Raw genomic sequence first — 57,671 nt, forward strand, 5'->3', positions numbered from 1 at the left:
ACGAGCGGCTGCGAGGCGAGGCGCGTCAGCCCGTGCCGTGCCGCCAGGCGACCGATCGCGGCCTCGTCGAGCGTGCCCGCGGCTTCGACCAGCACCTCGCGGTCGACGAAGCTTCGCAGGACCGCCGCCGCCGGCGGGGGAGGGGGGATCGGCGCCTGCCGCGCGGGCGGGCGACGGCCCGATGGCGGCCTGCCAGGAGCGGAGACCGCGCGCTGCGGCTGCGCCCCAGGCCGCCGCGGGCGGGCATAGGCAGGCCCCTCCGGCTCCTCGGCGTAGACCGGCGGCCGGTAGGGAGGGGGATAGCCCATCGGAGGCGGATACCCGATCCACGGGCCGGGCCTGCCCGGATAGGGGTAGGGATGGCGGCCGCCCGGCGGCCTCGGGGGCGGATAGCGGGGCGGGCGCCCGTACGGGCCGGCATCGTCGTAGCCTCCGACCCGGCCGGGAAACCGGACGCCGCCGGTCGGGCCGTGGCGCCCTCCCGATCCGTAGCCGCCCATGCCCTGGCCCTGGCCCATGCCCGTGCCCGTGCCCGTGCCGTGCATCGGGCCGCGCCCGCCATAGCCGCGGGGGATGCGGTGCGGCTGGCGCTGTCCGCCGTAATTCCCCATCGCCCGTTGCGGCGGCGTGCCGGCCCCGTATCCGCGGCCGCGTTCCAAGCCGGATTGCGCGTCGGCCGGGGCGGCCGAGAGGATGCAGGCGAGAGCGGGAACGGCAAGGGCGAGAGCGAGCCGCCAGCGCCGCGGGGGCGTGCCCGGGCACCCGGTTTCGGAATGGCTGTCGGTCCGCGCCATCGCCGTTCTCCATCACCCGCCAGGGGCTGACGCCGAACTCGGCGCCAGCCGATCTTGCCTCATTAATGGCACACGCGGCGAGCGGCGATGGTGCCGTAGATCGTCACATATTGGCGCCAGTAGCAGCCGCGATAGGCGTAGACGGGGCGATGACGATAGCCGTGGCCGTGGAAGTGGCGGTGCCGGTGGCCGTAGCCGCCGTGGCGGTGGCGGTGGCGATGGCCGAAGCCGTGATGGTGGTGGTGATGATGGCCCCAGCCGCCATGGCGATGCCCGCCGTGACGATGGCCCTGCGCCTCGGCGTCGGGCGCGGCAAAGGTGGCGGCGGCCATGGCCGTGATCGCGAAAGCCGCTGCCTTGATGAATCCGGACATGGATCGCTTCCTTCCTGTCGGGGCCGGTGATCGGCCGCGAGGATGTGTCGTCCGGCCCGGCCCGGAGGTTCATTCCGGCGCCGTCTTTTTTGCGGAAGCGGCCGCGGCTGGCCCGGCCGGACGCCCTGTGACAAGGTCGCGCCCCCTCTCAGGATGATCGTCTTGCCTTTCAGCGCTTCCGACCGGCCCAATCACGCGGGCCCGAGCCTTTCTGGTCCCAGCCTCGCGGGTCTCCGCGTCCTCGACTTCACGCAGGTCCTGTCCGGTCCGTTCGGCACCCAGGTGCTGGGGGATCTCGGCGCCGAGGTGATCAAGGTCGAGCCGCTGACCGGCGATTCGACCCGGGCGATGCCGCCGCATTACGTGGCCGGGGACAGCGCCTATTTCCTCTCGATCAACCGGAACAAGAGGAGCATCGCCCTCGACCTCAAGGCGCCGGAGGGGCTCGCCCTCGCGCGGCGCCTGGCCCTCGCGAGCGACGTCGTGGTGGAGAATTTCCGGCCGGGCGTCCTGGACCGGCTCGGCCTCGGCGTCGAGGGCCTACGGGCCGAGAAGCCCGATCTGATCTGGTGCTCGATCTCGGGCTTCGGGCAGACCGGCCCCTATCGCGACAAGCCGGCCTTCGACCTCACGGTCCAGGCCCTGTCCGGCGGGATGAGCCTCACGGGCGAGGAAGGCGGGCGGCCCGTTCGGGCGGGACTGCCGATCGCCGATATCGTGGCCGGCCTCTACGGGGTCATCGGCATCCTCGCGGCCCTCGAGCGGCGGCGGGCGACCGGCCAGGGCGAGGTCGTCGACGTCTCGATGCTCGACTGCCAGGCGGCGCTCCTGAGCTATCAGGCCGCCTATCACCTCCATTCCGGGCAGGTGCCCGGACCCCAGGGCCGAGGGCACGCCTCGGTCGTGACCTACAACACCTTCACGGCCGGCGACGGGCGGGAATTCGTGGTCGCGGCCCTGACGGACGCGCTCTGGCTCAAGCTCTGCCGGGCGATCGAGCGGCAGGACCTCGCGGATGATCCGCGCTTCGCGACCGGCACGCTCCGGCTCGCCAACCGGGAGCCGTTGACCGCGCTTCTCGAGGCGCGCTTCCGCGAGGCGGGCGCCGATGCCTGGGTCGAGCGCCTGGAGCGGGACGGCATCCCGGTCGCCGTCGTCAACACGCTCGACCGCGTCGTCTCGGACCCGCAAATCCTCGCTCGCGGCATGGTGGCCGAACTCGCGGCCGAGGACGGGCGCCGGACGCGCGTCATCGGCGATCCGCTCCGCTTCGCCTCGGCTTCCAAGACCACGCCGCGCTATCCGCCGGCCCTCGGCGAGGACAGCGACGCCGTCCTGCGCGATGTGCTCGGCCTAGGCCCCGAGGAGATCGCCGGCTTGCGCGAGACGGGTGTGGTGAAGGCGCGCTGACGGCGCCAACCCTCCCTTTTACCGTCTGCGCACCCCCTTTAGCCGTCATGGCCGGGCTTGGCCCGGCCATCCACGAAGAACGCTGCCACCTCGCGAACCGTCGACGTGTCGCGAGCGGGTGGGCGTGGATGGCCGGGCCAAGCCCGTCCATGACGGGGAGAGGTTCGGCTCTTGGCCTGCGAGTGCTTCGAGAGTGCTCGCGATCTCCCATTCCGTACACGCAAAGCCCGGGAGGGGTCCCGGTCCGCGAGCCTCTTGCCGGACGGCGCGCAATCCTGCCTAAACTGCGACGAGGCGCTGCCGGCTGGACGGCGTCCGGGGGAGGCTTGGAATGGAACTCGGCGTCATCGCGGATGACTTCACGGGCGCGAGCGACATCGCCAACACCATCGCCAAGGGTGGCCTGTCGACGGTCCAGTTCCTGGGCCTGCCGGACCGCCCGGCGCCGGCCTCGTGCCAGGCGGGCGTGGTGGCGCTGAAGAGCCGCTCGATTCCCGCCGGGGATGCCATCGCCCAATCGCTCCAGGCGCTCGACTGGCTGAAGGAGCAGGGCTGCCGGCAAGTCGTCTTCAAATATTGCTCGACCTTCGATTCGACCCCCGCGGGCAATATCGGGCAGGTCGGCGAGGCCCTGGCCGAGCGGCTCGGGGTCAAGGGCGTCGTCGCCTGCCCGGCTTTCCCGACCACGGGGCGCACGATCTACCAGGGCCATCTCTTCGTCGGCGACCGGCTGCTGAACGAATCCGGGATGGAGAGCCATCCGCTCAACCCGATGACGGATTCGGACCTTCGCCGCTTCCTCCGTCTCCAGACGGCGGATCCGGTGGGGCTGGTGCCCTGGTCGGTGGTGCGCCGGGGCGGCGCGGCGATCCGCAAGGCGCTGGACGATGCGGCCGCGCAGGGCGAGACGCTGGTGATCGTCGATGCGGTCTCGGACGACGACCTCTACGCGATCGGCGAGGCGCTCGACGGCGTGCCGCTCCTCACGGGCGGCTCGGGCATCGCGCTCGGCCTCGCGCGCAACATCCTCAAGGGCGGCACCGCCACGGCCGGTTCGGGCAGCTTCGCGCCCGTCTCCGGCGACGAGATGATCCTCGCCGGTTCCTGCTCGAACGCGACGCGCGGGCAGGTCGAGCGCCACGCGGCGCGCCATCCGACCCTGCGGATCGATGTCGGCGCGGTGATGGACGGTCGCCTCGGGCCCGAGGACATCCTCGCCTTCGCCCGGGAGCATCGCGGCAAGGCACCGCTCGCCTATTCCTCCTCGACCCCGGCCGAGGTGAAGGCGGCCCAGGAGCGGCATGGCCGCGAGGCGGTCGCCGAGACGCTGGACCGTCTGTTCGCGGAGGCTGCGCGTCGCCTCGTCGAGGGCGGCCTCCGGCGCCTCGTCGTCGCGGGAGGCGAGACCTCCGGTGCCGTCGTCGGCGCGCTCGGCCTGCGCTCCCTCGCGATCGGGCCCGAGATCGATCCGGGCGTCCCGGCCCTCTCCTCCACCGAGAAGCCGCTCGCCCTCGCGCTCAAATCCGGCAATTTCGGCGCTCCGGACTTCTTCGAGAAGGCGCTCGCGACGCTGGAGGGCGCCTGATGGCGGTCTCCTCGCACGAGGACGCCGTCCGCGCCGAGTTGGTGCGGCTCGCCGCCTCGCTGTTCCAGCGCGGCTATTCGGTGGGCTCGGCCGGCAACATCAGCGCCAAGGTCGAGGACGGCATCCTGATGACGCCGACCAATTCCTGCCTCGGCTTCCTCGACGCGGCCCGCATCGCGAAGCTCGATCCCGCCGGGAACCATCTGTCCGGCGACAAGCCCTCCAAGGAGGTCTTCCTCCACCAGGCCTTCTACGAGACGCGGCCCGAGGCCGGGGCGGTGGTCCACCTCCACTCGACTCATGCGACCGCGCTCTCCTGCCTCGCCGATCTCGATCCCGAGGACACGATCCCGCCGATCACGCCCTATGTCGTGATGCGGGTCGGCCGGGTGCCGCTCCTGCCCTATGTCCGTCCGGGCGATCCTGCGATGGGCGACCTCGTGCGGGCGCGCGGAGGGCGGAACGCCGCCGTGCTGCTCGCCAATCACGGCCCGGTCGTGTCGGGGCCGGACCTTCTGTCGGCCGTCTATGCGGCTGAGGAACTGGAGGAGACGGCGAAGCTCCTCGTCCTCCTGCGCGGCCAGACGGTCCGCCATCTCACGGGCGAGCAGGTCGCGGACCTCGCGCGCGTCTTCAAGCTCAAGTCCTGACAGGATCGCCGATGCCCCGTTTCACCGCCAACATCGCCTTCATGTTCGCCGAACTGCCCTTCCTCGACCGGATCGAGGCGGCCAAGAGAGCAGGGCTCGACAAGGTCGAGTGCCATTTCCCCTACGAGCATTCGATCGCCGAGCTGAAGGCGCGGCTCGACGGCGCGGGCGTGCGCATGACCGGGCTCAACACCGTGCCGGGCGACAAGTCGATCGGCGAATGGGGCCGGGCCGGCATGATCGGCGCCGAGGACCAGTTCCGGCGCGACTTCGACCAGGCGCTGACCTATGCGACCGCGCTCGGCGTCGTCGGCATCCACACCATGGCGGCGAACGTGACGCCGGAGACCCGCGAACGCGCGCTCGAACTCTACAAGAGAAACATCGCCTGGGCCGGCAAGCAGGCGGCGGGGACGGGCGTGAAGCTGCTGCTCGAGCCTCTGAACAGCCGCGACGTGCCGCCCTATCTCGTCAAGACCTCGGACGAGATCGTCGCGATCCTGGAGGAGATCGACGATCCGAACGTCACCCTCCTCTTCGACGCCTATCATATCCAGATCATGGAAGGCGATTTGACCAAGCGCTTCGAGCGCCATTTCGACCGGATCGGCCATATCCAGATCGCGGCCGTCCCCTCGCGGGCCGAGCCCGACGAGGGCGAGGTCGATTTCCGCCACTTCCTGAAGCTCGTCGACGACAGCTCGTACGCCGGGCTCGTCGGCCTCGAATACAAGCCGCGCGGCGAGACGGCGGAGGGTCTGGCGGCCTGCCTGCGGAACCTCGGCTATTGATGCCGATTGGTGGTCATGGGGCGATGTCCATCACTGATCCGGCGACCCGGCGGCATGAATTTCGGCGACCGGCCAGTTGATCCCTCCCCGGAGGGGAGGGCCGAGTCGAAGCGGAGCTTCGAACCGGGGTGGGGAATGCCAGGCCGGGCAGCACCCCACCCCGGTCGGATGGCGCCGACTCGCCCTCCCCTGCGGGGAGGGATCGGGGCGGTGCTCCGGGAAAGCATTGCGTAAGCCCCTCCCTTCTCATGTTGCGTGACCCCGTGACCGATCCGACTCTCGAAGCTGACATCCCCCTCTACGACCTCGCCGTCATCGGCGGCGGGATCAACGGGGCCGGGATCGCGCGGGATGCCGCGGGGCGGGGGCTCTCGGTCCATCTCTGCGAGCAGGGCGATCTGGCGAGCGCCACCTCCTCGGCTTCGACGAAGCTCGTCCATGGCGGGCTGCGCTACCTCGAGCATTACGAATTCCGGCTCGTGCGGGAAGCGCTGTCCGAGCGCGAGGTCTTGTGGGGGATGGCCCCGCACATCATCTGGCCGCTCCGCTTCGTCCTGCCCCATCATCGGGGGCTGCGGCCCGCCTGGCTCCTGCGGCTCGGGCTCTTCCTCTACGACCATATCGGCGGGCGCTGCCGCCTGCCGCCCACCCGCACGCTCGACCTCGCGCGGGACGAGGCCGGCGCGGCGCTGAAGCCGGGCCTGTTCAGGCGCGGCTTCGAATATTCCGATTGCTGGGTCGACGACGCGCGGCTCGTCGTCCTCAACGCGCGCGACGCGGCGGCGCGGGGCGCCGTCATCCGCACCCGGACGCGCGCCGTCGCCGCCGAGCGCGGCTCCGAGGCGTGGCGCCTGACGCTCGAGGATGCCCGCACCGGCGAGCGTTCGGAGGTGCGGGCCAGGGTTCTCGTGAACGCGGCCGGCCCCTGGGCGGACCATGTGCGCGCCGACATGCTCGCCATCCCCGGCCCGCCGAAAGTGAGGCTCGTCCAAGGCTCGCATATCGTCGTGCCGCGCCTCTTCCCCCACGAGCGCTGCTACATCGTCCAGAACGCGGATGGGCGGATCGTCTTCGCCATCCCCTACGAGCGTGACTTCACGCTGATCGGCACGACCGACCGCGACTATGCCGGCGATCCCGCCTCCCCGACGGCGAGCGAGGAGGAGATCGCCTATCTCTGTGCGGTCGCGGGCGAGTATTTCGCGAAGCCGGTCCGTCCCGAGGACGTCGTCTGGACCTATTCGGGCGTCCGGCCGCTCTATGGCGAGGATGGCGAGAGCGCGCAGGAGGTGACGCGCGACTACGTCCTCGCTCTCGACCGGCCCGAGGGCGCCGCGCCGGCCCTCACCGTCTACGGGGGCAAGATCACGACCTATCGCCGCCTCGCCGAGGAGGCCTTGGACAAGCTCGCCTCCCTCCTGCCCGAGGCACGGGGCGCCTGGACGCGGGGAGCGACGCTTCCGGGCGGGGATTTTCCGATCGACGGCGTCGAGGCCCTCGTGCGGGAGGTTATCGGGCGGGCGCCCTGGCTCGGCGAGGCCGGCGCCCGTCGGCTGGTGCGGCTCTACGGGACCGAGGCGAGGGCGATCCTCGGCGATGCGCGCGAGGAGGCCGATCTCGGCCGTGCCTTCGGGGGCGGGCTGACCGAGGCGGAGATCGGCCATCTCGTCGGGAAGGAATGGGCGCGGACGCCGGAGGACATCCTCTGGCGCCGCACGAAGCTCGGGCTCGTGCTGACGCAGGATCAGCGCGCGGAGCTGGAACGCTATCTCGCCGGCGCGTCGTGATCGCGCCTCAGTCCACGATCGCCTGATAGGCCAGAACCCGCAATTCGCGCCGGATCGGATAGGTCGAGGACGGCATGAGCTGCGTCAGCTGGACGACGGCCATGTCTTCCGCCGGGTCGATCCAGAAGGCGGTCGAGGCCGCGCCGCCCCAGGCATATTCGCCGGGCGTGCCGAGGATCTGGGCCTTGGCCGGCTCCAGCATCACCGAGAAGCCGAGGCCGAAGCCGATCCCGTCATAGGGGGATTCGGAGAAGCGCGGCTGGCCCATCTGCGCCATGTCGCCCGGCAGATGGTTCGTCGTCATCAGCTCGACGGTCTTGCGGCCGAGGAGCCGCACGCCGTCGAGCGTGCCCTTGTTCAGCATGAAGCGGCAGAAGCGCATGTAATCGGCTGCCGTCGAGACGAGGCCGCCTCCGCCGGACGCGAGACGGGGCGCGGCATAGGTGCTGGCCTGCCCGTCGTCGAGCAGCTTCGGCCGTCCGTCCGGGCCCTTCGTGTAGTTCGAGGCGAAGCGGGGGACCTTGTCCGGCGCGATGACGAAATCGGTATCGACCATGCCGAGCGGGACGATCACCCGCTCGCGCAGGAAGTCTCCGAACGGCTGGCCCGAGATCACCGCGACGAGGTGGCCGAGCACGTCCGTCGCGATCGAGTAGTTCCACTGCGTGCCGGGCTGGGCGAGGAGCGGCAGGGTCGCCGCGGTTTCGACCACCTCCCCGAGGCTCCGCGCCGAACCCTGGAAATCGACACCCTTCTCCCGGTAGTGCGCGTCGAGCGCGGTCGCGCGCATGAAGTCGTAGGTCAGGCCCGAAGTATGGGTGAGGAGATCGCGGAAGGTGATCTCCCGCTCGGCCGGAACGGTGTCGAGCGTGTCCGCGCCGGCGTCGGTGACGACGCACATGTTCCGGAAGCAGGGCAGGAACCGCGTGATCGGATCGTCGAGCTGGAAGCGCCCTTCCTCGTAGAGCATCATGATCGCGACCGAGGTCAGGGGCTTGGTCATCGAGTAGATGCGCACGATCGTGTCGGGCGCGATCGCCTTGTCCCGCGCGATATCGGCAAGCCCGGTCTGGCGGTGCCAGACGACCTCGCCGCGCCGCATGATCATCGTCTGCACGAAGGGCAGGCGGCCATCCGCGACGAGGCCCCGCATCCAGCCGTCGATCCGCGCGAGGCGCTCCGACGAGAGGCCGACATCCTCGGGCTTGGCGGTCAGGGTCATGCGGGGCTCCGGTGGCGTTTCCTCCTCCGGCATAACCGAGGCGGCGTCCGCAAGGCTACAGGATGCGCGATCCGGCCAGGTCCGCAAGAAGGCGTTTGCGCAGCCGCCGCGTGTCAAGCGTCAATGGACAATTGACATGGCCCCGCGTTACACGCCGCCTCTTTGGCGAAGGGAGTGAGGCGTGGACGGTCTGATGAAGGGGCGGCGGGGCCTGATCATGGGCGTCGCCAACGACCACTCGATCGCCTGGGGCATCGCCAAGACGCTGGCGGCGCACGGGGCGGAACTCGCCTTCACCTATCAAGGCGAGGCGCTCGGCAAGCGCGTCACCCCGCTCGCGAATTCGGTCGGCTCGGACATCGTGCTGCCCTGCGACGTCGAGGATCTCGCCTCGGTCGATGCCGTCTTCGCCGCGCTCGACGAGCGCTGGGACGGGCTCGATTTCGTCGTGCACGCCATCGCCTTCTCGGACAAGAACGAGCTGAAGGGCCGCTACGCCGACACGACGCGCGAGAATTTCGCGCGCACGATGCTGATCTCCTGCTTCTCCTTCACGGAGATCGCCAAGCGCGCCGCGGCGCGCATGAAGGCGGGCGGCGCGATGGTGACGCTCACCTATGGCGGCTCGACCCGGCTCATGCCGAACTACAACGTCATGGGTGTCGCCAAAGCGGCGCTGGAGGCCTCGGTCCGCTATCTCGCCGGCGATTTCGGCCCCTCGGGCATCCGCGTGAACGCCATCTCGGCGGGGCCTGTGCGCACGCTCGCGGGGGCCGGGATCGCCGATGCCCGCTTCATGTACAACTTCCAGAAAGAGAACGCCCCGCTTCGCCGCACCGTCTCCACCGAGGAGATCGGCGGGTCGGCGCTCTATTTCCTGTCGGAGCTGTCGGGCGGCGTCACCGGTGAGATCCACTACGTGGATTCGGGCTACAACATCATCTCCATGCCGCGCCCGGACGTGCTGAAGGCGCAGGACGCCTGAGCGTCGGTCGGCGACCGGCGAGCCGGCGATGTCGCTCGCCTTCGGTGGCTCGGACTGGATGCAAGGTCTCCCGCGCTGATCGTCCGGCTCCGGACGGTCTTGGGTGCGTATCCCTCAGTAGAGATTTGACAGAGGAAACATAACCGTTCCGAGGGCGGAACTTCGTCCGCCCTCGATGCTTGGGACGCCACAGGGTGAGCCCAGGGATTTCGGATCGCGCCACGAGCGCGGCGGGAGATTATTGGCTGGGCTCATCGTCGACCGGAGAAGGAGACGAAGATGAGATCCGCCGCCATTCTTGCCACGGGTGCCGCATTGCTGGCGACGGCCGCTCTGGCCCAGGCTCCTGCGACGACATCGCCGACCGCTCCGGCCACTCCCGGCGCCCCGACCGCCCCGCCGTCGCCCGGCACCCAGACTCCGACGGGCTCCTCGAACCCGGCCATGACGACTCGCGGGAACGCGCCGTCGACCACGACCACGACCGGCGAGGTCACGATCGTGCCGATGTCGGCCCTCGAGAAGGGCGCCAACAGCTTCACGGAAGGCCAGGCCAAGTCGCGGCTCGAAGGGGCCGGCTTCACCGGCGTGACCGGCCTCACCAAGGACGATGACGGCATCTGGCGCGCCAAGGCGATGGCCAAGGACGGCAAGCCCGTCGATGTCGGCGTCGACTACAAGGGCAACATCGCCTCGAGCTGACCGCGGCCGGACTCTCGCAGCCTCTGCGCCTCATCATAACGGAGTTTCGATATGACCACGAGAACAGTCACGGCGATGTTCGACAGCTACGCCGATGCGTCGAGCGCGGTGTCGCGCCTGAAGGCCGCCGGCATTCCCGACGGGGACATCAGCCTCGTCTCCAACGATTCCGCGGAGCGGACGCGCTACGAGACCGAGCGGCCGGCGACCGATGGCGACGCGGCGACGGGTGCCGGTACGGGCGCGACCATCGGCGGTGTCCTGGGCGGCGGTGCGGGCCTGCTCGCAGGCCTCGGCCTGCTGGCGATCCCGGGCGTCGGCCCGGTCGTCGCGGCGGGCTGGCTGGCGGCGACGCTGGTCGGAGCCGGCGCGGGCGCGGCGGCGGGCGGTCTTCTCGGCGGTCTGACCGGTGCCGGGATCGGCGAGCGCGACGCGCATGTCTATGCCGAGGGTGTGCGGCGCGGCGGCTCGCTCGTCACGGTCCGCACGGACGAAGCCCATGCGGCGCGCGTCGAGGACATCCTCGACGACGAGGGCACGATCGACCTCGTCGAGCGCGAGGAGACCTGGCGGCGCGAGGGCTGGAGCGGCCGCTACGACGAGGCGACCGCGGCCCCCGCGGAGACGCTGGTGGCCGATCCGGTCACGGACGAGGAGCGGCGCCGCCGCGTCCGCACCTATCCGATGGTCTGACCGGACCAGCCTCTGGGTGAACCCGAAGCCCGGCGCCTCGCGCGCCGGGCTTTTCTGTCGAGAACGCGCCGCCGCCCCGCCCGCGCGGGTGCAGGCCTCGGGCGCACCTGCTAAGCGGCACCCATGCCGGCTCCGCGTTCCCCCCGCTCCGACCCCTCAGAGGGCGTGCCGCCCGCCGCCGCTCCGACGCCGATGATGGCGCAGTATCTCGAGATCAAGGCGGCCCATCCCGATTGCCTCCTGTTCTACCGGATGGGGGATTTCTACGAACTGTTCTTCGCCGATGCCGAACTCGCCTCGCGCACGCTCGGCATCGTTCTGACGAAGCGCGGCAAGCATGCGGGCGAGGACATCCCGATGTGCGGGGTGCCGATCGAGCGGGGCGAGGACGCGCTGGCGCGGCTCATCGCCGGAGGCCACCGCGTCGCCGTCTGCGAGCAGACCGAGGATCCGGCCGAGGCCAAGAAGCGGGGCGGGAAATCCGTCGTCCGCCGGGCGGTGGTGCGGCTCGTCACGCCGGGAACGCTCACCGAGGAGCGGCTGCTCGATCCCGGTGCCCAGAATATCCTCGCGGCGGTCGCGCGCCGGCGCGAGGGCCGCGACTGGCTCTACGGTCTTGCCGGGCTCGACGTCTCGACGGGCCGCTTCACGGTCGTCGAAAGCGATCGCGAGGGGCTGGCGGCCGAACTCGCCCGGCTCGATCCGCGCGAGATCGTCGTCCCCGACACGATCCACGACGATCCGGACCTCAAGGCGCTCTGGCGCGACAGCCCGGCCGCCGTCACGCCGATGCCGCGCGACGGCATCGACGCCGCCTCCGCCGAGCGGCGCATCCGCGACTATTTCGAGGTTGGCACGCTCGACAGCTTCGGCACCTTCACCAAGGCCGAGGTCACGGCGGCCGGGGCCGCGCTCGCCTATCTCGAACGGACCCAGTACGGCGCCCGTCCGCGCCTCTCGCCGCCGACCCGGCAGGAAGCCGGCGGGCGGCTTCTGATCGATCCCGCGACGCGCGCCAATCTCGAACTCGTCCGCACGACGGGCGGCGAGCGCACGGGCAGCCTGCTCGATGCGGTCGACCGGACGGTGACGGCGGCCGGAAGCCGCCTCCTCGCCGAGCGCCTCGCCGGGCCTCTGACGCGTGCCGCCGCGATCGGGCAGCGGCTCGATACCGTCTCGCTCCTCGCCGAGGAACGGGACCTGCGCGAGCGCCTGCGGGCGGACCTCAAGGGCGTGCCGGACTTCCTCCGCGCGCTCGCACGGCTCGCGGTCGGACGCGGCGGACCGCGCGACCTCGCTTGCCTGCGCGACGGCCTCGTCGCCGCGGCCGCCATCGGCGAGGGGCTGGCGGGCCTGCCCGATCCGCCGGCCGAACTCGACGAGGCGCGGGCCGGCCTCGCCGGCCTCGATCCGGCTCTCGGCGGCCGTCTCGCGGATGCCCTGGCGGAGAGCCTGCCGCTGCGCACGCGCGACGGTGGCTTCATTCGCGACGGGTTCGACCGCGACCTCGACGAGGCGCGCGCGCTCGGGGGCGACACCCGCAAGGTCGTCGCGGCGCTGCAGGCGCGCTACGCCGAGGAGACGGGGGTTCGGACCCTCCGCATCAAGCACAATTCGATGCTGGGCTATTTCGTGGAGGTGCCGGCGGCGGCCGGCGAGGCCTTCCTGCGGGAGCGTCACGCCGTGCTCATCCACCGCCAGACCATGGCGGGCGCGATGCGCTTCACCTCGACGGAGCTGGGCGAGCTCGAGGCGAAGATCGCCTCCGCCGGCGAGAGGGCGCTGGCGCTGGAACTCGCGCATTTCGAGGCTTTGTCCGGCGAGGTCGTCGCGGCCGCCTCCTCCATCACCACGGGCGGCGAGGCGCTCGCGCGGATCGACGTCGCGGCGGGCCTCGCCGAACTCGCCGCCGATCTCGGCTGGTCCCGCCCACGCATCGGCGAGGGCTCCGCCTTCCGCATAGAGGGCGGGCGCCATCCGGTGGTCGAGGCGGCGCTGAAGCGCGACGGCGTGCCCTTCGTGCCGAACGATTGCGCGCTCGGCGAGGAGGCCGGCCCGGGTCGCATCCTCCTCGTCACCGGACCCAATATGGGCGGCAAGTCGACCTATCTCCGGCAGGCTGCCCTGATCGCCGTCCTCGCCCAGGCGGGCTCCTTCGTGCCGGCGAAGCGGGCCGAGATCGGCATCGTCGACCGGCTCTTCTCGCGCGTCGGGGCCGCCGACGACCTCGCGCGCGGACGCTCGACCTTCATGGTCGAGATGGTCGAGACGGCCGCGATCCTGAACCAGGCGACGGAGCGCTCGCTCGTCATCCTCGACGAGATCGGCCGCGGCACCGCGACCTTCGACGGGCTCTCGATCGCCTGGGCCGCGATCGAGCATCTGCACGACGCGATCCGCTGCCGGGCGCTCTTCGCGACCCATTACCACGAGCTGACGACCCTCGCGGACCGACTGCCGCGCCTCGCGAACGCGACCTTGCGGGTCGCCGAATATGGCGGCGACGTCGTCTTCCTGCACGAGGTCGTGCCGGGTGCGGCCGACCGCTCCTACGGGCTCCAGGTCGCCCGGCTCGCGGGCCTGCCGAAGCCCGTCGTGACGCGGGCGCGCAAAATCCTGAACGAGCTCGAGAAATCCGATCGCGAGCGCCCGCGTGCGGCCCTGATCGACGACCTGCCCCTGTTCTCCTCGGCCCGCCCGGCCCCCGAGGAGGAGACGCCCCCGCCGCCCTTGCCCGATGCGCTGCGCGAGACGCTCGCCGCCATCGACCCGGACGGCCTCACGCCGCGCGAGGCGCTGGAGGCCCTGTACCGCCTGAAGGGGCTCGGCTGAGCGAGGGGCAACTCCCAACCCTCCCCTGGAGGGGAGGGTGATGCCCGCTTCTGCAAACAAAAACGGCCGGGCGCGGGGCCCGGCCGTCGATCCTTCTGCCGGGGCGAGCCCGGCCGTGACCGTTGGGGCTTACGCGCCCGCGGCGGCGCGGTGCTCGGGCGTGCCGTCCGTATAGGTCGGGCCCTTGCGGTTCTCGCCGGGGGCCGGCTTGCCGGGAAGCAGCGGCAGGGCCTTCGCCTTCTCGAGATCGATGCCCGCACCGTCCGCGACGCGCCGGCCGTAATCCTGGTCGCAATGCCAGAGGTGCCAGACGACGCGGAGCGCCAGCTCCGCGGGGCAGGCCTTCAGGTCGCCCGAGATGTTGGCGATCAGGTCCTCGCGCTCCCAATCCTCGAAGGTGCGGTAGCGCTCGCCGGCCTGGGCGTAGTCGTCCGAGACCCGCGTCGGCTGATAGCGGCCGAGATGGCCTTCCACCGGCTGGTGGTACTCCTTCTCGACCTTCGGCGCCTCGTTCAGGCCGCGTCCGAGATAGCTCGGCTCGTAATTGACATGGGCGTCCGCGCCGCCCTTGTCGACGTAGAAGGCCATCTGCCCGTCGCGCTGGTTGGTCGCGAAGGGGCACTGCGCCTGCGGGGCGTTGATCGGCAGCTGCAGGTAGTTCGGGCCGACGCGGTAGCGCTGGGTGTCCGAATAGCTGAGCGTGCGGCCCTGCAGCATCTTGTCGTCCGAGAAGTCGATGCCGTCGACGAGGACGCCCGTCCCGAAGGCGGATTGCTCGACCTCGGCGAAGAAGTTCGACGGGGCGCGGTCCAGCACCATGCGGCCGACCGGCAGCAGCGGGAACTGGTCCTCGGGCCAGCGCTTGGTGTCGTCGAGCGGATCGAAGGAGAGGTGGTCGTTCGGCCCGTCGGGCATGAGCTGCACGCAGAATTCCCATTCGGGGAAGTCGCCGCGCTCGATCGCGTCGTAGAGGTCGCGCGTCGCGTGGCCGACATCCTTGCCCTGGATCTCCTGCGCCTGCTGCGTCGTCAGGTTGCGCACGCCCTGCTTCGGCACCCAGTGGAACTTCACGAGATGGGCGACGCCGTCCTTGTTGACGAGCTTGTAGGTGTTGACGCCCGAGCCTTCCATCTCGCGGTAATTCGCGGGGATGCCCCAGGGCGACTTCAGCCACGTCACCATGTGCAGCGCCTCGGGATGCATGGCGACGAAGTCCCAGAAGCGCCACGCTTCCTGCCGGTTCGTGACCGGATCGGGCTTGAAGGCGTGGATCATGTCCGGGAACTTGATGGCGTCCCGGATGAAGAAGATCTTGAGGTTGTTGCCGACGAGGTCCCAATTGCCCTCGAGGGTCTTGAACTTCACGGCAAAGCCGCGCGGGTCGCGCTCGGTCTCCGGGCTCTCCTTGGCGCCGGCGACGGTCGAGAAGCGCACGAACATCGGCGTCTTGACGCCCGTCTCGTTGAGCACGCGGGCGCGGGTGTATTTGGCAGCCGGCTCGCCGCCGATGGTGCCATAGGCCTCGAAGAAGCCGTGCGCCCCGGCGCCGCGGGCATGGACGACGCGCTCCGGAATGCGCTCGCGGTCGAAATGGGTGATCTTCTCGATGAACTGGTAGTTCTCGAGCGTGGCGGGGCCGCGCTCGCCGACCGTCCGCATGGACTGGTTGTCGCGAACGGGATGACCCTGCCGGGTCGTCAGAAAGGTGCGGTCGTCCGCCATCGGGTGCCTCCTTGGGGCCGGGTTTGAGCCGGTCCAGTCTCGAACAAGTCCAATGACAGAATGGAGACTCCTGGCGATAGAGGCTAATGCCTTCTTTGAGATGCCGTGATAGACAGCGCTTATGGATCGGCGTGGCAACCCGATGACCGGCTGCCGCAGGAGTCTGGCTTGAAACACGTCCCTCCTCATCCTGAGGTGCCCCCGGGCAAGCCCGGGGGCCTCGAAGGACGCACCACGGTGGAGCGTGCTTCGAGGCTGGCCTTCGGCCAGCACCTCAGCATGAGGAGGGAGGGTCTTTCGGTTTGGGATCGGCCCTTTGAGCTCGTCCCGTGAACATCGCCGGCCTCTCCCTGCGAGACCTCGAATATGTCGTCGCGATCGACGACGAGCGGCATTTCGGGCGGGCCGCGCAGCGCTGCAACGTCAGCCAGCCGGCGCTGTCGGCGCAGGTGCGCAAGCTCGAGGAGGCGCTCGGGCTCGCCCTGTTCGAGCGGACCAGCCGCAAGGTGCTGCCGACGCGCTCGGGCGAGGTCGTCACGCGCCATGCGCGCCGCGTCCTCGCCGAGGCGCAGCAACTGCTCGACAGCGCCAAGGCGGAGAGGGGAGGGCGGCTTGCCGGCCGGCTTGCGCTCGCCGCCATCCAGACGCTCGGCCCCTATCTGTTCCCGCTCGTGCTGCGCCCGCTGCGCGAGACGCTGCCGGACCTCACCCTCGTCCTCAGCGAGGGAAAGACGGCCGAGATCGTCGAGGGGTTGCGGGAGGGACGGCTCGATGTCGCGCTCGTCTCGCCGCCCTTCGACGAGAGCGGGTTGACGGTGGCGCCGCTGTTCCGGGAGCCGTTCCTGCTCGCCTGTCCCGCCGATCACGCCCTGGCGAAGGCCGGCGCGATCGATCCGGCGATGCTCGCCGGACCCGATCTCCTCCTCCTCGACGAGGGCAATTGCCTGCGCGACCAGGCTCTCGCGGCCTGCGGCACCTCGCAGGCCGGCCGCCACGCGACGAGTCTCGAGACGCTCCGATCCATGGTCGCGGCCGGCGGCGGCTATACGCTCCTGCCCCGCCTCGCCGCGCGCGCCGAGGCGGGAGGCCTCGTCGTCTGCCGGTCGCTCGAGGGGCGCGAATGGGGACGCGTCATCGCGCTCGCCTGGCGTTCCTCCGACCCGCGCGCCGAGGAACTGGCGCGTCTCGCCCGCTTCTTCCGCGACCATGCACCGGAGGGGACGCTCGTCGCGGAAGCCGGCGTATGATCGGCCAAGCCCGGCGGAACCTGCGTGCTTCGAGACGCGGGCTTCGCCCGCTCCTCAGCAGGACGCCGTTGGCGCGTTCCCTGACGGCGTCATGCTCTGTTCCCCGCGCTCGGCGCACCAGGCGCGCGCGGCTGCTGACGTGGCGCGATGGACGGCGTCGCCGACCGCTTCCCCGATCGCGGTATGCATGCCGGCGAAGGCCTCGGGCATCGGGCCGGCCGGTGCGGCCACGACGATGCAATCGGTTCCCGTCCCGGTGACGGCGTCCCGCTGGCCGGGCCGGCGATAGCCCAGTTGGACCAGGGCGACGGTCCGGGCCTGCGTCGCGAGGGAGGAGGCTTCGAGCAGAGCGGCCTCCGTCAGCGGCCTCGAGACGGCGCAGAGGATGTTGATCGTCCCGGCATTCAGCGGGTGCAGATGAGCCCCGATCCTCCGGCCGACCCGCTCGCCGTTATTGAGGCCGAGCGTGACGACGCAATCGACGCCGACGTCGTCGGCGCAGGCGAAGACCCTCTCGTAACGGGCGACGTTCCGCGCGGTCATGAGCCCGACGGCCTCGGCGAGGCCGCGCTCCGCGAGGCGCCGGTGAAACCACGACACGGGATCGGCCTCGTCGCGCAACTCCGCATTCCCCACCTCGAGCCAGGCCACCTCGCGGCCCCGCGCGAAGCCCGGCCGATTGAGGGACCAGCTCAGCATGGTCTGGGATTTCGGAAAGCGCGCCGTGAGCCAGGGGCGCTCGCAGGCGAGGTCGAACAGAGACAAGGCGGCGGCTTCGGACGGGTCGGCGGACGCGCGAGCTATAGCGGTTCCGCGCCCGCTCGTCCCGGCGGAGGCCGGACCCGGCGGGCGCCCTGGGCACCGGCTTTCGCCGGTGTGAGCGGGGGTTCGGTCAGGGGTCGAGATCCATCTCGATCCGCACGAAATCGCCGCGATAGGTGACTTCGCCGAGATAGATCACGGTCCCGTCGGCGGAGGCGAAGACGCGGCGGACCTCGGCGACGGGCGAGCCGAGCGGGACGCCGAGGGCCTTCGCGACGTCGAGATCGGCGGTGCCGATCGTGAAGGTCTGGAGGGCGCGGGCGATGGCGGGCTCCGTCATCGATGCGAGGATCGGGATCACGACCTCGCGCCGGAACCGCTCGGGCTGCTGCCGGAAGACGTGCTCGGCGAGATAGATGCCGATGACGCAATAGGGCTCGCCGTCGCGCGAATGGAGCCGGCGCATATGCACGTAGCCCGAGGCCGGCAGGCCGTCCTCCTGGGTCAGGCGCGGGGCCGCGCTTCTCTCCGCGATGGTCAGGATCTCGGGCGAGGTGTCGCGATAGAGTTCGACGAGGGCGGCGAGGCTGGTCCCGACCCGGAGCCTCCGGTCCTGCTCGGGCGAGGCGGTGACATAGGTGCCGCTGCCCTGCCGCGCCTCGACGAGGCCCTCGCGCGCCAGGATGTCGAGCGCCTGCCGCACGGTCAGGCGCGAGACGCCGAATTCCCTCGCCAGGGCCTCGGCGGCGGGAAGGCGCGTGTCCTTGGGCCAGTGGCCGCGGGCGATGCGCTGGCGCAGGCTGTCGGCGATCAGCGCGTATTTCGGCGAACGGGCCTCGGCCGAGCGCATCGCGTCACCCGCCCTCGAGGATGTGGTGCGCGCCCTTCTCGCCGATCATGAGCGAGGCGGCATTGGTGTTGGCGGAGGTGATGGTCGGCATGGCGGAGGCGTCGACGACGCGCAGCCGCTCGACGCCCCGCACCCGCATCTGCGGATCGAGCACGGCCTCCTCGCCGCCCATGCGGCAGGTGCCGCAGGCGTGGAAGACCGTCCCCCCGTGGTCGCGCGCGAAGGCCCAGAGCGCCGCATCGTCCTGCGCATCCTCTCCCGGCAGCACCTCCTTGTCCCAGAGGCCCCGGAAGGCCGGCTGCCGGAAGATGTCGCGCAGCATCCGGATGCCGGCGACGATGGTCGCCCGGTCGATCTCCTCCGCGAAATAGTTCGGCACGATCCGCGGCTGGTCGAGCGGATCGGCGGAGCGGATCGCGACCGTCCCGCGCGATCGCGGGTGGCATTGCCAGACCGAGGCCGTGAAGCCCGAATAGCGATGCAGGGGCGTGCCCGGCTTGTCGACGGACAGCGGCATGACGTTGAACTGCACGTCCGGCCGGCCGTCCACCGCATGCTCCGTACAGGCCGCGCCGCCGACCTGTCCCGCCCCGACCGTCAGGGGACCCGAGCCCCCGACGAGCCAGTCGAGACCCATCCGGGCGAGCGCCAGCGGGTTGCGGACCTCGTCGTTGAGCGAGAGCTTCTTCGTCAGCCGGACGATGGCGCGGGCCTGGTAATGGTCCTGGAGATTCCGCCCGACCTCCGGCGCGTCGTGGATCACGGGGATGCCGTGCTCGGCGAGGAGCGCGGCCGGGCCGATCCCCGACAGTTGCAGCAGTTGCGGCGATTGCAGCGCGCCCGCGCAGAGAACTACCTCGCGGTCCGCCTCGACGGTCTCGATCCGGCCGTCGCGCAGATACTCGACGCCTGTCGCGCGTCGGCCCGCGAAGAGGATGCGCGTCGCCTGGGCGCCGCTGACGATGGTGAGGTTCGGCCGGCTCGCGAGGACCGGATGAAGGAAGGCGCCGGCCGAACTCGTGCGCCAGCGCCGTCCGATCCCGAGCTGGTAGCGGCCGACGCCATGGGTCGTCTCGGCGTTGAAATCCGGATTGAACGGAAGCCCCGTCTGCTGCGCGGCTTCGAGCCAGGCGTCGCAGGCGGGGTTGCGGTTGCGCAGCTCCGAGGTCTCGAATTCGCCGAGCGCACCGTGCCACTGGCTCTCGGGGCCCGAATGGCGCTCGTAGCGCTTGAAGAAGGGCAGGACCTCCCGGAAGCTCCAGCCTTCGGCGCCGAGGCGGGCCCAATCGTCGAAATCCTCGTGCTGGCCGCGGATGAAGATCAGGCCGTTGATCGAGGAGGAGCCGCCGATGACACGCCCGCGCGGCCAGACGATCGCCCGCCCGCCCGTGCCCTCGCCGGGCTCGGTCTCGAAGAGCCGTGCGAAACGGTTGTCGTAGATCGTGCGGAAATAGCCGACGGGGAGCCGGATCCAGAGGTTCCGGTCGGAGCCGCCCGCCTCCAGCAGCAGCACGCGGCAGGAGGGATCTGCGGACAGCCGGTTCGCGACGAGGCAGCCGGCCGACCCCGCGCCGACGACGACGTAATCGTAGCCGCGGGTTGTCATGGCTGTGACGTTTTTCGGGTTTGAAAGCCGGGCGCCTCCCTTCCCCCTTGCGGGGAAGGTGGCCCGAGCGAAGCGGAGGGCCGGATGGGGGGCGTGCCGCCCTCGTCCACGTCTCCGCAAGCGTCGCGCCCCCCACCCCCGGCCCCTCCCCGCGAGGGGGAGGGGAGGTGTGCGTGGCACCGATCTCGCGATGCCTGAACGCGCAGCGTGCGAAGGGAGGAGGCGAGTCGGTCCTCGATCAGCTCGCGCCTCATCACAGCGTCCGCCATGTCGCGAAGGCGTCGAGGTCGGGGACGATGCCGAGGCCGGGCTCATCGCCCAGCGTGACGCGCCCCTCGCTCACCGCTGCGACGGGGCCGCAGGCGAGGTCGCGGAGGGGGTTCGGGTTGACGTCGATCTCGAGGAGGCCGTCGCCGCCGATCCCGGCCAGGAGATGCGCCGAGGCGAGGAGGCCGATCCCGCCGCCGAGATAATGCGGGCAGAAGCGCCGGCCGGCGGCGAGCGCGGCACGGGCGACGCGGGAGCTGGCGGTGAGGCCGCCCCATTTGGCGAGATCGGGCTGGATGACGGCGAGGATGCCGGCCTCGAAGGCCGCGGCGAAGGCGGCCTCGCCCGCGATGTTCTCGCCGCCCGCGAGCGGGACCGGGCTCGCGGCCTTCACGCTCCGCCAAGCGTCCCACGGATGGTCGGCCCGGATCGGCTCCTCCAGCCAGGCGAGGCCGAATTCCGCGAGGCGGGGCGCGGCTTCGGTCGCCTCGGCCGGGTTCCAGGCCTGGTTCGCATCGACCGCGAGGGGGAGGTCGCCGATCTCGCGGCGGATTTCGTGCAGATTCGCCCGGTCCCGGTCCGCGCCGAAGCCCACCTTGAGCTTGAAGGCGCGGTGCCCGGCCTTCAGCGCCCGCGCGGCCATCTCCCCCGACCCCGTCGGGTTGATGCCGCTCGCATAGACCGGGATCGCCGCGCCTTCGCCGCCCGCAGCGGGCGTCCCGCCCAGCATCCGCCAGAGCGGCAGGCCGGCGCGGCGCGCATGAAGGTCCCAGACGGCGGTGTCGATCCCGGCGATAGCCTGGGCGAGGGGGCCGTGCTCGCCCGATTGCACCGCCAGAACGGCGGTCTTCGCGGTCAGATGATCGAAGAGCGAGCCCGGCTCGTCGATCCGCCGCCCGATCGCGAGCGGGGCGAGGATGTCGCGGATCAGCCGCACCCGATGCTCGGCTCCGACGGAGGGGAAGTTGCACCAGGCCTCGCCGAAGCCCGCGATGGCGTCCTCGTCCTCGACGCGGACGAAGACGGCCGGCCGATCCGTCATGCGGCCGAAGGAGGTCTCGACCGGCGTCGCGAGCGGCACCCGGAAGGCGAAGGCCTCCACGCTGCGGATCGTTGCGCTCATCCTCGCCCTGACCTCCCGCCGCGATTTACACCTCACCACCCTCCCCTGAAGGGGGAGGGTCGCCGGCGAAGCCGGCGGGGTGGGGTGCACCGCCCTCGCCGGATTCTCGACGCCGGAGAAACGGACGCCGCGCATCACCCCACCCCGGACCTACGGTCCGACCCTCCCCCTCCAGGGGAGGGTAAGGCGGCGTGAGGGTACGGTTGGACCGACATTACCAGTAGAGTTGTCTAGTCGTATGGATGATTATATGACTTCGCGCAAGAAGCGGCGTCGGAGCGGGACGGAGGCGGGATGGGGGATCGTCTGAAGCGCATCGGCCTCGTGGCGGCGCCGTGGCTCGCGATCGTCGCGGCCTGGTACGGCGTGCGCGAGAGCGGCCTCGTGAACTCGGCCCTCGTGCCCGCGCCCCATGCGGTCCTCGCGAAATCCGTCGATCTCTTCGCCCGCCAGGGGCTCGCCTGGGACATCTTCGTCTCGACGCGCCGGGTGTTCATCGGCGTCGCGGTCGGGATCGCGCTCGCCGTGCCGGTCGGGTTCCTGATCGGCTGGTTCCGGTCCGCCAAGGCCTTCGCCGACCCGCTCGTGAACTTCTTCCGCGCCCTGCCGCCGATCGCGCTGATCCCGCTCGTGATCGTGTATTTCGGCGTCGACGAGCCGGCCAAGCTCGTCATCCTCATCTATGCGTCCTTCTTCGCGGGCGTGATCGTGATGTATGAGGGCGTCTCGCAGATCAATCCGCTCTTCATCCGCGTCGCGCGCACCCTCGGCGCGAGCCAGAGCGAGGTGTTCCGCAAGGTCATCATCCCGCTCACCGTGCCGCATATCCTGACGGCGCTCCGCGTCGCGCTCGGCGTCGCCTGGGCGACGCTCGTCGCCTCCGAACTCGTGGCCGCCCAGCGCGGGCTCGGCTCGATGATCCAGAACGCCTCGACCTATTTCCTGCTCGACGTGATCTATGTCGGCATCATCTGCATCGGTCTCGTCGCGCTGCTGATGGACCTCGCCTTGCGGCGCCTCAGCACGCGCTTCCTCGCCTGGCAGGACAGGGTCGGCGCATGAGCGAGCCCCGCATCCGCTTCGAGCGTGTCTCGCTCGAATTCCCGACGGCCGCCGGGCCGCTGCGCGTCGTCGACGACGTCAGCTACGACATCCACGAGGGCGAGTTCGTCGCCGTGATCGGGCCGTCCGGCTGCGGCAAGACGACGATGATGAACATGCTGGCCGGGTTCCAGCGGCCGACCTCCGGCCGGGTCCTTCTCGACGGGCGGGAGGTCGCCGGGCCGGGCTCCGATCGCGGCGTCATGTTCCAGGAATACGGCGTCTTCCCCTGGCTCACCGTGCGCGAGAACATCGCCTTCGGCCTGACGCTGAAGGCGAACCGCGTCCCGGCCGGGGAGCGCGAGGCGATCGTCGAGCGCTATCTCGGCCTGATGGGCCTCGCCGGCTTCGCCGATGCCTATCCGAAGCACCTCTCGGGCGGGATGCGCCAGCGCCTCGCCCTGGCGCGGGCCTATGCGGTCAAGCCGCAATTCCTGCTCATGGACGAGCCCTTCGGCGCCCTCGACGCCCAGACGCGCTCGAACATGCAGAACCTCCTCCTCGAGATCCTCGCGGCCGAGCGCAAGACGGTGATGCTGATCACCCATTCGGTCGAGGAGGCGATCTATCTCGCCTCCCGGATCGTGATCGTCACCGCGCGCCCCGCCCGCGTGCGGGAGATCGTCGCCGTGCCCTTCGCCTATCCGCGCGACGAGGCGATCCACGAGGCACGGGAATTCGGGGAGCTCCGCTCGCATATCCGCGACCTCGTCATGGACGAGTACCGCGCCCAGCAGGGCCAGGCCCGTGCCGTCGCCTTCTCGGAGTGAGCGGCCCTGCGGATCGCCGCCGCGACACCGGGAGCGGGCACCCTCGTGCCCGGAAGTCGGCTCCGGAGGGGTTCCGGTGCTATCGTCGGCTCCGATCCCCCGGTTTCCTGATGGGTCGTATGAACACCTCGCACATCTTCAACCTCGTCAAGGACAGCATCCGGAACCACCCCGATCTCACGATCCGCGTTCCGGGAGACCTGCGCCTCGTCAAGCCGTCGGCCCTGCCGGCATGGTGGAGCCGGGGCAACAACATCGCCCTCTCCTCCGTCGAGATCGACAAGCTGCCGGTGACGGCCCATGCGGGACAGGAGAGCCCGACGAACTCGATCCTCGTCATCGGCGCGAATTGCGTGACGGGCGGGATGGTGATGTGGGGCGAAGGCTCCGTCGTCCTCCTCGGCGATCACGTGCGGCTCCCGGCCTCGTCCATCGCCTGCGGCAGCGGCGCGAAGGTGATGATCGGGGCCCACACCGCCTCCACCGCGCGGGCACAGATCAATGCCCGCAACGGCGGATCGGTCCTCGTCGGCGAGCGCGGGCTGTGGGCGGCGGATGTCGTCCTGTACACGGACGACATGCATGCGATCCGCGATGTCGAGACCGGCCGGCGCCTCAACGGGATGGGGGGCCATATGGTCGTGTCCGACCATGTCTGGCTCGGCTATCAGTCGCTGCTGCTCGGCAATGTCGGCATCGGCCGCGACAGCGTCGTCGGCGCCCGGAGCCTCGTGCGCGGCACCATTCCGCCGAACAGCGTTGCGGCCGGCAGCCCGGCCCGCGTCGTCAGGACCGGCGTCACCTGGGATTTCAACGACCTGCCTTGAGCGGGCGATCGGGAGGGGAACGATGAAGCGACGACATTTCCTGGCCGCCGGAACCTCGGCGCTCGCGGCGGGCGCCCTGGCGGGACCGGCCATCGCCCAGGCGAAGACCAAGGTGAGGGTCGGCTATCTCCACACGCTGGCGGTCGACGGGCAGATCTGGACCGGGATCGATCGCGGCTCCTTCGCCAAGCATGGCGTCGAGTTCGAGCCGAAGCAGTTCAACACGGGGCTCGAGCTGTTCCAGGCGCTGATCGGGGGCTCGCTCGACGTGCTCGCGACGGGCGCGGTGCTGTCGAACTTCCCGGCGCGCGGCCAGGGCAAGGTCTTCCTGATCAACAACATCGAGGTCGCGACGGCGCATCTGTGGGTACGGGGCGACCAGGGCATCAAGAGCTTCGCCGACCTCAAGGGCAAGCGCATCGCGACGGCGGTCGGTACCACGGCCCATGTCTTCCTCGACCGGGCCCTGCGGGCCAACGGGGTCGATCCGAAGGACGTCCAGCTCCTGAACCAGCCGATGCCGGCGGCCGTGACGGCCTTCATCTCGGGCGCCGTCCCTGCCGTCGCCCTCTGGGTGCCGTTCAACGTCACCGTTCGCGACAAGGTGCCGGGCGCGATCAAGCTCGCCGATGCCTCGGCCTATTATCCGAAGGCCGCGATCATCGGCGGCTGGGCTGCGCGCAACGATTACTACGACAAGAACAAGGAGGTCCTGGGCCGCATCGCCAAGGGCTGGGCCGAGGCGAACGACTACATCGTCGCCAACAGCGAGGAGGCGCTCCAGGCCATCCAGGCCAAGCACTATCCGAACGTGCCGATCTCCGACCTCAAGGAGCAATACGCCGCCCAGAAGATGTTCACCTCCAAGGACTGGAAGCCGCTCTACCAGGACGGCACGGTGACTAACTGGCTCCAGCAGACGACGGATTTCTTCATGGGCCACGCGGGCGTGACGAGCTTCACGCCCGCGAAGGATTATTTCGATCCGCAGGTCTTCCTCGGCGCGGTGGGATAGTCTCCCGGGTCGCGGTTCCGGCCGCTTCCCGCAATGCGTTATCGGCGGCTTTCCGCATCGGCCGGCGCGAGTGCCTCGGGCTCCGCCGGGCCGCCTCCGAGAAGGTGGTAGACGAGGATGGCGCCGAAGGTCGCGGTGCCGATGCCGCCGAGGGCGAAATCGCCGAACTTGATCGTGAGGTCGCCCGCGCCGGCGATCAGCGCGACGGCGACCGTGATGAGGTTGCGAGGCTCGGAGAAATCGGTGCGCGCCTGCACCCAGATGCGCCCGCCCGTCGCCGCGATGAGGCCGAAGACGACGAGGGCGAGGCCGCCGATCACCGGGCCGGGGATCGTCAGGATGAGCGCACCGAATTTCGGCGAGAAGCCGAGCAGGATCGCGAACAGGGCCGCCGCGACGAAGATCAGCGTCGAATAGATCCGCGTGACCGCCATGACGCCCATGTTCTCGGCATAGGTCGTGACGCCGGTGCCGCCGCCGAAGCCCGAGAGCATCGTCGCAAGGCCGTCCGCGATGAAGCCGCGCCCGATCAGGGGATCGTAGTTGCGGCCGGTCATGGCCGCGATGCCTTTGATATGGCCGAGATTCTCGGCGACGAGGATCACCGCGATCGGCGCGATCAGCACGATGGCCGAGGCCGAGAAGACGGGGGTCGAAAGGTTCGGCAGGCCGATCCAGGCCGCCTCCGCCAGCTTCCCGAAATCGACCGGCTTGCCGAGGCCGAACCCGTTCGCGAGGACGAGATACAGGAGATAGGAGAAGGCCGCCCCGATGAGGATCGGCAGGCGCCGGGCGAGCCCTCCCGCCCGGACCGCGACGAGCCCGACGGCGAGGGCAGTGACGATGCCGATCGCCGTCTCGAAGCCCGAGCCGGAGACGCTCTTCACCGCGACCGGCGCGAGGTTGAGCCCGATCGCGGCGACGATCGCCCCCGTCACGACGGGCGGCATCAGCCGCTCGATCCAGGCCGTGCCGGAGAGATGCACGACGAAGCCGATCAGCGCGTAGAGCGCGCCGCAGGCGACGATGCCGCCGAGCGCGACGCCGATATTCGGGTTCGGCCCCGAGCCCGAATAGCCCGTCGCCGCGATGACGACGGCGATGAAGGCGAAGCTCGAGCCGAGATAGGAGGGCAGGCGCCCGCCGGTCAGCACGAAGAAGATGAGCGTGCCGATGCCGGAGAAGAAGATCGCGGTGTTGGGGTCGAACCCCATCAGGATCGGCGCGAGCGCCGTCGAGCCGAACATGGCGACGACGTGCTGGAGGCCGAGGGCGATCGTCTGGCCGGCCGGCAGCCGTTCGTCCGGCGCGATCTCGCCCGAGGTCTTGAGCGTCCAGGTGGGGAAGATGCTCACGCGGGAGGCCTTCGGTTCGCTGTCCGAACCGATGATCGGCCGGGCGCGGGACGGAAGGTTAGCGGGCCGATGCGGGCTCGTCATCAGCCCGGCGCGGCCCGAAGGCGCGTTTTGCGCCCTCGTCAATCCTCGTCCAGGACACCGTTCTCATCGACGAGGATCTCGCGCTTGCCGGCATGGTTGGCCTGGCCGACGATGCCTTCCTTCTCCATCCGTTCCATGATGGAGGCGGCGCGGTTGTAGCCGATGCCGAGGCGGCGCTGGATGTAGGAGGTCGAGGCCTTCTTGTCGCGCAGCACGACCGCCACAGCCTGCTCGTAGGGATCCTGGCTGTCGTCGCCGAGGGCGGCCATGGCGCCCTTGTCGAACACCGCGCCCCCGTCGTCTCCGCCGATCTCGTCCTCGTCCTTGGTGATGGCGTCGAGGTATTGCGGCCGTCCCTGGGCCTTCAGATGCGCGACGACCTTCTCGACCTCTCCGTCCGACACGAAGGGTCCGTGAACGCGGGTGATGCGCCCGCCGCCGGCCATGTAGAGCATGTCGCCCTGGCCGAGGAGCTGCTCGGCGCCCATCTCGCCGAGGATCGTGCGGCTGTCGATCTTCGACGTGACCTGGAAGGAGATCCGGGTCGGGAAGTTCGCCTTGATCGTGCCGGTGATGACGTCGACCGAGGGGCGCTGCGTCGCCATGATGAGATGGATGCCGGCGGCGCGGGCCATCTGGGCGAGGCGCTGGATGGCTCCTTCGATGTCCTTGCCGGCGACCATCATGAGGTCTGCCATCTCGTCGACGATGACTACGATGTAGGGCAGCGGCTCGAGATCCATCATCTCGTCTTCGTAGATCGCCTCGCCGGTCGACTTGTCGAAGCCGGTCTGGACGGTGCGCGTGATGACCTCGCCGCGCTCCTGCGCCTCCGCGACGCGGGCATTGAAGCCGTCGATGTTGCGCACGCCCAGCTTCGACATCTTCTTGTAGCGCTCCTCCATCTCGCGGACGGCCCATTTGAGCGCGATGACGGCCTTCTTCGGGTCCGTCACGACCGGCGAGAGGAGGTGCGGGATGCCGTCATAGACGGACAGCTCCAGCATCTTCGGGTCGACCATGATGAGGCGGCACTGCTCGGGCTTGTGCATGTAGAGCAGCGACAGGATCATCGTGTTGATTGCGACCGACTTGCCGGAGCCGGTCGTGCCGGCGACGAGCAGATGCGGCATGCGCGCGAGGTCGGCGATGATCGGCTCCCCGCCGATGTTCTTGCCGAGGCAGAGGGCGAGCTTCTGCTTGGTCTCGCCGAAATCCTCCGAGGCCAGGAGTTCGCGCAGATACACCGTCTCGCGCTTCTGGTTCGGCAGTTCGATGCCGATCGCGTTGCGGCCGGGCACGACGGCGACGCGGGCCGAGACGGCCGACATCGAGCGCGCGATATCGTCGGCGAGCGAGATGACGCGGCTCGACTTGGTGCCGGGGGCGGGCTCGAGCTCGTAGAGCGTGACGACAGGCCCCGGCCGCACATTGATGATCTCGCCGCGGACGCCGAAATCCTCGAGCGTCGATTCGAGGAGCGTCGCGTTCTGCTCGAGCGCGTCCTTCGAAACGGTCGCAACCTGCTTCTTCGGCTCCGACAGGAGCGGCAGCGGCGGCATCTCGTAGAGGGCCGGATCGAAGCTGCGCCGAGGCGGCGCCTGGCGCGGCGCGGGGCGCGCGGGAGCGCCCCGCGGGGGCATCCGGCCGGCCGGGATCGCCTGCGGCGGCTCCGGCATGTCGTCGGGCTCGAAGCCGGCGGGGCCGACATCGTCCTCGTCGTCGATCATCCCGCGGGAGGCGTCGCCCGGCATCGTCACGCGGCTGCGGGCATTCGTCTCCGCGCCGCGCGGCCCCGGCTCGAACGGATAGTCGGATCCCGCCTCGTCCTCAGGCCCGTCGAAGGGGGCCGGACCGCCCGCGAACCTGTCGCTCGGATCGATCTCCGGTGCGGCCGAGCGCCTGCCGATCGCCGCGGCGGGTCCCCGCAGGGGCGGCGTGAAGACCGGCTCCCGGCGGATGGGAGCCGGCGGAGCCCCGGTGCGGTTCGGGCGGTCGAGACGGTCGGACGGCTCGATCCGGTCCAGCCTGTCCCCGCGCTCCGGCCGATCGAAGCGCTCCGGCGCCGGGAGCCGCTCGGGATGGTCGAACCGGTCGAAACGGTCCGGGCCGGCCGCCCCGGTCGCGGGACGGAGCGGTGCGCTGGCGGCACTCCGGGCCGCGAGGCGGCGCTGCAGCGATGCCTTCGCGCTGATGACGGCATGAGCGAGACCGCCGAGCCAGATGATGGCGAGGCTGGGCTCGTCGTCGGACCGGTCGGCCTCCTCGGTCCGGCGGCTGGCGAGGCGGCTGTCGCGCGCGCCGCGCGCCATCGCCGGCTCGGGTTCGTCCGCCTCCGGCTTCGTGTGCTTGCCCGCGCAGGCGGCCATGAGAGCGGCGACTGCGACGGCGGCGAAGATGATCCCGGCCACGAAGACGCCGAGCCCGCCGCCAATCGTGCGCGCGGCGACGAGGAGAGCGTCGCCCGCGACGCCGCCGAGCCCCGTCGGCAGGGGCCAGGCTTTCGTCGTCGGCAAGGCGCTGACACAGGCCGCGACGGACCACGCTCCCGCCGCCCACAGGACGAGACGCAGACCGGCCCGGTTGAGGCCCCCGTCGCGAATCATCCGCACGCCCCAGATCGCGGGGACCAGCGCCACCACGACGGCGCCGAGGCCGAAGATCTGGATCAGCAGGTCGGAGGCGATCGCCCCCCACGAGCCGAGAAGGTTGCGCACGGGCGCCCCGGTCGCATGGTTCAGGCTCGGATCCTTGACCGACCAGGTGGCAAGGGAGACGGCGAGCGCCACCGAGGCCGTGAACAGCATCAGCCCGACGCCTTCGACGCACCGCCTCTTGGCGAAGGCGAGGATCGCGTCGGTCAGGCGTTCGAGAGGGGATTCGTGGCGACGCAACGTATGCATGGAATCGACCGTGACGCTTGGCTCGGCGCGATCCTAGGAAGGTGCAGTTAAGACGCGGCTAACCTTGCCCGCCGGTTCGCGGCGAGCCTGTCTTGCGCCTCCTGCCGGGGCCGGCAGGTCCCTCGACGCTCATGCTTCGGCGAAAGCGGATCGAGGAAGACGAGCCCGCAGATGAGTGAGCAGGGAGCGCGCCTCGGTCGGCGCGCCCTGTGCCGACCTCGCGAGGGAGAGGCCGGCCGCTACGGCCGCTTGATCGCGGGAGCCGGCCGGGCAGGAGCCGGGCGTACGACCGGGGCCGGCCGCATGGCGGGGGCCGACGGGCGCATCACGGGCGCCGAGGGCCTCGCGACCGGCGGCGCCGTCCGGATGGGGACGGGACGCGCGACCGGTGCCGTCGGTCTCATCGGTGCCGAGGGGGAGCGGACAACCGGAGGTCGCGACGGGGCCGGCTGCCTGACGACGGCGGGGCGCGTGGCGACGGGCGGCCGGGCGGCGACCGGCGGCCGTCCCGCGACCGGGGGACGGGTGACAACCGGGCCGGTCGGGCGCGTGCCGGGGCCTGGCTGGCTGCCGGGACGCCCCGCACCCGCTCCGATGGGAGCAATCGGAGGCCGCGTTCCTCCCGGACCCGCGAGCGGCGGCCGTCCCGCGGCGGGGCCGCCGACGATCGGCGGCTTGGCGCCGGGGCCTCCGACGGGCGGACGTCCCGCGACCGGCCCGCTCAACGGCGGCTTCGCGCCGGGTGCCATGACCGGCGGGCGACCCGCGACGGGCGGCGCCACGGGCGGGCGCATGCCCGGCCCCGCGATGGGCGGCCTTCCCGGCCCGCCGATGGCGGGTCCACCGGGCACGGGGCCGCCAGGCAGCGGCCGGGCGATCGGCGGACGGCTGGCGAGCGGCGGGATCGGGCGCGGCGGGACCGGAACACGGCCGACCACCGGGCCGGGGATCCGATGCATGCCGGGTCCGCGCGGGAGGACCGGCCGCCCGCCGGGGCGGATCGGCGCGGAGGCCAGGACCTGCGGCCGGGTCTGGAGGATGGCGGGCCGGATCGGCCGGCCGCCATTGATGACGGTGACGGGCACGACGGTGACGGCCCGGCGGTTGCGCATCGCCGCGATCGCCATCGGCGCGACGATCAAGGCGCCGATGGTTGCGGCGGTCACGCCGGCGACCCCGCCATTGACGCGGCGCACGTAATCGAGGCCCGGCGTCCAGTAATAGGGGCGGTAGACCTCGTCCGGTCCGAGCGGCACCCAGCCGAGAGACGGATCGCCGCCGACCACGGCGTCGGCCGGGGGCTCGACGAAGGCGACCATGGCGGGCGCATAGACCGGGTGTTCGGCATATTCGCCCGGCAGCCAGCCCCAGCGCCCGTCGATCTCGCTCCAGCGGCCGTAATGGAAGGGCGCGAAGCCCCAGGGCGCATCGTCGACCCAGGTCCAGCCCCAGGGGGCGACCCAGCTCCAGCGTCCGTTGCGATAGGGCGCCCAGTCCTCGGAGACGTCGTCCGGATACCAGACATCGGCGCCCGACGGGCCCTTGGACCAGCGCCCGCGCTCGCCGAGATCGCGGATGCCTGCCATGCGGCGCGAAACGCGCGGCGGCAGCTTCGCCTCGCGCACCGGCGCCATGTCGCAGCCGCCGGTCGCGGCCGATGTCTGCACCTGGGGCGAGGCCGGATCGCCGGAGAGCACCGCCATCTGCCCCTCGGCGAGACGCGTGCGGCCATCGGCCAGGACCGCACCGCCGCGGCAGACGACGATCTCGGTCGGCGTCGTCTCGTCGCCGCTCGTGACGCGATAGACGCCGTCCGGGCCGAGCGAGGCAGAGCCCCGCGGCGTCATGATCGAGAAGGGTTCGGCGCCTGCCGCGGTCGCGATCCCGGCGACGCCGCTATTGGCGCGGACGGCGGCCGAGCGGTCGTCGAGCGCGGCGAGGTCGACCACCGCGTTGGGGCGGACCGTGATCGAGGCGCCGCCGATCTCGAGCCGCGCCTGCCCGTCGGCCGCCGCGTAGATCGCGTCGCCCGCGACGATCGGCCAGTTGCGCTCGGCCTTTTCCCATTCCGCCGCGGTGGCCGCCTTGTAGGAGACGGCGCCCGAGATCTCGGCGATGCGGCCGACGACGGCCGGCGGTTCGACCTGCTGCGGCCCTGCGGGCGGTTGTGCCGGCTCCGGTGCCGCGGGGGGAGGGGGGGCGGCGCCTGCGTTCGGCGGCGCGGGCTGGGCGAGGGCGGCCGAGGCGGCGACCGTGAGGACGACGCCGGACAGGAGCAAGAGGCTCCTTGCGGCAAGACGGTTCTTTTTACGCGACATGAGGCGCTCCCTCGCACGGACGAGCATCAAGGGGCGAGGTCGCGACGGTGCGGACCGGACGTCCCTCAGTGCTCCTTAACCCGAATCACTCCTAAATCCGCCTCATTCCGTCAGGAAGCTCCGCCCGCGTCCACTCGGCGCAGCCTCCCAGAGAGATCGAGATCACGCATGAGTTCCGTCGTGATGGTCAGGCTCGCCATGGTCAAGCAGGTGTCGGTCAAGTTGGCGTCGGTCAAATCTGGGTTGGCCAGAGTGGTCGGTGCCGCGCTCCTCCTCGCCGCGACATTGTCGTCGGGGCCGGCCGACGCCGTGCCGGCGAAGGCCCTCGTGCCCGTCCCGGCCGCGACCCGCTCGCTGATGGCGGCCAAGGACATGGACCCTCGCGCTCCCATCCTGATCCGGGCGTTCAAGAAGGAATCGGAGCTCGAGGTCTGGAAGATGAACCGGGCCGGGCGCTACGTTCATCTCAAGACCTATCCGATCTGCCGCTGGTCGGGGCAGCTCGGGCCGAAGAGGAAGACCGGAGACCGGCAGACGCCGGAGGGGTTCTATTCGATCCCCGCCGCGAAGATGAATCCGAATTCCTCGTATCACCTGTCCTTCGATCTCGGCTATCCGAACGCCTATGACCGGGCGCATGGCTCGACCGGCTCGTATCTCATGACGCACGGCACCTGCTCGTCCATGGGCTGTTTCGCCATGACGGATGCGCAGATCTCCGAAATTTACGCCCTCGCGCGCGATTCCCTGAATGCGGGTCAGCGGGCCTTTCAGTTCCAGGCCTATCCGTTCCGGATGACGGCGCAGAACATGGCGAGGGCCCGCACCGAGGCGCATCTCGATTTCTGGCGCCAGCTCAAGGAAGGCTACGATCGGTTCGAGGCCACGGGCGAGGAGCCTGCGGTCGGGGTCAGCGGCCGCCGCTACACCTTCGCGCCGTATCGCAACCCGGCCCGCGAGGCGGCGGCTGTCGCCCGGATCGCCGAGGAGAAGACAAAGACCGAGACGCTGATCGCGGAGGGCGCAGCGGCCGTGCGCGTCACCTATGCCGATGGCGGCATGCATGCGTCCTTCGCCGCGCTGGCGAAGCGCGGCGCCGGCAGCCTCGGTACGGTCAGCCGGCCCGAGACCCTCGCCATGGCCGGCCGCGAGGTCATCGTCATTCCCGCGCGCACGACCCCGGCGGTGCTTCTGGCCATCGCGCCGATCAAGCCGGACTTCCTCAAGATCGAACCGACCACGACCGGGTCGACGGCCACCGCAGCGCTCGTCGGCACGGCCTCCGGCGACGTGCGCGCTCTCTTCGCGCGGGCCTCCCTCGGAGGCGCCGCCTCCATGTCGGTGCCGCTCCTCACCGGCTCCGCCGCGATCCTGCCGCCGGCCTTCCACCCTCATCCGGTCGCGAAGGTCGCCCTGCGCGGCGCGTGAGGCTCGCGCTCGCAAGGACGAAGGCGGACGCGATGTCGACAAGCTTGCCCCCGCCCGCGTAAATCCCTTCGAATCCAAGGGAGGAATGCATTGTCGGGTGATGGGTCGAAGCCGCTTGCGGGGCTTCTCGTCGTCGCGTTGGAACAGGCCGTCGCGGCGCCGTTCTGCTCCTCCCGCCTCGCCGATGGCGGCGCGCGGGTCATCAAGATCGAGCGGCCTGAAGGCGATTTCGCCCGTGGCTACGATGCGGCCGTGCACGGGCTGTCGAGCTATTTCACCTGGCTGAACCGCGGCAAGCAGAGCCTTGTCGCCGACATCAAGACGCCGGACGACGCCGCCCTCCTCCATGCGGTCCTCGCCAAGGCGGACGTGTTCATTCAGAACCTCGCGCCCGGCGCGGCCGAGCGGGCCGGCTTCGGCTCGGCCGACCTCCGCAAGCGCTATCCGCGGCTGATCACGGTCGACGTCTCGGGCTACGGCACCGGCCATTCCTATGCGCAGATGAAGGCTTACGACCTCCTCGTCCAGGCCGAGAGCGCGCTCGCGGCCATCACCGGCCATCCGGCGGGGCCCGGCCGCGTCGGCGTCTCGGTCTGCGACATCGCCTGCGGGATGGCGGCGCATGCCGCCGTGCTGGAGGCGCTGATCGCGCGCGGCATCACCGGCGAGGGCCGGGCCATCGCCGTCTCGCTCTTCGACGGCATGGCCGACTGGATGAACGTGCCGTTCCTCTACCACGAAGGCACGGGCAACGCCCCGAAGCGCGTCGGCCTCGCCCATCCCTCCATCGCGCCCTACGGGGCCTTCGCGACCAAGGACGGCTCGCTCGTCCTCCTCGCCATCCAGAACGAGCGCGAATGGGCGAAGCTGTGTGCGGTCGTGCTCGGCGATGCCGGCCTCGCGACGGCGCCGGGCTTCGACAGCAACAATGCCCGCGTCGCGAACCGCGCCGCCGTCGACGGCCGGCTCACCGAGGCCTTCGCCGCCCTGACGCGCGACGAGGCTGCCGCGCGCCTCGGGGAGGCCGGAACAGCCTATGGCTTCGTCAACGAGGTGGCCGATCTCGCCGGCCATCCGGCCCTGCGGCGCGTGAGCGTCGAGACGCCCGGCGGCCCGGCCGCCATCATCGCGCCCCCGGCCATCGTCGACGGCCGCGCGCCGGTCCTCGGCCCGGTCCCGGCGATCGGCGAGCACGGCGCGGCGATCCGGGCCGAGTTCGGGTAGACGGTTCCGTTCGCATTTCCCGAAAGGTTCGCGGATCCTTCTCCCGCAAGGGGAGAAGGATGTGCAGGGGCGCCGCGCCGGCGTGTGACTTAGCTAGCCGCCAGAGGGGGCAGAGTTCAGGGCCGGCGGTAGTCGGCGAGGACCGAATCCTCGACCTCGTCGAGATTGACGACGACGTTGTCGGGGGTCCGGCAGGTGAGCCAGACCAGGGTCTCGGTCGTGCTCATGTTGGCCTCGACATGCGGCATGTGCGGCGGCACGAAGACGAAGTCGCCTTCGCGCATCTCGATCCATTCCTGGTAGTTCTCGCCGAAATAGATGCGGCCGACGCCCTTCAGGAGATAGCCGCCCGTCTCCGCCTCGCCGTGATGGTGGGGCGGGGAGCGGAAGCCCGGCTCGTTCGACACCTTGCCGAACCAGATCTTCGTCGCGGGCGTGTGCTGGGGGCTGACGCCCGAGACGCGGACGCAATCGCCGGACTGGCCGGTTCCGCTATCCTCCTCGCCCTTGCGGGTGACGACGGGTCTGACGGGCGTGCTCATGGACTACTCCTTGTTGGGGGGTGGCACGAACCCGGCCTCGACCGCGATGTGCCGGTAGGCGGCGGAGGCCGTGAAGCCGCCGTCGATCGTGAAATCCTCGCCGGTGATGTAGCTGGAGGTGCTGCCGGCGAGGAACAGGACGAGGTCGGCGACCTCCTCGCTCGTGCCGGCGCGGCCCATCGGCGTCAGGCGCCGCATCGGTTCGAGATGGGCCGCGTCGCGGTTCAGGTCGGTCACGATGAGGCCGGGGCAGACCGAGTTGACCCGGATGTTGTCGGTGACGAATTCCATCGCCGCCGTGCGGGTCAGGCCGCGAAGCGCCCATTTGCTGCAGGTGTAGGCCGGGTCGTAATGGCCGGCGAAGGCGCTGTTGGACGAGATGTTGATGATCGACCCGCCGCCGGCCTTGCGCATGGCCGGGACCACCGCCTGGATGCCGAGCAGGGCACCGGTCAGATTGACCGCGAGGAGCCGGTTCCAGGCCTCGAGCGACACCGTCTCGATGGTCTTGCGGTTCACGATGCCGGCATTGTTGACGAGGATGTCGATCCGGCCCTGCCAGGCGAGCACGTCCGCGACGACGCCGGCCCAGTTCTCCTGCGCGCTCACGTCGAGCTTGTAGAAGCGTGCCGCGTGGCCGGCGGCGGTCAGTTCGTCCGCCAGCGCCCGGCCCTCGGCCTCCAGCACGTCGCAGATCGCGACCGCAGCCCCGGACTTCGCGAAGAGCCGCGCTTCCGCTTCGCCCTGGCTCCGGGCTCCGCCCGTCACGATCGCAACCTTGCCGTCCAAAACCGCCATCTCGTCTTCTCCGTGCGCCCTAGTGAATGAGCAGGCCGCCATTCACATCCGTCTCGGTGCCGGTCATGTACGCCGAGAGATCGGACGCGAGGAAGAGGCAGGCGCCGGCGACGTCGCGCGGGGAGCCGAAGCGGCCGAGCGGGATCGTGGCGAGCATCGCCTCCTGCTGCGCCTCGCTGAAGACGCCCCGATTCATTCCCGTCATGATCACGCCCGGATTGATCGCGTTCACGCGGATGCCGGCGGAGCCGAGTTCGCGCGCCATCGCCTTCACGAGGCCGAGCACGCCGCCCTTCGAGGCGGCGTAATGGGGGCCGCCCATGAGGCCGCCGCCGCGCTGCGCCGCGATCGAGGCGATGCAAACGATCGACCCGCCGCGCGTCATGGCCGGCGCCGCCGCCTGGGCCATCCGCATCGTGCCGCGCAGATTGACGTCGAGCACGGAGGAGAGATCGGCCTCGGCGACGTCGGCGAGCTTACGGGTCTGCACGATGCCGGCGCTGTTGATCAGGATGTCGAGGCCGCCGAAGCGGGCCAGCGTCGCCGCGACCGCGCTCCGGCAGGAGATGGCATCGCGCACGTCGAGCGGGGCGGCGCTCGCATCCGGCCCGAGTTCGGCCGCGAGCTCGCGCGTCCGCTCTTCGGCGATGTCGGCCAGCACCACGCGGGCGCCGGCCTCGACGAAGAGCTTCGCCGTCGCGAAGCCGATCCCGTCATGCGCCCCGGCGCCGGTCACGAGCGCGACCTTGCCGTCGAGGAGGCGTCTCTCGCTCACTTTGCGGCTCCGGCGACGAGGGGGCAGTTGCCCTTCTCCATCGGGCGGAAGGCGTCCTCTGCCGGGATGGTCGCGAGGACCTTGTAATAATCCCACGGGCCCTTCGATTCCGCCGGGCTCTTGACCTGGTAGAGATACATGTCGCGCATCACGCGGCCGTCCTGTCGGATGAAGCCCCTCTTGGTCATGAAATCCGAGATCGGCGTCGCCTTCATCGTCGCCATGACGGTCGCCGCGTCATCGGTGCCGGCCTTCTCGATGGCCCTCAGGTAGTGCGTCACGGCCGTGTAGTCGCCGGCCTGCAGCATGCTCGGCTTGCGGCCGTTGAAGCGTTCCGCGAAGCGGGCGGACCAGGCGCGTGTCTCCTCGTTCTGGTCCCAGTAGAAGGCTTCCGTCAGCATCACGCCCTGCGCCGCCTCGAGCCCGATCGCGTGCACGTCGGAGATGAAGAGGAGGAGCGCCGCGAGCTTCTGGCCCGCCTGGGTGAGGCCGAATTCGCGCGCCTGCTTGATCGCGTTGATCGTGTCGCCCGATCCGTTCGCGAGCCCCACCACCTGCGCCTTCGAGGCCTGGGCCTGGAGCAGGTAGGACGAGAAGTCCGGCGTGTTCAGCGGATGGCGGAGCTCGCCGACGACCGTCCCGCCGAGGCGCTTGACGACGTCGCCCGCATCACGTGCCAAAGCGTGGCCGAAGGCGTAGTCGGTCGTCAGGAAGAACCAGGACTTGCCGCCCTGTTTCGTGACGGCGGCGGCGGTGCCGCTCGCCAGCGCATAGGTGTCGTAGGTCCAGTGCAGGCCGAACGGGCTGCAGGCCCGGCCCGTGAGGTCGGACGAGGCGGGGCTGACATGGAGCGCCAGACGCTCCTTTTGCCGGGCCAGGTCCTGCACCGCCAGCGAGACGGCGGAATTGGTGAGGTCGACGATCACGTCGACGCCCTCGTCGTACCAGCGCCGGGCGATGCCCGCTCCGACATCGGCCTTGTTCTGGTGGTCGGCCTGGAGAACCTCGATCGGCTTGCCGAGCACCTTCCCGCCAAAATCCTCGACCGCCATCCGGACGGCGACGACGGCGCCGGGTCCGGAGGAATCCGCGCTCGGCCCCGTCATGTCCGAGAGGACGCCGATCCGCACGACGTCGCCCGAGAGCTTCGGCGGGGAGGCCGGCGCCTGGGCGGAGGCCACGCCGCCGGCCATGGCCGCGAGCGCCGCTCCCAGCGCCGCCGCGAGGCCGCGCGATGCCATGGTCCTCATCGTGGTCTCTCCCTGGTGTTGTGATCGTCGCATCGTGGAGGCCGCACTCCCTGATCCCTCCCCTCCAGGGGAGGGCGAGTCGGCGACAGCCGACCGGGGTGGGGTGCTGCTCGGCCGGGATGTCCCCACCCCGGCTCGACGCTTCGCGTCGACTCGGCCCTCCCCTCCGGGGAGGGATCACGCCACTGCACGAGACGCCCCGGTCACGAGATCGTGAGGCCGCTATCGACCTGGAGGATGTGTCCGGTCGTCCGGGCGGATTCGTCGGACGCGAGGAACAGCGCCGCCATCGCGACGTCGTCCGGATCGGCGAGGCCGACGAGATGCTGCTCGGCGATCCTCTTGGTGCTCTCGAGCTTGGCGAGTTGCTCGCGCACGCGCGGCGTCAGCGTGATGCAGGGCGAGATCGCGTTGACGCGCACCTTCTGCGCCGCGAACTCGACCGCCATGGACCGCGTCAGCGCCGCGACGCCGCCCTTCGCCGCCGTATAGGCGTCCTTTCCGGGCCAGCCGAGATGCGCGACGACCGAGGAGGCGTTCACGACCGAGCCGCCGCCGGACCTGATCAACTCCGGGATGCCGTGGCGGCAGACGAGCCAGGTGCCGAAGAGGTCGAGCTTGATCGCCCGCCAGAACTCCTCGGCCGGGCATTCCGTGACCGGTCCGTCCGCGAGCGAGGAGCCGCCTGCATTGTTGTAGAGGATGTGCAGCGCGCCGAAGCGCTCGACCGTCGCCGCGATGGCGGCGCGCACGCTCTCCTCCTCGGTGACGTCGGTCCGCACGAAGAGCGCCTTGCCGCCCGCCGCTTCGACGGCTGCGGCCGTGCCTCGGCCGCTCTCCTCGTCGCGCTCGGCGACGGCGATGCAGGCACCCTCCCGCGCGAAGAGTTCGGCCGCGCGGCGACCGATGCCGCCGCCCGCCCCCGTGATGAAGGCAACCTTGTCTGCGAGACGGCTCATCGTCGCTCCCGGTCCGTTTCCATCCACCTAGCGCCCTGATTTTCGGCGCTGTTGATTAATCCCATAATACGATACTTTTCTGTGTCAATCGCTGCCACGGGCTTCCACAGGTGCGGTCTGCGATGCCATGATCGGCGTGCGTCCCTCCGCGCACCGAGAGTCGGTCGAGATTCGTGGGTATCGATGAGCAGCCTCGATAAAATGCTCGGCATCCTGGGGCTCTTCCGGGAGGAGCGCGCGGGCATCACCCTCGACGACGTCATGGCGCTCACGCAGACGTCGCGCGCCACGGCTTATCGTTATCTCCAGTCGCTGACCGAAGCCGGGCTCCTGGCCCCCGCGACGGGCGGGACCTACCGGATCGGAGCGCGCATCGTCGAACTGGACCGCCTCCTCCGGCTGACCGATCCGCTCCTCGGGGAGGCCCAGCGGCCGATGCGGGAATTGTCGGCGGAACTGCACGCCAACATGCTGCTCTGCAGCTATTACGGCGACACGGTCATGTGCGTCGATCTCGTCTGGCCCGATCGGACGATCGAGCAGGCCTACGAACGCGGCCGGCCCATGCCGATGTTCCGGGGCGCGATGGCGAAGACGATCCTCGCCCATCTCTCCCCCTATCATCTCCGCAACATCCAGAACTGGCACGCGGCGGAGATCGCGGCCGCGGGCCTCGGCGAGAGCTGGGACGAATTCCGCGCGACCATGGCGGGCCTGCGCCGTGCCGGCATCGTCGTCACGCGGGCGGAGGTCGTGCCGGGGCTCGTCGGTCTCGGGGCCGCGCTGCTGGATGCCGAGCACCGCATCCTCGGCAGCCTCGTCCTCGCGATCCCGGAGCAGCGCTACGACGAGGCGGGGGAGGGGGCCTTCGTGAACCGCCTCGGCGAGACGGCCGCCCGGATCAACGCCGCGATCGCATGCGCGGCCGCCCATGCCGGTGGTCCTCCCCCGAAACCGCCGCGTCCACGCCGCTCGCGGCGCCCGGCGCCGGTTGACGATTTTCACATATCGTGAGATTTCCAAACGGTGCGTCCGGCCGAAGGCGGTCGCCGCATCCATAAGGGCCCGCGCATGACGGGCCTGCCGAACGGGAGGAACGAATGAGACGCGCGACGCGATGGGCCTTGCCCGCCGCCATCCTGGCCCTGTTCACCTCGGCCGCGCTGGCCGAGCCGGTGAAGCTCGGCGTGCTCACCGACATGGGCGGTCCGTTCTCCGACCTGTCGGGCCGAGGCTCTGTCGAGGCCGCGCGCCTCGCGATCGAGGATTTCGGCGGCAAGGTGCTCGGCCAGCCGATCGAACTCGTCTTCGCCGACCATCAGCAGAAGCCCGAGATCGGCCTCAACATCGCCCGGCAATGGCTCGATCAGGACAAGGTCGACGTCATCCTCGACGTCCCGAATTCCGGCATCGCGCTGGCCGTCCAGAACATCATCAAGGACAAGAACAAGATCGCGATCTACGCGAGCGCGGCGACCGACCGCCTGACCGAGGATAGCTGCAACGGCCACGGCCTTCACTGGACCTTCGACACCTATTCGCAGACGCAGGGTGCCTCGCGCGCCATGATCCAGCAGGGGATCGATACCTGGTTCCTGCTCGTCGCCGACTACGCCTACGGCCACAGCATGGAAGCGGCCATGCGCGCGGCGGTGCCGAAGAATGGCGGCAAGATCGTCGGCAGCGTGCGCCATCCGCTGGCGACGCTCGACTTCTCCTCCTACCTCCTCCAGGCGCAGGGGACGGGTGCCAAGATCATCGCGCTCGCCTCGGGCGGCGACGCGACGATCAACGCCATCAAGCAGGGCCGGGAATTCGGCCTCGACAAGAGCGGCACGCGGCTCGCGAGCCTGCTGACGTTCCTGACGGACGTCCACACGCTCGGACTCGACACGATGCAGGGTCTGCAATTCGCCGTGCCCTTCTATTGGGACATGGACGACAAGACCCGGGAATTCTCGAAGCGCTTCGAGGCCAGGACCGGCAAGAAGCCGGGAGAGGCACAGTCTGGCGTCTATTCCGGCGTCCTGCATTACCTCAAGGCCGTCCAGGCCGTGGGCAGCAAGGATACCCAGAAGGTCCTCGCCAAGATGCGCGAGATGCCGGTCGAGGACGCGGTGACGCGCAACGGCACGCTCCTGCCGAACGGCCGCATGATCCACGACATGTTCCTCGTGCGCGTGAAGAAGCCGTCGGAATCGAAGGGGCCGTGGGACTATTACGCCATCGAGACCACGATCCCGGCCGACAAGGCGTTCCGTCCGCTCTCCGAAAGCGCCTGCCCGCTGACGAAGAAGGGCTGAACGCCGCCAACGCGGCATTGAGGCGACATTCGCCTCTCACGCATCCGCGACGTCGCGGATGCGTAGCTCCGCCTTCTCCCCGCCTCCCCAGCGGTCGAGGCTGAGCGTTCCGGCGACATGGACGAGGCCGTCCCGCGCGGCGGCGAGGGCCTGTCCGAGGGGCTGGCCGGCGGCACGGAAGGCGATGGCGCGGATGGTCTGTCCGTCGCCCGCCCGGAAGGTCGCGCGGACATGGCCGGTCCCGACCTCGCGGCAATCGACGAGCCGGTGCCGCGCGAGGGCGACGACGGGCTCCGGCTGGCCCTGGCCGAAGGGGCCGGCGCGGTCGAGTTCGTGGATCAGGTCCGCGCTCGCGCCACCGGCCGACAGAATGCCGTCGATCTCCAGCGCGTCCGGGGAGGCCGCGAGCACCGCGACCGCGGAGCCGAGCTCGCGTTCGAGGCAGGTCGCGAACCGCGCCAGCCCGTCCGCGGCGACCGTGGCGCCGGCCGCCATGGCGTGACCGCCGCCCTTGACCGCGTCGCCGCAGGCGACGGCCGCCCGCACGGCCCGGCCGAGATCGACGCCGGGGATCGAGCGGCCGGACCCCGTCGCCGTCCCGTCCGGGCGCGCGCCGAAGGCGAAGACGGGGCGGCCGAAACGCTCCTTCACCCGCGCCGCGACGAGCCCGACGATGCCCGGATGCCAGCCGGGCGAGACGAGGACGAGGGCCGGCAGGTCCGGCCGAGCCGAGAGCATCGCATCGGCCTCCGCGATCGCTTCCTCGACCGCGAGCCGCTCGATCGCCTGGCGCTCGGCATTGAGCGTGTCGAGCGTCTCGGCGATGGCAGCGGCGGCGGTCGGGTCCTGTTCGAGCAGCAGCCGGGCACCGAGCGAGGAATCGCCGATCCGCCCGCCCGCATTGATGCGCGGGCCGAGCAGGAAGCCCAGATGCCAGGCTTCGGGCGCCTCGGCGAGCCGGGCCGCATCGGCGAGGGCCGAGAGGCCGACGCGGCGGCGCTGCTTCATCACCGCGAGGCCCTGGCGCACGAAGGCGCGGTTCAGCCCCGTCAGCGGCACGACGTCGGCGATCGTCGCGAGCGCGACGAGATCGAGCCCGGCCAGGAGGTCGGGCTCCGGCCGTGCGGCGAAGAAGCCCCGGCTCCGCAACTCCCGTGCGAGGGCGACGAGGGCCATGAAGACGATGCCGGCCGCCGCGAGATGGCCGAGGCCGGAGAGGTCGTCGAGACGGTTCGGGTTCACGATCGCGACCGCCGGGGGCAGCGTCTCGGGGGCGCCGTGATGGTCGAGCACGACGATGTCGACGCCGAGGCGGGCGGCCTCGGCCAGGGGCTCCTGGCCGGCCGTACCGCAATCGACCGTGACGATGAGCCGGGCGCCCTCCTCGGCGAGGCGGCGGATCGCCTCGACGTTCGGACCATAGCCCTCCGTCATCCGGTCCGGGATGTGGATCGCCGGGATCGTCCCGCAGGAAGTGAGGTAATCGGCCAGCAGCGCCGAGCTGCAGGCGCCGTCGACGTCGTAATCGCCGAAGATCGCGACCTTCTCCCGGTTCAGGATCGCATCCGCGAGCCGGGCTGCGGCCACGTCCATGGCCGTCAGCCGGCTCGGATCGGGCATGAGATCGCGCAGCCGAGGCGCGAGGAAGGCCGGGACCGCCTGGACGCCGACGCCGCGCGACGCGAGGATCCGCGCCAGGAGATCGGGCAGGCCATGGGTCTGGGCGATCGCGAGGGCGATCGGACCCGCTTCCGGCGCGAGCCGCTCCTGCCAGCGCCGCCCGAGCGCAGAGTGCTCGACGCCGAGAAGCGCGCGTCTCTCGCCTGGGGCCGTCGCTGATTCGGACATGCCGAACCCTAGCCGAGGCGGCGCCCGTCGCTAAAGCGGGCGCCGATGGCGGGGGTGGATCACGGGGATAACGGCCGCTGCGCTCACGGCGCGAGGTTGCCGCAACCGATCTTCACGTCGCCGTCGCAGACGCCGTTCGCCTTCGTGCCGAAGGCGCAGAAGAGGCCGCCGCCATTGGCGAGGTCGAACCGGTCGGAGGACTTGCCCGCGAGCGCCGACACGCAGACGGCCGGCGCCGAGACCTCGCCCTTCAGCGGGCCGGACATCGTGAAGCCGAGATAGCCGTTGCTTTCCATGCCGCGGCTGATCGGCAGGATCTCGGTGGCCGATTGCTTCCCGCCCTTGAAGACCGTGATGAGGCCGCGTCCGGCCTTGTCGCCGCCCGTGAAATCGACGGTCGCCTGGTAGGTATAGGTGTCCTGGCCGAAGCGCAGGCCGAAGGTGAAGAGCAGCGAGTTCGGATCGTTGTCGAGGCGCTTGCCCTGGACGGTGGGCTGGGTCTGCGCGTCAACGACGGGGAAGCCCTCCGCGGTCGTCCCGCCGGCCGTTCTCGGGCCGGGACCGGGCTTCGGTCCGGATTCCGGCTGGGACGGACCCGGCGTCGGTTCCGTTTTCTTCTCGTCGTCGAGGAAGGCGCCGATCAGGGCAAGGAGGGCGAAAGCCGCGACGATGGCTCCGGCGGCGCCGAGCACGAGCTTCAACCAGGTCGGCCTGCCGGCCGCTCGCGCCGCGACGCCCGGCAGCGGCTGGACCGGCGGCGGCGAGGGCGCGCCGGGAAGGGGCTGAACGCCGGGCATCGCCCCGGCGCCCGGGAGCGGCATCACCGGCGGCACGCCACCCGAGGGAAGGGGCTGCACCCCCGAGAGGGGCTGCACCCCCGGCAGAGGTTGCACCCCCGGCAGAGGTTGCACCCCCGGGAGGGGTTGCACCCCCGGCAGGGGCTGCACGCCTGGCAGGCGTTCGACGCCCGGCAGCGGGCGAACCGGGGGAAGCGGCTGCACCGGCGGCAGGCCCGTCTCGGGCGAGACGGCTCCGGCGACGCCGGCATGAAGCGGTCCGGTGGAGGCGGGCGACGGAACCGGCAGTTCCGGGGGCGGCGGCAGAGGATTGACCTGGACGGGCGGCGCGATCTCCGGCCCCGCTGCCGCCAGCACGGAATCCTCGTGCGCAGGTCCTCCGGGGGAGGGCAGGGGCGGAAGGCCGGGCGGTGCCAAGGCAGCCCCTCCGGAAGCAGGCAGCGGCGGCAGGGGAGCGGGCGGCGCGTCCGCCGCGACCGGCTCCGGCGCGGGATCGGGCGCAGCCGGTCGTGGGGGCGCCGCGTCCGCAGCGGGCGCGCCGCCGGCCAGGCGCCCGAGTGCCAGGGCCCAGATGTCGACGGCCCGCCGGGCGAAGTCCGGCGCCGCTCCGAACTGGTCGACGAGAAGATTGGTCTCTTGGCCGATCTCGGCCGGATCGGGCGCTCCGCTGCCGGCCTTCAAGCGCTCGGGCACGCCGGCATCGAGGGCCGTGAGCAGAAGATGGATGTCCCGGCCCGCATCGGGCGCCCTCGCGCGAAGCGCCGCCTGCAAGTCCGCCCGCCTCGCGAGCAGGTCCGGTCCGGGTTCGGACAGGAGGCCCCGGAGGATGGCAGCGAGTTCGGACGGTTCGGCCATGGTCGATCCTATCGGGGGCGAGAGCATGATGTCATGTCACGGAACCGACGACATGCTCTAACTTATTGTGATCGCGTGCTGTTATCGGGAAATCGGATTCCATGTCCGCAGCCTGCTCTAGACAAGTCCGAGCCAGCGGGCGAGCGCGACGAACGCCAGCAGGGCAGCGATCAGGACCCCGCCCCAGCGCCCGAACCAGCTCGGCTGATCGGCATAGGCTAGGGGCGGCGCGGGGGGTGGAGCCAGGGTTTCGGAGACCGCCGGTGCGTGGCGCGGTGGCGGCAGGGATGCCTGCGGGGCGCGGAGCGCGAGGGTGGCGCGGCCCCAGGTCTCGGCGGCCTGGAGCGCGAAGGAGCGCTCGCAGCCGAATTCGTCCGCCATCCGGCCCGCCTCGGCGGCAAGGAGAGCGGGGGCGACCGGATCGGCCGCCGCCTGCAACCGGGAGGGAGCGCCGACATCCAGCGCCGCCAGAAGGAGCCTGATCTCGCGCAGGGCCGTCGGCGCATAGTCGCGCAGCAGCCCGTGCAGCCGCGCGCGCTGACCCAGCACCGCCGATCCGTGGCGCCGCGCGAGCCCGACCAGGATCGGGGCAAGGTCCGGCTGGCCGGCCGGCCGGTTCTCGAAACTCGCCGCCATCGTCGCCTGGTCAGCCTCCGGCCGGATCGACCCGTCGGGATCGGATCATGGCGTGCCTATGCGCCGATCCCGCGTCAAGATCGGCGGAGGCCGCGCAGCCGCATTTTCCGGCCGCTTCGCGAAAGGCGAACGATGGGCAGGCGTGAGCCGGCGGATCAGCCGGCGGCCGGTGCCCGCGGCGCCTTGTCGAACCTGCCATGCCCGGGCGCGGCGGCGAACAGCGCCTTCGTGTAATCGTGCTGCGGATTGCCGAAGACCTCGCCGGACGGGCCGGCCTCCACCACCTTGCCGTTCAGCATCACGACGACGCTGTCGCAGATACGTGCGGCGACCCGCAGGTCGTGAGTGATGAAGAGCATGGCGAGGCCGAGCTTCTCCCGGATGTCCTCGAGGAGTTCGAGCACCTGTTTCTGGACCGACACGTCGAGCGCCGAGACGGCCTCGTCCGCGATCAGCACTTCCGGCTGCATCGCGAGGGCGCGCGCGATCGCGATGCGCTGGCGCTGGCCGCCCGAGAATTCGTGGGGATAGCGGTCGAGCCCGGCCGGCTCCATGTCGACGAGCTTGAGGAGGTCGCGGGCCCGCTCCCAGGCCTCGGCACGGCTGGTGCCGTAATTCATCGGCCCCTCGATGATGGACTGCCCGACCGTCCGCCGCGGATTGAGCGAGCGATACGGATCCTGGAAGATCACCTGGATGCGGCGCCGGATGGGGTGCAGCGCCCTTTGGGGCTTCTGGCCGATCTCCTCGTCGCCGAGGCGGATCTCGCCGGCTGTCGGATCGACGAAGCGCGCGATGCAGCGGGCGAGCGTCGATTTGCCGGAGCCCGATTCCCCGACGATCCCGAGCGTTTCGCCGGGCCGGAGCGAGATGGACACCTTGTCCAGCGCCTTGACCGTCCGGCCGCCGAGGACGCCGCCGCCATAGACCTTCTCGACATCGCGCGTCGTGACGAGGGGCGCCTTGTCGGGGATGGGGCGTGCCGGGGGCGGCACCGCGCTCGGCACCGCGTCGATCAGCATGCGCGTATAGGGATCGCGCGGATGGTTGAGCACCTCGTCCGCCGTCCCTTCCTCGACGAGCTTGCCCCGGCGCATCACGACGACGCGGTCGGCGATCTCGGCGACGACGCCGAAATCATGCGTGATGAAGAGGATGCCGCTGTCGTGGCGGGCCTGGAGCTCGCGCATCAGCTTCAGGATCTGCGCCTGGGTCGTCACGTCGAGCGCGGTCGTCGGCTCGTCGGCGATGATGAGGGCCGGCTCGTTGGCGAGCGCCATCGCGATCATGACCCGCTGGCGCTGGCCGCCCGACAACTGGTGCGGATAGGCCTTCGCCATCTCCGCCGGCCGCGGCAGGCGCACGTCGTCCATCAGCGCGAGCACCCTGGCCGAGCGTTCGGCCCGGCTCAGCTTCGTGTCGTGCCAGTCGAGCGCCTCCGCGATCTGGTCGCCGACCGGCATGACGGGGTTCAGGGCCGTCATCGGCTCCTGGAAGATCATCGCCATCCGGCTGCCGCGCAATTCGCGCAGGCGCGCCTTCGAGGCGGTGAGAGTGTCCTCGCCCTGGAGCAGGATCTCGCCCGCGACCGGCTTCAGCACGGGCGGCAGGAGCCCCATCGTGGTGAAGGCGGTGACGGATTTGCCCGAGCCCGATTCCCCGACGACGCAGACGATCTCGCGCGGCCGGACCGTGATGTTGATGCCTTCGACGGCGTTCGGGCGCTCTCCGCCGCGCGGCAGCGCGACGGCGAGGTTGCGGATATCGAGGACCGGCGCGCTCATCCGACATTCCCGAGGCGACGGGCGAGGCGGGGATCGAGCGTGTCCCGCAGGCCATCGCCCATGATGTTGATGGCGAGCACGGTCGCGGCGACGCAGAGGCCGGGGAACAGGATCACCCAGGGCGCGATCTGGAAGCTCTGGCGGCCCTCGGCCATGATGTTCCCCCAGCTCGGCGTCTCGGTCGGGATGCCGGCTCCGAGGAAGGACAGGATCGCCTCGGTCAGGATGGCCGCGCCGCAGATATAGGTCGCCTGGACGATCAGGGGCGCGATGGTGTTGGGCAGGACGTGGCGCCACAGCACCTTCGGGAGCGGGGTGCCGACGCCGATCGCCGCCTCGACATAGGGCTCCTCGCGGACGGTGAGGACGACGGAGCGGACGAGGCGGGCGACGCGCGGGATCTCGGGGATCACGATCGCGACGATCACCGTGACGATGCCGGCGCCGGACAGCGTGACCATGGCGATGGCGAGCAGGATGGCCGGGATGGCCATGATGCCGTCCATGACCCGCATGACGATCATGTCGAGCATGCGGAAATAGCCCGCGACGACTCCGATCAGCGTTCCGATGATCACGGCGATGGTCGCGACCGCGAAGCCGACGAAGAGGGAGATCTGCGCGCCGTAGATGACGCGGCTATAGACGTCGCGGCCGAACTGGTCCGTGCCGAGCCAGGCGACGTCCGACGGTGGACGGAGCCGGAAGCGAGGGCGCAGGAAGGTCGGATCGACCGTCCACAGGAGCGGCGCCGCGAGGGCCGCGACCAGCACGATCCCGAGGACGACGAGCCCCACGATCACGCTCGGATTGGTCAGCGCGCGGGGCAGGCGCCGCCGTGCCGGGGGCGGCGGAAGTGCCGCGTCGGAAGCTCCGGTCGCGCTCAATAGCGGATCCTCGGATCGAGCAGGGTGTAGGCGACGTCGATGCCGAGATTGATCAGCACGTAGAGGAAGGCGAAGAGCAGCGTGACCCCCTGGATCACCGGATAATCGCGGGCCAGGACCGCATCGACCGTCAGGCGCCCGAGGCCCGGCAGGTTGAAGACGCTCTCGGTCACGACGACGCCCGAGATCAGGAGCGCGATGCCGATGCCGATCACCGACACGATCGGCACGGCGGCGTTCCGCAAGGCGTGCCGGGAGAGGACGGAGCGCTCGCCGACGCCCTTGGCGCGCGCGGTGCGGACATAATCCTCGCCGAGCGTCTCGAGCACGCTCGCCCGCGTGATGCGCGCGATCAGAGCGATGTAGATGACGGACAGCGTCAGCGTCGGCAGGACGAGGCGCGTGATGAAGGGAAGGAAACCCTCGCGGATGCTGGTGTAGCCCTGGACCGGCAGCCAGCGCAGCTCCATCGCGAAGCCGAAGATCAGGAGATAGCCGAGGACGAAGATCGGAATCGAGAACCCGATCACCGAGAAGGCCATCACGGCGCGGTCGATCCAGCTTCCGTGGCGCCAGGCGGCGACCACGCCGAGCGGCACGGCGACGGCGATGGCGAAGAGGATCGTCGTCGTCGCGAGCGCCAGCGTCGGCTCGATACGCTCGCCGATCAGCTTCGTGACGGGCTGGTTGGAAATGATGGAGGTCCCGAGATCGCCTCGCAGAAGGCGGCCGATCCACTCCAAGAACTGGGTGAGCGGCGGCTCGTCGAGGCCGAGCCTCGCCCGGATCGCCGCGATCTGCTCGGGAGACGCTGCGTCTCCCGCCAGGATCGCGGCCGGATCTCCCGGCGCGAGCCTGAGGAGGAGGAAGACCACCGTCGCCACGACCACCAGGACGGGGATCGTGGCGAGGATGCGGCCGGCGAGAAAGCGGCCCATGTGGCGAGCCCTATTTCTTCTCGATATTCCAGAAGACGGGCGCAGCCCCGTGGACGATGCCGGTCAGCCCCTTCGACGCGATCGGGCTCCTGTACATCCCGGTCGGGTAGTACATGCCGAGCTCGAAGGCGAGTTTCTGGACGTCGGCCGCGATCTGCTTCTGCTTGGCCGGATCGAGTTCGCGCGCATAGGCGTCGCGCAGCTTCTCGATCTCCGGCACGTCGGGCCAGCCGAACCAGCCGCCGACCTTGCCCTTGGCGTTCATGCCGATATTGGCGATCGGGTTGATCATGTCGACGTTGACCCAGGTGGTGTGGAAGATGTTCCACCCGCCCTGCGCGACCGGGTCCTGCTTGGCGCGGCGGCCGACCAGCGTCTGCCAGTCCATCGACTGGAGGTCGACGTTCATGCCGATCTTGCGCAGCGCCTGGGCCGTGACGGGGGCCAGCGGCGCGACGATGGCGAGGTCGGTCGGCTGCATGATGACGATCGGCTTGCCGTCATAGCCGCCTTCCTTCAGCAGGGCCTTGGCCTTTTCGAGGTCCGGCTTGGGGAAGCCGGCATCGGTCGCGTTCGGCGAGCCGCAGATGAAATAGGCCGGGCAGAGCTGATAATAGTCAGGATCGCCGATCTGCGCGTCGAGATAGTCCTGCTGGTTGACGGCCAGCATGACGGCCTGGCGAACTTTGACATTGTCGAAGGGCGGCAAGGTCCAGTTCATGCGGAGCATGCCGGAGAGGCCGAGCTTGTCGTACTCGGTCAGCGTGATGTCTTTGTTCTTTTTGATGATGGGAAGGAAGTCGTGCGGCGGTTGTTCGATGTAGTCGATCTCGCCGTTGATCAGCGCGTTGATCGCGGTCTGATAGTCGGGAATGTTGATCCACTCGACGCGGTCGACCTTTGCGAGCTTGCCGCCCGCCATATAGCTGACGGGCTCTGAACGCGGGACATAGTCCGTGTTCTTCTCGTAGACGACCTTGAGGCCGGGCTGGAATTCCTCCTTCACGAACTTGAAGGGGCCGGATCCGATCTCCTCCGGGACGTTCTTGTCGGCGGGCGTGTCCGCCATGCGCTTCGGCATGATGAAGGGAGTGTTGCCGGACGGCTTGCCCAGCGAGGTCATCACGAGACCGTAGGGCTCCTTCAGCACGAGCTTGAAGGTCTTGTCGTCGACCTTGACCCATTCCTTGGTGAAATCGGCCAGCTTCTGGCCCATGCCGTCGCGCTTGGCCCAGCGCTGGATGGAGGCGATGCAATCGTCGGAGGTGACGGGCGTGCCGTCGTGGAACTTAAGGCCGTCGCGAAGCGTGAACGTGTAGGTCAGCTTGTCGTCCGAGACGCTCCACTCCTTCGCCATCTGCGGCTTGACCTCGAACTTCTCGTCGTAGGCGAAAAGAACGTCGTAGATCATGTAGCCGTGATTGCGGGCGATATAGGCGGTGGTGATGATCGGATCGGTGATGCGCAGGCCCGAATGCATCACGGCCTTGATGGTCTTCTTGGCCTGAGCGAAGGCCGGCGTGGCCGATGCGGCAAGTGCCGCGACGACGATCGCGCCGAACGCTGGCGCCAGACGGCGTGCTGTTCCTGACCTCATCGACCCACTCCTTCGACTGTCCGGCAATCGTTCGGCAATCGTTCGAGGGTCATCATGCATGCGGCGGTCCGGAGAACCAGGGGGGGCTGCTGATTTTCGAGGCAGATCCTGGCGCGACTTCCGTCAGTGGAAGCCGGCGCGCCGGGGCTCTAAGACCAAAGACGCAAGCCCCGGACGCTGCCCCTTCACCGCAGGGCCGTCAGCAGTCCGGCGAAGAGACGCGCCCGGTGCACGAAGCTGTCGACGTGGAGATGCTCCTCCAGCGTATGGTGCTTCTCGCCGAAGGGGCCGAGGCCGTCGAGCGTCGGGATGCCCATGGCGCCGGTGAAATTGCCGTCCGAGCCACCGCCGGCGCTGCCATGCGGCAGGTCGAGGCCGAGGTCGCGGGCGATGCCGCGGGCGGTCTCGTACATCGCCATCGTGCCGGCATCCGGCTCCCAGACGGGCCGCGTCACGCCGCGCGTCACCTCGAAGGCAACGTCGCCGGCCGTGCCCGACAGGGCGAGCATCCGCTCGACGCCGCGGTCGAGATCGGCCTGGCGCTTGGCCATGCTGAGGGCCTCGCCCCGGCAGGTCGTCGGCACGCAGTTCACCCAGGTCCCGCCATGGACCACCCCGACGGAGAAGGTGCAGTCCTCGCCCGTCATCTCCTCGATCTCGAGGAGCTTCCTGGCGAAGGTCCGGATGGCGGAGCGGCCCTGTTTCAGCGTCGCACCCGCATGGCTCGGGCGCCCCGTGGCGAGGAGGTTGAAGCGCGCGATGGCGTAGCGGCCGGTGACGACGCCGTTCCCCTCGCGGCCCGGCTCCGGCACCAGCACGTAGCGGTGGCGGGAGGCTTCGGCCTCGATCAGGTCGCGCGTCGCGGGCGATCCGATCTCCTCGTCCGAGGTGAACAGGAAGGTGATCGGCAACGGCGTTTCGATCGAGGCCTTCCGCAATTGCCGGACGGCTTCGAGGCTGAGGTAGTTGCCGCCCTTCATGTCGCCGATGCCCGGGCCGTAGCAGCGGTTGCCGTCCCGCCGGAAGGGCAGGGCGGCGAGCGTGCCGACGGGATGGACGGTGTCCATGTGGCCCATCACCAGGATGCCCGGCTCGTCTGCCTTCGGGTGGGGGAATCGCGCCCGCACGCAATCGCCGAGGCCCATCCGGCCCGGAATGGTCTCGACGCTCGCGCCCGCGACGGCGAGATCGCGCGCGGCGAGCGCCATCATGCGGTTCACCGCCGCCGCGTCGAAGGTCGGGCTCTCGCACTCGACCCAGGTCCTGAGGCCGGCGAGCATGTCGTCGGCATCGAAGGGGAGGGAGGTCGGATTCATCGGACGGTCTCCGGATCGTTCGAGCCGGCGAAGGGGTCGGCGACCTTCGGCCAGAACGGCTTCGTGCGCTTGGTGAAGGGGATCGAGGCGTAGTCGGGCGGCACCGCGCCCGGCGCCGAGACGTAACGGACCTCCCGCGCGATCGGCGCGAAGGCCGCATAGAAGTGCTGCATGGACTTCACGACGACGAGCCGCTTGTCCGCGAGCGTGAGGCCGAGCCCGGTGAAGCCGTCGGGCGCGAAGGCCTGCTGGCGGATCGAGACGAGGACGATGTGGATGCCCTCGTGCTCGACCCAGGCGGCCGGGCCGAGCGGCTGGCGCCCGCCGCTGAGCCCGAACTGGCTGTGCTCGTCGGAGAGGCCCCGGACGGTGATCCGCAGATCGACGGGCTGCCCGGAAGCCGGGCCGATCTTGCCGCCGATCCGCAGGTCGAAGGTCGCGCCGAGCCCGGCCTCGTGGCAGATCGAGACCGCGACGGGATCCCAGTAGAGGCCGGTCGCGACGTCCCTCGCGCCCCGTTCGACGAGGCGGCGGAGGATGAAGGTCGAATCCGAGGAGGCGCCTGCGCCGGCATTGTCGGCGACGTCGGCTAGGACGATCGGTCCCTCCGACGGCCCGGTCCCGGCGCGGTCGATCGCTTCGTCGATCGTGTCGAAAGGGGTGTCGGTCGTCTCCCGAAGGGCGAAGAACTCGTCGGCGAGCTGGCGGGCGAGCGCGGAGGCCTTCGCCTCGTCCTCGCCGACGACGACGGTCTGGGCACCGACCTCGGCGACGTCGCCCCAGGGGAAGCCGTGGCCGAGCGCGACGTTCAGGACGCCGTCCCGGCCCTCGAAGGAGGTCATCCGCTCGACGAAGGCGCGCATGGGCGGGAACGAGGTGCGCCACATCGAAACCATGCGGCAATCGGCATAGACCGTCACGGGGCGGGGAGCGCCTTCCGCCGCGTCGACGCAGATGCGGTAGAGTTCCGGAGCCCGGATGCCGATATCGGTATGCGGGTATTCCTTGAACACGACGAGCGCGTCGGCCTTGGTCCGCATCGTCTCCGTCAGGTGGCAATGGAGGTCGAGCTCGACCCCGACGATCGCCTTCGGGCCGACGACCTCGCGGACATGGGCGATGACGTCGCCCTCGCAATCATCGTAGCCGTCGGCGACCATGGCTCCGTGCAGGAACAGCAGCACGACGTCGACCGGCATCGCCGCCTCGAGGTCCTCGAGCAATTCGCCGCGCAGATGCTCGTAGGTCGAGCGCAGGGTGATGCCGCCGGGCTGCGCGAAGGTCGAGATGCTCTCGGCCACCTCGTGCCCCTCCGCCTCGGCGAGCCGGCGCCACTCGATCAGCGGGATGTTGCCGATGCGCGGCGGATGGCGGCTGCCGTCGTGGCGGAAATATTCCTTCTGCTTGAAGGCGGTCAGCCCCGTCGGCAGCGGGGCGAAGGTATTGGTCTCGGTCGCGAGCGTGGCGATGAAGATCTTCACGGGGCCTCCCCTTGGCGGGGACGCAGCCCCCGCGGGGAGTTTGGCCGGGGAGGAGGCACGGCCGCAACCCGCGCCGGCGTCGACCCCCTCATCTCACCGGTGCGGGACCACCCGCGTCACATGGCCCATCTTGCGTCCCGGCCGGGCATTCGCCTTGCCGTAATGGTGGAGATGCGCGCCCGGCTCGGCGAGGATCGCCGGCCAGGTTCCGATCTCGTCCCCGATCAGATTGATCATCTCGACCTCGCCGCGCCGGCGGGTCGAGCCGAGCGGCCAGCCGCAGACGGCGCGGATATGCTGCTCGAACTGCGAGGTCTCGGCGCCCTCGATCGTCCAATGTCCTGAATTGTGGACGCGCGGCGCGATCTCGTTGACGAGGATGTCCTCGTCGCCATCGACCACGAACATCTCGACGGTGATCACGCCGACGTAATCCAGCGCCTCGGCGATCCGCCGTGCCGCCGCGATGGCCTTGTCCGCGAGCGCGTCCGGTATCCCTGCCGGGAGTGAGGTCCGGTGCAGGATGCCGCCGCGATGCTCGTTGAGGCACGGTTCGTAGGCGGCGAAGGCACCGTCGGCTCCCCGCGCCGCGATGATGGAGATCTCCTTCGAGAAGGCGACGAAGCCTTCGAGGATGGCCGGAGCCCCGCCGAGTTCGGCATGGGCATCCTTCGGCCGGTCGCCGGGCCCGATGCGGACCTGGCCCTTGCCATCATAGCCGAAACGGCGGGTCTTCAGGATGGCGGGCGCGCCGAGGGCTTCGAGCGCCTCGGCGAGATCGGCCTCGCCGTCCACGGCTCGGAACGGGGCCGTGCCGATGCCGAGATCCGCCACGAAGCTCTTCTCGGCGATCCGATCCTGGGCCGTCGCGAGGCAGAGGGCGCCCGGGCGCAGCGGCACGAGGCGCGCGAGCACGGATGCCGTCCGGCCCGGCACGTTCTCGAATTCGTAGGTCACGACATCGACGGCGCGCGCGAAACGCTCGAGCGCGGCCTCGTCGTCATAGGCTGCGATCGTCCGTGCGGCCGCGACGTCGTAGGCCGGCGCATCCTCGTCCGGGCAGAAGATATGGGTCTTCAGCCCCAGCGCGGCCGCGGCCGTCGCCATCATGCGGCCGAGCTGTCCGCCGCCGAGGATGCCGACCGTATCGCCGGGCCGGATGGGGCGGAACGGCGCCCCGGTGTCCGCCTCAGTCATCGGAAGGGTGGTCCGCGACGGATTCCGTCTGGGCCTGCCGCCACGCATCGAGCCGGGCGGCGAGGGCCGCGTCCTCGAGGGCGAGGATGGCGGCGGCGAGCAGCGCGGCGTTGACGGCGCCCGCGCGTCCGATCGCGAGCGTGCCGACCGGGATGCCCGCAGGCATCTGAACGATCGACAGGAGGCTGTCCTGGCCGGACAGGGCCTTCGATTCGACCGGGACGCCGAGGACGGGCAGCGGCGTCATGGAGGCGGCCATGCCGGGCAGGTGGGCGGCTCCGCCGGCACCGGCGATGACGACCTTGAAACCGGCCGCCTTGGCCCCCTTGGCGAAGGAGACCAGCCGGTCCGGGGTGCGATGCGCCGAGACGATCCGGGCCTCGTAGGGAACGGCGAGCGCGTCGAGCGTCTCGGCGGCGTGGCGCATGGTCGACCAGTCGGACTGGCTTCCCATGATGATGGCGACAGGCGGCATGACTTCGGAGAACCTCGATCGGAGACCTGATCGCCCTCAGGCGATGATGTCGGGAGTGAGCTGGTCCTCGACGAAGGACAGGCGGTCCTTCAGAACGAGCTTGCGCTTCTTCAGGCGCTGGATCTGCAGCTGATCGCCGGCGACGCTCTCCTCGAGGGCGTCGATCGCCGCATCCAGGTCGCGGTGCTCCTGTCTCAGCCGGGCCAGTTCGGCTCGCAGAAGCCCGTGTGCCTCGTCGTTCTCGTTGACCGCCATTATCCGTCCCGAAAGCCGCCCCGATCCCGCCGCAGACGGGAGCGGCTTCGGCCGTCGCTTGACAAGCAAGAAGCCGCGGCCCGCGTCAAGCCGCGACGGCATGCCACAGCTTCGCCACGATCGATCAGGCACAATCTGTCATTCGGACGTCAAGGAGGAGAAAGCAGCATGACGCTTCAGAACCACCTGGCCGAACTCGAGCGCAGGCATGATGCGCTCGAGAGAGAGATCCAGGCGGCCGCATCAAGTCCGGCCACCGACGACATCAAAGTCGCCGAACTCAAGCGTCGAAAACTCCAACTGAAGGACGAACTGACCCGCCTGCGGCATCCGGAAAAGCTGCATTGATGGGGCGTCTCGGCAGGCTGAGACAGCCCGTCGCGAAGGTCTGATCGAGTTCGGACCAGGGGCCTTCGGTGCGAGCCGGAGGCCCTTTTCGTTGGTCTGTCGCGGGCCGCGAGCCGACGGCTACCGACTATAGGTATGCCCGCGCGGCAGCGGCATGACCGGCTCCGCCGTCCGGATGACATTCGGCGCGACCACGCGGGTCTCCTGCCCGACATATTGCATGACCACCGGCATGGCCCGCTTGTTCTGGCCGGCGAGCGGCGTGCCCGGCGGGTGGAACTTCACGCCGTAGCCCTGGATGGTTCCGCCGGTCGGAATGTCGGTTTCGAGCGCGGCCGCGCGCAGGGCCTCGGCCCCGATCGCACCGTGGCTCCGGAGCGCGCGCGGGGCGACGTCGGTGAACAGGATCCAGGCATGGTTGAAGCCGCTCGAGGCCTGGGTCGGGATCTCGCTCGAGCCCGTGGCGGCCTCATAGCGCCTGACGAGTTCGGCCGTGAGTTCGCCGATCCCGGGCTGCAGGGTTTCGGGGTCGAGCAATTGTGCTGCGACCGGATCGACATTGAAGAGATAGTCGACATCGCTTCCATAGGCCCGCCGCAGGCGGTCGATCTGCGCATGGCCGGCGCCGTGGCCGATCAGCGCGCCCCAACTCGCGCCGGCCTTCCGGCTCTGCCGCAGCAGCAGGTCGACGTCGCGGCTGTAGCCGGTATGCAGGATGACGTCGGGCCGTGCCCGCTGCAGCTTCGTCACGAGCGGCATGAGATCGGTCGCGGCGGCGTCGTAGGCCTCCCTTGCCACGACCCGTATCCCGAGCGCCTTGCAGCGGCTTTCGTTGGCGGCCGCGATCCCGGCGCCATAGGGGCCCTCGCCGTGGATGATGGCGACCGCCATGTCCTTCGGCTCCTTGCCGAACCTCGCCTTCGCCTCGGCGGCGACGAAGTCGCAGGAGGCCTCGCCGTAATGTTCCGACTGGACCTGGGGGCGGAAGACGTAGGTGAGGTTTCGGTCGCGGATGACCTCCGATGCGACGCAGACCGTCAGCCAGGTGAAGGTTTTCTGTGCCTCGGCCATAGCCGAGACCGGGTCGCAATGCGCGCTCGAGAAGAACCCCATCAGGAGATCGACCTTCTCGGTTCCGATCAGCCGGCCCGCCTCCGCCAGCGCGGCATCCGCCCGTGACCGGGAATCGGCATAGAGCGGCACGATCCGCCGTCCGGCGACGCCGCCGCGCTCGTTGATCATGTCGATCGCGATCCTGGTGCCGAGATAGGCGGCCTTGGAGCCGCTGGCGGCGAGAGGACCCGTCAGGTCGTAGACGACCCCGACCCTGATCTCCGGCCTCGCCGCTCCTGACGACAGGGAGATCGTCGCGGCCGCAATGGCGGCGACGGCGAACGCGCGGCGCGCGGCGGCAAAGATCATCCAGTCCTCCCGGGCCCCATCGGCACCGTTTCGCGGACAGTGGGAACCGAAGGCGGAGCCTGTCAACGCACGGCGAGGGACTGGTACAGGGAGCCGGACATGGATGCGGCGATTCGGGACGAGGCGGCAGCGTGAATCGATCGCCTGGCATCAGCGACGGCAACCGCCCGTTCGGGTCGGCCTTCGCCTTCTCGGCCAGCGCAGGGTTCGGAGCGGTCCTGGTGAACGGGCTCGCGCGGGCCGCCGGCACCGAGACCTTCATCGTCGTGCCGAGGCCGGGCCAGGCCGCGGCCCTCCTCGTCCTGATCGTGCTGGCGGCGCTCGCGATCGGCTTCCTCGAGAGAATGGGGCCGGCGTTCGACGCTCCCTTGGTCCGCATGCTGCGGCGCCTGCGCGCGGGGTTCTATCGCCACTTCCGGCGAGGACGGAGCAGCGCCGATGTCCGGAACGCCTTCGCGGGCGCCGCCATCGCCCTCGTCGCGCTCTGCGGCGTCGCGGTCTTCGTCGCGGCGACGACCTTCGGCATCCTCTCCTGGGTCGCGTCGCTCGCCCTCGTGCTCGCGGTCTACGTGAACCTGCGGCTCTGCCTCCTCTTGTGCCGCCTCGCGCGCTTCGATCCCGTCTGGTGCGCGATCCTCGGCCTGATCTACGGAATCGTGGTGCTGTCGCGGTTTCTCTGACGCGCAACGCTGCGCGGTCTCTCCGACCAAGGTCGCGTCCGCGAGGCGGGGACACGGCTCGGGACCCCTGCTAAACCTCGACCGTCAGGCCGCGCGAAGCG

At 70.3% G+C, this 57,671-nt stretch carries 49 protein-coding genes (1 of these 49 only partly in view); 20 read left to right on the forward strand and 29 right to left on the reverse strand.

Annotated features, from left to right (window positions below; genetic code table 11):
• Positions 1-794 carry the start of a S8 family peptidase gene (locus tag EV668_RS18035; RefSeq protein ID WP_133772646.1) on the reverse strand. Its footprint begins 1,186 nt before the window's first position, so the window shows 794 of its 1,980 coding nt (coding positions 1-794); it begins with the start codon at positions 792-794; its stop codon lies off the left edge, out of view.
• A 62-nt stretch (positions 795-856) separates the two neighbouring features.
• Positions 857-1,168, reverse strand: a complete 312-nt coding sequence (locus EV668_RS18040) for a hypothetical protein (RefSeq protein ID WP_133772648.1) — start codon at positions 1,166-1,168, stop codon at positions 857-859.
• Positions 1,169-1,330: 162 nt separating this feature from the next.
• Here EV668_RS18040 and EV668_RS18045 point away from each other — a divergent pair, with 162 nt between their 5' ends.
• The 5 genes from EV668_RS18045 (at position 1,331) to glpD (ending at position 7,391) form a co-directional block, all read left to right on the forward strand.
• The gene (locus EV668_RS18045) at positions 1,331-2,578 is read left to right on the forward strand and encodes a CaiB/BaiF CoA transferase family protein (RefSeq protein ID WP_208111574.1); all 1,248 of its coding nucleotides are present in this window, start codon (positions 1,331-1,333) and stop codon (positions 2,576-2,578) included.
• A gap of 331 nt (positions 2,579-2,909) precedes the next feature.
• Complete coding sequence (otnK, locus tag EV668_RS18050; protein ID WP_133772652.1) at positions 2,910-4,163, forward strand: 3-oxo-tetronate kinase; 1,254 nt, start codon at positions 2,910-2,912, stop codon at positions 4,161-4,163.
• Complete coding sequence (otnC, locus tag EV668_RS18055) at positions 4,163-4,813, forward strand: 3-oxo-tetronate 4-phosphate decarboxylase (RefSeq protein WP_133772654.1); 651 nt, start codon at positions 4,163-4,165, stop codon at positions 4,811-4,813. Before otnK ends, otnC begins: the two co-directional genes overlap by 1 nt.
• A gap of 11 nt (positions 4,814-4,824) precedes the next feature.
• Positions 4,825-5,604, forward strand: coding sequence for a hydroxypyruvate isomerase family protein (locus EV668_RS18060; protein ID WP_133772656.1), 780 nt, complete (start codon positions 4,825-4,827; stop codon positions 5,602-5,604).
• Between the two features lie 263 nt (positions 5,605-5,867).
• On the forward strand, positions 5,868-7,391 hold the full coding sequence (gene glpD, locus EV668_RS18065) for a glycerol-3-phosphate dehydrogenase (RefSeq protein ID WP_245513295.1): 1,524 nt from the start codon (positions 5,868-5,870) through the stop codon (positions 7,389-7,391).
• 7 nt (positions 7,392-7,398) lie between these two features.
• On the opposite strand, the gene EV668_RS18070 is transcribed toward glpD, so the two are convergent.
• Positions 7,399-8,613, reverse strand: a complete 1,215-nt coding sequence (locus tag EV668_RS18070; RefSeq protein ID WP_133772660.1) for a serine hydrolase domain-containing protein — start codon at positions 8,611-8,613, stop codon at positions 7,399-7,401.
• A 181-nt stretch (positions 8,614-8,794) separates the two neighbouring features.
• On the opposite strand from EV668_RS18070, the gene fabI reads away from it, so the two are divergent.
• From fabI to mutS, 4 genes are all read left to right on the forward strand, one after another.
• Positions 8,795-9,598, forward strand: coding sequence for an enoyl-ACP reductase FabI (fabI, locus tag EV668_RS18075; RefSeq protein ID WP_208111575.1), 804 nt, complete (start codon positions 8,795-8,797; stop codon positions 9,596-9,598).
• Positions 9,599-9,877: 279 nt separating this feature from the next.
• Complete coding sequence (locus EV668_RS18080; protein WP_133772662.1) at positions 9,878-10,300, forward strand: PepSY domain-containing protein; 423 nt, start codon at positions 9,878-9,880, stop codon at positions 10,298-10,300.
• A gap of 51 nt (positions 10,301-10,351) precedes the next feature.
• A complete protein-coding gene (locus EV668_RS18085) occupies positions 10,352-10,993 on the forward strand; it encodes a general stress protein (RefSeq protein ID WP_245513296.1) in 642 nt (213 codons plus the stop codon).
• 123 nt (positions 10,994-11,116) lie between these two features.
• A complete protein-coding gene (mutS, locus tag EV668_RS18090) occupies positions 11,117-13,825 on the forward strand; it encodes a DNA mismatch repair protein MutS (protein WP_133772664.1) in 2,709 nt (902 codons plus the stop codon).
• A 129-nt stretch (positions 13,826-13,954) separates the two neighbouring features.
• Here mutS and EV668_RS18095 read toward each other — a convergent pair whose 3' ends face one another.
• Positions 13,955-15,547 (reverse strand): catalase, encoded by a 1,593-nt coding sequence (locus EV668_RS18095; RefSeq protein WP_133772666.1) that lies wholly within the window; start codon positions 15,545-15,547, stop codon positions 13,955-13,957.
• Positions 15,548-15,876: 329 nt separating this feature from the next.
• Between EV668_RS18095 and EV668_RS18100 the strand changes: the two genes are divergently transcribed.
• Positions 15,877-16,794 (forward strand): LysR substrate-binding domain-containing protein, encoded by a 918-nt coding sequence (locus tag EV668_RS18100; RefSeq protein WP_133772668.1) that lies wholly within the window; start codon positions 15,877-15,879, stop codon positions 16,792-16,794.
• A 54-nt stretch (positions 16,795-16,848) separates the two neighbouring features.
• Here the strand turns inward: EV668_RS18100 and EV668_RS18105 are convergent, their stop codons facing one another.
• The 4 genes from EV668_RS18105 to EV668_RS18120 form a co-directional block, all read right to left on the reverse strand.
• A complete protein-coding gene (locus EV668_RS18105) occupies positions 16,849-17,559 on the reverse strand; it encodes an adenosylcobinamide amidohydrolase (protein WP_133772670.1) in 711 nt (236 codons plus the stop codon).
• A gap of 127 nt (positions 17,560-17,686) precedes the next feature.
• On the reverse strand, positions 17,687-18,406 hold the full coding sequence (locus tag EV668_RS18110) for a GntR family transcriptional regulator (RefSeq protein ID WP_133772672.1): 720 nt from the start codon (positions 18,404-18,406) through the stop codon (positions 17,687-17,689).
• Between the two features lie 4 nt (positions 18,407-18,410).
• Positions 18,411-20,012 carry a GMC family oxidoreductase gene (locus tag EV668_RS18115; protein ID WP_133772674.1) on the reverse strand — a complete coding sequence of 534 codons (1,602 nt, stop codon included), beginning with the start codon at positions 20,010-20,012 and terminating at the stop codon, positions 18,411-18,413.
• A gap of 253 nt (positions 20,013-20,265) precedes the next feature.
• Positions 20,266-21,402, reverse strand: a complete 1,137-nt coding sequence (locus EV668_RS18120) for a mandelate racemase/muconate lactonizing enzyme family protein (RefSeq protein ID WP_133772676.1) — start codon at positions 21,400-21,402, stop codon at positions 20,266-20,268.
• 294 nt (positions 21,403-21,696) lie between these two features.
• Between EV668_RS18120 and EV668_RS18125 the strand changes: the two genes are divergently transcribed.
• The 4 genes from EV668_RS18125 (at position 21,697) to EV668_RS18140 (ending at position 25,115) form a co-directional block, all read left to right on the forward strand.
• A complete protein-coding gene (locus EV668_RS18125; protein WP_133772677.1) occupies positions 21,697-22,464 on the forward strand; it encodes an ABC transporter permease in 768 nt (255 codons plus the stop codon).
• Positions 22,461-23,273, forward strand: a complete 813-nt coding sequence (locus tag EV668_RS18130) for an ABC transporter ATP-binding protein (protein WP_133772679.1) — start codon at positions 22,461-22,463, stop codon at positions 23,271-23,273. Before EV668_RS18125 ends, EV668_RS18130 begins: the two co-directional genes overlap by 4 nt.
• Positions 23,274-23,392: 119 nt before the next feature.
• Positions 23,393-24,100 carry an acyltransferase gene (locus EV668_RS18135; protein ID WP_133772681.1) on the forward strand — a complete coding sequence of 236 codons (708 nt, stop codon included), beginning with the start codon at positions 23,393-23,395 and terminating at the stop codon, positions 24,098-24,100.
• Positions 24,101-24,122: 22 nt separating this feature from the next.
• On the forward strand, positions 24,123-25,115 hold the full coding sequence (locus tag EV668_RS18140; RefSeq protein WP_133772683.1) for an ABC transporter substrate-binding protein: 993 nt from the start codon (positions 24,123-24,125) through the stop codon (positions 25,113-25,115).
• Positions 25,116-25,153: 38 nt separating this feature from the next.
• Here EV668_RS18140 and EV668_RS18145 read toward each other — a convergent pair whose 3' ends face one another.
• From EV668_RS18145 to EV668_RS18155, 3 genes are all read right to left on the reverse strand, one after another.
• Positions 25,154-26,554, reverse strand: a complete 1,401-nt coding sequence (locus EV668_RS18145) for a solute carrier family 23 protein (protein ID WP_133772996.1) — start codon at positions 26,552-26,554, stop codon at positions 25,154-25,156.
• Positions 26,555-26,592: 38 nt separating this feature from the next.
• Positions 26,593-29,457 carry a DNA translocase FtsK gene (locus EV668_RS18150; protein ID WP_133772685.1) on the reverse strand — a complete coding sequence of 955 codons (2,865 nt, stop codon included), beginning with the start codon at positions 29,455-29,457 and terminating at the stop codon, positions 26,593-26,595.
• Between the two features lie 239 nt (positions 29,458-29,696).
• On the reverse strand, positions 29,697-31,775 hold the full coding sequence (locus tag EV668_RS18155; protein WP_166652538.1) for a DUF6600 domain-containing protein: 2,079 nt from the start codon (positions 31,773-31,775) through the stop codon (positions 29,697-29,699).
• Positions 31,776-31,973: 198 nt separating this feature from the next.
• Here EV668_RS18155 and EV668_RS18165 point away from each other — a divergent pair, with 198 nt between their 5' ends.
• Together EV668_RS18165 and EV668_RS18170 are read left to right on the forward strand one after the other, a co-directional pair.
• Positions 31,974-33,203, forward strand: coding sequence for a L,D-transpeptidase family protein (locus tag EV668_RS18165; RefSeq protein WP_425359638.1), 1,230 nt, complete (start codon positions 31,974-31,976; stop codon positions 33,201-33,203).
• 90 nt (positions 33,204-33,293) lie between these two features.
• A complete protein-coding gene (locus EV668_RS18170) occupies positions 33,294-34,427 on the forward strand; it encodes a CaiB/BaiF CoA transferase family protein (protein ID WP_133772691.1) in 1,134 nt (377 codons plus the stop codon).
• Between the two features lie 116 nt (positions 34,428-34,543).
• Here EV668_RS18170 and EV668_RS18175 read toward each other — a convergent pair whose 3' ends face one another.
• The 5 genes from EV668_RS18175 to EV668_RS18195 form a co-directional block, all read right to left on the reverse strand.
• Positions 34,544-34,969, reverse strand: coding sequence for a cupin domain-containing protein (locus EV668_RS18175; RefSeq protein WP_133772693.1), 426 nt, complete (start codon positions 34,967-34,969; stop codon positions 34,544-34,546).
• A gap of 3 nt (positions 34,970-34,972) precedes the next feature.
• Positions 34,973-35,767, reverse strand: coding sequence for an SDR family NAD(P)-dependent oxidoreductase (locus EV668_RS18180; RefSeq protein ID WP_133772695.1), 795 nt, complete (start codon positions 35,765-35,767; stop codon positions 34,973-34,975).
• A 19-nt stretch (positions 35,768-35,786) separates the two neighbouring features.
• Positions 35,787-36,542 (reverse strand): SDR family NAD(P)-dependent oxidoreductase, encoded by a 756-nt coding sequence (locus EV668_RS18185; RefSeq protein ID WP_133772697.1) that lies wholly within the window; start codon positions 36,540-36,542, stop codon positions 35,787-35,789.
• Positions 36,539-37,792: an ABC transporter substrate-binding protein gene (locus EV668_RS18190; RefSeq protein ID WP_342636841.1), complete on the reverse strand. Its 1,254-nt coding sequence runs from the start codon at positions 37,790-37,792 to the stop codon at positions 36,539-36,541. Before EV668_RS18190 ends, EV668_RS18185 begins: the two co-directional genes overlap by 4 nt.
• A gap of 203 nt (positions 37,793-37,995) precedes the next feature.
• A complete protein-coding gene (locus EV668_RS18195; protein WP_133772699.1) occupies positions 37,996-38,751 on the reverse strand; it encodes an SDR family NAD(P)-dependent oxidoreductase in 756 nt (251 codons plus the stop codon).
• A 183-nt stretch (positions 38,752-38,934) separates the two neighbouring features.
• Between EV668_RS18195 and EV668_RS18200 the strand changes: the two genes are divergently transcribed.
• Complete coding sequence (locus tag EV668_RS18200; protein WP_133772701.1) at positions 38,935-39,765, forward strand: IclR family transcriptional regulator; 831 nt, start codon at positions 38,935-38,937, stop codon at positions 39,763-39,765.
• Between the two features lie 86 nt (positions 39,766-39,851).
• Complete coding sequence (locus tag EV668_RS18205; protein WP_133772703.1) at positions 39,852-41,054, forward strand: ABC transporter substrate-binding protein; 1,203 nt, start codon at positions 39,852-39,854, stop codon at positions 41,052-41,054.
• Positions 41,055-41,090: 36 nt separating this feature from the next.
• On the opposite strand, the gene recJ is transcribed toward EV668_RS18205, so the two are convergent.
• The 12 genes from recJ to EV668_RS18265 form a co-directional block, all read right to left on the reverse strand.
• A complete protein-coding gene (gene recJ / locus EV668_RS18210; protein ID WP_133772705.1) occupies positions 41,091-42,902 on the reverse strand; it encodes a single-stranded-DNA-specific exonuclease RecJ in 1,812 nt (603 codons plus the stop codon).
• Between the two features lie 83 nt (positions 42,903-42,985).
• A complete protein-coding gene (locus EV668_RS18215) occupies positions 42,986-44,554 on the reverse strand; it encodes a hypothetical protein (protein WP_133772707.1) in 1,569 nt (522 codons plus the stop codon).
• 117 nt (positions 44,555-44,671) lie between these two features.
• Positions 44,672-45,190, reverse strand: a complete 519-nt coding sequence (locus tag EV668_RS18220) for a hypothetical protein (protein WP_133772709.1) — start codon at positions 45,188-45,190, stop codon at positions 44,672-44,674.
• 155 nt (positions 45,191-45,345) lie between these two features.
• Positions 45,346-46,974, reverse strand: a complete 1,629-nt coding sequence (locus EV668_RS18225) for an ABC transporter ATP-binding protein (RefSeq protein ID WP_133772711.1) — start codon at positions 46,972-46,974, stop codon at positions 45,346-45,348.
• Positions 46,971-47,861, reverse strand: a complete 891-nt coding sequence (locus EV668_RS18230; RefSeq protein ID WP_133772713.1) for an ABC transporter permease — start codon at positions 47,859-47,861, stop codon at positions 46,971-46,973. Before EV668_RS18230 ends, EV668_RS18225 begins: the two co-directional genes overlap by 4 nt.
• Complete coding sequence (locus EV668_RS18235) at positions 47,858-48,799, reverse strand: ABC transporter permease (RefSeq protein ID WP_133772715.1); 942 nt, start codon at positions 48,797-48,799, stop codon at positions 47,858-47,860. Before EV668_RS18235 ends, EV668_RS18230 begins: the two co-directional genes overlap by 4 nt.
• A 10-nt stretch (positions 48,800-48,809) precedes the next feature.
• Positions 48,810-50,396: an ABC transporter substrate-binding protein gene (locus EV668_RS18240; RefSeq protein ID WP_133772717.1), complete on the reverse strand. Its 1,587-nt coding sequence runs from the start codon at positions 50,394-50,396 to the stop codon at positions 48,810-48,812.
• 185 nt (positions 50,397-50,581) lie between these two features.
• Positions 50,582-51,712, reverse strand: coding sequence for a M20/M25/M40 family metallo-hydrolase (locus EV668_RS18245; protein WP_133772719.1), 1,131 nt, complete (start codon positions 51,710-51,712; stop codon positions 50,582-50,584).
• The gene (locus EV668_RS18250) at positions 51,709-53,193 is read right to left on the reverse strand and encodes a M81 family metallopeptidase (RefSeq protein WP_133772721.1); all 1,485 of its coding nucleotides are present in this window, start codon (positions 53,191-53,193) and stop codon (positions 51,709-51,711) included. Before EV668_RS18250 ends, EV668_RS18245 begins: the two co-directional genes overlap by 4 nt.
• Before the next feature lie 93 nt (positions 53,194-53,286).
• A complete protein-coding gene (locus EV668_RS18255) occupies positions 53,287-54,390 on the reverse strand; it encodes a 5-(carboxyamino)imidazole ribonucleotide synthase (protein WP_133772723.1) in 1,104 nt (367 codons plus the stop codon).
• Positions 54,383-54,865, reverse strand: coding sequence for a 5-(carboxyamino)imidazole ribonucleotide mutase (gene purE, locus EV668_RS18260; RefSeq protein WP_133772725.1), 483 nt, complete (start codon positions 54,863-54,865; stop codon positions 54,383-54,385). Before purE ends, EV668_RS18255 begins: the two co-directional genes overlap by 8 nt.
• A 36-nt stretch (positions 54,866-54,901) precedes the next feature.
• Positions 54,902-55,120 carry a YdcH family protein gene (locus EV668_RS18265; protein WP_133772727.1) on the reverse strand — a complete coding sequence of 73 codons (219 nt, stop codon included), beginning with the start codon at positions 55,118-55,120 and terminating at the stop codon, positions 54,902-54,904.
• 168 nt (positions 55,121-55,288) lie between these two features.
• On the opposite strand from EV668_RS18265, the gene EV668_RS18270 reads away from it, so the two are divergent.
• On the forward strand, positions 55,289-55,468 hold the full coding sequence (locus tag EV668_RS18270) for a YdcH family protein (RefSeq protein WP_133772729.1): 180 nt from the start codon (positions 55,289-55,291) through the stop codon (positions 55,466-55,468).
• 120 nt (positions 55,469-55,588) lie between these two features.
• Here the strand turns inward: EV668_RS18270 and EV668_RS18275 are convergent, their stop codons facing one another.
• The gene (locus tag EV668_RS18275) at positions 55,589-56,890 is read right to left on the reverse strand and encodes an ABC transporter substrate-binding protein (RefSeq protein ID WP_133772731.1); all 1,302 of its coding nucleotides are present in this window, start codon (positions 56,888-56,890) and stop codon (positions 55,589-55,591) included.
• Positions 56,891-57,021: 131 nt separating this feature from the next.
• Here EV668_RS18275 and EV668_RS18280 point away from each other — a divergent pair, with 131 nt between their 5' ends.
• Positions 57,022-57,570: a hypothetical protein gene (locus EV668_RS18280; protein ID WP_133772733.1), complete on the forward strand. Its 549-nt coding sequence runs from the start codon at positions 57,022-57,024 to the stop codon at positions 57,568-57,570.
• Positions 57,571-57,671: the final 101 nt, after the last annotated feature.

Origin of the sequence: Enterovirga rhinocerotis (assembly GCF_004363955.1) — a bacterium.
Taxonomy (GTDB): domain Bacteria; phylum Pseudomonadota; class Alphaproteobacteria; order Rhizobiales; family Beijerinckiaceae; genus Enterovirga; species Enterovirga rhinocerotis.

Coding starts and splice junctions, on each gene's coding strand:
- EV668_RS18120 (WP_133772676.1), bottom strand. CDS start 21,402: ATGAGCGCAACGATCCGCAGCGTGGAGGCCTTCGCCTTCCGGGTGCCG.
- EV668_RS18125 (WP_133772677.1), top strand. CDS start 21,697: ATGGGGGATCGTCTGAAGCGCATCGGCCTCGTGGCGGCGCCGTGGCTC.
- EV668_RS18245 (WP_133772719.1), bottom strand. CDS start 51,712: ATGAATCCGACCTCCCTCCCCTTCGATGCCGACGACATGCTCGCCGGC.
- EV668_RS18085 (WP_245513296.1), top strand. CDS start 10,352: ATGACCACGAGAACAGTCACGGCGATGTTCGACAGCTACGCCGATGCG.
- EV668_RS18195 (WP_133772699.1), bottom strand. CDS start 38,751: ATGAGCCGTCTCGCAGACAAGGTTGCCTTCATCACGGGGGCGGGCGGC.
- EV668_RS18180 (WP_133772695.1), bottom strand. CDS start 35,767: ATGGCGGTTTTGGACGGCAAGGTTGCGATCGTGACGGGCGGAGCCCGG.
- recJ (WP_133772705.1), bottom strand. CDS start 42,902: ATGTCCGAATCAGCGACGGCCCCAGGCGAGAGACGCGCGCTTCTCGGC.
- EV668_RS18095 (WP_133772666.1), bottom strand. CDS start 15,547: ATGGCGGACGACCGCACCTTTCTGACGACCCGGCAGGGTCATCCCGTT.
- EV668_RS18060 (WP_133772656.1), top strand. CDS start 4,825: ATGCCCCGTTTCACCGCCAACATCGCCTTCATGTTCGCCGAACTGCCC.
- mutS (WP_133772664.1), top strand. CDS start 11,117: ATGCCGGCTCCGCGTTCCCCCCGCTCCGACCCCTCAGAGGGCGTGCCG.
- EV668_RS18190 (WP_342636841.1), bottom strand. CDS start 37,792: ATGAGGACCATGGCATCGCGCGGCCTCGCGGCGGCGCTGGGAGCGGCG.
- EV668_RS18270 (WP_133772729.1), top strand. CDS start 55,289: ATGACGCTTCAGAACCACCTGGCCGAACTCGAGCGCAGGCATGATGCG.
- EV668_RS18145 (WP_133772996.1), bottom strand. CDS start 26,554: ATGACGAGCCCGCATCGGCCCGCTAACCTTCCGTCCCGCGCCCGGCCG.
- otnK (WP_133772652.1), top strand. CDS start 2,910: ATGGAACTCGGCGTCATCGCGGATGACTTCACGGGCGCGAGCGACATC.
- EV668_RS18200 (WP_133772701.1), top strand. CDS start 38,935: ATGAGCAGCCTCGATAAAATGCTCGGCATCCTGGGGCTCTTCCGGGAG.
- EV668_RS18165 (WP_425359638.1), top strand. CDS start 31,974: ATGGTCAAGCAGGTGTCGGTCAAGTTGGCGTCGGTCAAATCTGGGTTG.
- EV668_RS18235 (WP_133772715.1), bottom strand. CDS start 48,799: ATGGGCCGCTTTCTCGCCGGCCGCATCCTCGCCACGATCCCCGTCCTG.
- EV668_RS18115 (WP_133772674.1), bottom strand. CDS start 20,012: ATGACAACCCGCGGCTACGATTACGTCGTCGTCGGCGCGGGGTCGGCC.
- EV668_RS18255 (WP_133772723.1), bottom strand. CDS start 54,390: ATGACTGAGGCGGACACCGGGGCGCCGTTCCGCCCCATCCGGCCCGGC.
- otnC (WP_133772654.1), top strand. CDS start 4,163: ATGGCGGTCTCCTCGCACGAGGACGCCGTCCGCGCCGAGTTGGTGCGG.
- EV668_RS18215 (WP_133772707.1), bottom strand. CDS start 44,554: ATGGCCGAACCGTCCGAACTCGCTGCCATCCTCCGGGGCCTCCTGTCC.
- EV668_RS18080 (WP_133772662.1), top strand. CDS start 9,878: ATGAGATCCGCCGCCATTCTTGCCACGGGTGCCGCATTGCTGGCGACG.
- EV668_RS18070 (WP_133772660.1), bottom strand. CDS start 8,613: ATGACCCTGACCGCCAAGCCCGAGGATGTCGGCCTCTCGTCGGAGCGC.
- EV668_RS18130 (WP_133772679.1), top strand. CDS start 22,461: ATGAGCGAGCCCCGCATCCGCTTCGAGCGTGTCTCGCTCGAATTCCCG.
- EV668_RS18205 (WP_133772703.1), top strand. CDS start 39,852: ATGAGACGCGCGACGCGATGGGCCTTGCCCGCCGCCATCCTGGCCCTG.
- EV668_RS18240 (WP_133772717.1), bottom strand. CDS start 50,396: ATGAGGTCAGGAACAGCACGCCGTCTGGCGCCAGCGTTCGGCGCGATC.
- EV668_RS18225 (WP_133772711.1), bottom strand. CDS start 46,974: ATGAGCGCGCCGGTCCTCGATATCCGCAACCTCGCCGTCGCGCTGCCG.
- EV668_RS18155 (WP_166652538.1), bottom strand. CDS start 31,775: ATGTCGCGTAAAAAGAACCGTCTTGCCGCAAGGAGCCTCTTGCTCCTG.
- EV668_RS18265 (WP_133772727.1), bottom strand. CDS start 55,120: ATGGCGGTCAACGAGAACGACGAGGCACACGGGCTTCTGCGAGCCGAA.
- EV668_RS18040 (WP_133772648.1), bottom strand. CDS start 1,168: ATGTCCGGATTCATCAAGGCAGCGGCTTTCGCGATCACGGCCATGGCC.
- EV668_RS18135 (WP_133772681.1), top strand. CDS start 23,393: ATGAACACCTCGCACATCTTCAACCTCGTCAAGGACAGCATCCGGAAC.
- EV668_RS18220 (WP_133772709.1), bottom strand. CDS start 45,190: ATGGCGGCGAGTTTCGAGAACCGGCCGGCCGGCCAGCCGGACCTTGCC.
- EV668_RS18110 (WP_133772672.1), bottom strand. CDS start 18,406: ATGCGCTCGGCCGAGGCCCGTTCGCCGAAATACGCGCTGATCGCCGAC.
- purE (WP_133772725.1), bottom strand. CDS start 54,865: ATGCCGCCTGTCGCCATCATCATGGGAAGCCAGTCCGACTGGTCGACC.
- EV668_RS18175 (WP_133772693.1), bottom strand. CDS start 34,969: ATGAGCACGCCCGTCAGACCCGTCGTCACCCGCAAGGGCGAGGAGGAT.
- EV668_RS18150 (WP_133772685.1), bottom strand. CDS start 29,457: ATGCATACGTTGCGTCGCCACGAATCCCCTCTCGAACGCCTGACCGAC.
- EV668_RS18140 (WP_133772683.1), top strand. CDS start 24,123: ATGAAGCGACGACATTTCCTGGCCGCCGGAACCTCGGCGCTCGCGGCG.
- EV668_RS18275 (WP_133772731.1), bottom strand. CDS start 56,890: ATGATCTTTGCCGCCGCGCGCCGCGCGTTCGCCGTCGCCGCCATTGCG.